This is a genomic window from Pseudomonas entomophila (assembly GCF_029478665.1).
Lineage (GTDB): Bacteria > Pseudomonadota > Gammaproteobacteria > Pseudomonadales > Pseudomonadaceae > Aquipseudomonas > Aquipseudomonas entomophila_F.
This window is the reverse complement of record NZ_JARPQB010000035.1, coordinates 1-55,488: the sequence shown is the minus strand read 5'-3', so window position 1 is coordinate 55,488 and position 55,488 is coordinate 1. Positions and strand designations below refer to the sequence as shown.

Sequence of the window (55,488 nt, the reverse complement as noted above, 5' to 3'; positions counted from 1 at the left end):
GCGCTGGCGATCCCGCTGGCACTGATGCGCGTCTCGCGGTCCTGCCTGCTGCGCGTGCCGGCCTGGCTCTACACCTATGTGATCCGCGGTACGCCGATGCTGGTGCAGCTGTTCCTGATCTACTACGGCCTGGCGCAGTTCGAGGCGGTGCGCCAGAGCCCGCTGTGGCCGTACCTGTCCAGCGCCACCTTCTGCACCTGCCTGGCGTTCGCCATCAACACCAGCGCCTACAGCGCCGAGCTGCTGGCCGGCAGCCTCAGGGCCACGCCCCGGGGCGAGCTGGAGGCCGCCCGCGCCATGGGCATGTCGCGCCTGACCCTGTACCGCCGCATCCTGCTGCCGTCGGCCCTGCGCCGGGCGCTGCCGCAGTACAGCAACGAGGTGCTGATGATGCTGCAGACCACCAGCCTGGCCTCGATTGTCACCCTGGTCGACATCACCGGCGCGGCCAAGACCTTCAACGCCCGCTATTACCTGCCCTTCGAGGCGTACATCACCGCCGGGCTGATCTACCTGGCCCTGACCTTCATGCTGGTGCGCCTGTTCAAGCTGGCCGAACGCCGCTGGCTGGCCTACCTGGCCCCGCGCAAGCACTAAGGAGCTTCCCATGCAGCACATTGACCACACTCTGCCCTGGAGCACCTGCGGCACCCAGCGCAGCCTGCGCGTGTTGCGCTTCGGCAACGGCCCGCGCAAGGCCTATATCCAGGCCTCGCTGCATGCCGACGAGCTGCCGGGCATGCGCGTGGCGGTCGAGCTCAAGCGCCGGCTGCTCGAGCTCGAAGCCCAAGGGCGGCTCAGCGGGGTGATCGAACTGGTGCCGCTGGCCAACCCGATCGGCATCGGCCAGATGTTCCAGGCCACCCACCAGGGCCGTTTCGAATTCGACAGCGGCAAGAACTTCAACCGCGAATTCCCGGCGTTGACCGAGGCGCTGGCGGCGCACCTGCAAGGCCGGCTGGGTGGCGATGGCGACGCCAACGTGGCGACCATCCGCCAGGCCATGCTCGACCTGCTCGCCGACCTGCCGCCGGCCAGGTCCGAGCTCGACGGCCTGCGCCGCCTGCTGCTGCAACACGCCTGCGACGCCGACCTGGTGCTGGACCTGCACTGCGATTTCGAGTCGGTGATGCTGCTCTACGCCATGCCCCAGCACTGGCCGCAGCTGCATTCACTGGCCGCACGCCTGGGCGCCGAAACGGCGCTGCTGGCCGAAGGCGCCGGTGGCGATGCCTTCGATGAAGCCTGCGCGGCGCCCTGGCTGCACCTGCGCGAGTACTTCCCCGAAGCCGACATCCCCCTGGCCTGCGTGGCCACCACCATCGAACTGCGCGGCATGGCCGACACCGGCCGCGAACAGTGCCAGGCCAGCGCCGAGCAGATTCTCGGCTACCTCGCCGACCAGGGCCTGATCGACGGCCCGTGGCCCGCCGCGCCCGATCACCACTGCCCGGCCACGCCGTTCGCCGGCGCCCAGTACGCCTACGCCGAACACCCAGGCGTGGTCAGCTTCCTGCAGCCGCTGGGGGCCAAGGTGCGGGCCGGCGATCCGCTGTTCGAAGTGATCGATCCGCTCAGCGACCGCCACAGCGTGGTCCACGCCAGCACCGACGGCATCCTCTATGCCCGCGAACGCCTGCGTTTCGCCCAGCCCGGCCTGTGGCTGGCCAAGGTCGCCGGCAGCACACCCATCCGCCAGGGTCGCTTGCTCAGCGACTGACACCACGGGAATCGACACATGAACAAACTCGACATCCAGCAACTGCACAAAAGCTACGGCAACCACCAGGTGCTGCGCGGCGTCTCCCTGCAGGCCAACGCCGGCGACGTGATCAGCATCATCGGCTCCAGCGGTTCGGGCAAGAGCACTTTCCTGCGCTGCATCAACCTGCTCGAACAGCCCAACGCCGGGCAGATCCTGGTCAACGGCGAGCAACTGAAACTGCGCAGTTGCCCGCGTGGCGGGTTGCGCGCCGCCGACCCGCGCCAACTGCAACGGCTGCGCGCGCGGTTGAGCATGGTGTTCCAGCATTTCAACCTGTGGTCGCACATGAGCGCGCTGGAGAACGTCATGGAAGCCCCGGTGCAGGTGCTGGGCATGGGCCGCAAGGAGGCGCGTGAAAAGGCCGAGCACTACCTGCACAAGGTCGGTGTCAGCCACCGGCGCGACGCCTACCCGGCGCACATGTCCGGCGGCGAGCAGCAACGGGTGGCCATTGCCCGGGCGCTGGCCATGGAGCCGGAGGTGATGCTGTTCGACGAGCCTACCTCGGCGCTCGACCCGGAGCTGGTGGGCGAGGTGCTGAAGGTCATGCAGGACCTGGCCCAGGAAGGCCGGACCATGGTCGTGGTCACCCATGAGATGGGCTTCGCCCGCGAGGTGTCCAACCAGCTGCTGTTCCTGCACAAGGGCCTGGCCGAAGAGTGTGGCGACCCACGCGAGGTGCTCGCCCGGCCACAGTCCGAGCGCCTGCGCCAGTTCCTCGCCGGCAGCCTCAAGTAAGCCTCTGCACTTCCCGGCTCCGCGCCGGGAAATGCCTTGGGATACACTACGGCCACGCTTACAGGAGCCTCGCCGCGGATGACCAGCCATTCGAAGAACACCACCGTCTATGCCTCACCGGTCCTGCGCAAGCTGTCGCAGGGCCTGGCCGAGCTGCCGCCCTCGCTGCGCAAGGTCGCCGACTACATCCTGCGCCATCCGCTCAAGGCCGCGACCTTGACCATCGAGGAGATGGCCCAGGCCACCGCCACCTCGCCGGCGGCGGTCAACCGCCTGGCCAAGGCCCTCGACCTCGGCGGCTACAGCGGCATGAAGAGCGAGCTGGTCACGACCCTGCAGCAGATGGTCTCGCCAGTGGACAAGCTGCGCAACGAACTGGCCCAGCGCCCGGGCGGCGACTTCGGCCTGCATGAGCAGATCCAGAGCGCCACCAGCAACCTGGCGACCACGGCCAGCAACAACCAGGCCGAGGCCTTCGAGGCCTTCATCAGCAGCCTGGTCGGTGCGCGCAAGGTGTATGTGCTGGGTTTCGGCAACAGCGTGTACCTGGCCGGGCTGGCAGCGTCGACCCTGGTGCCGTTCTGCCAGGACGCCTGCGCCATCAGCATGGAAGGCGGCAACGAGAATGCCGCCTACCGCCTGGCCGCGATCACCGAGCAGGATGTGCTGCTGGCGATCGCCCTGCCCCGCTATTCCCAGGACACCCTGCAACTGTCGCGGTTCGCCCATGAGCGCAATGCCACGGTGCTGGCAATCACCGATTCGCCCGCCTCGCCCCTGGCACCGATCGCCCGCCATGTGCTGTACGCCCCCGCCGATCACCCGGTGCTGACCAGTTCCAACATCGCCGTGCTGGCGCTGATCGAAGGGTTGGTGGCCGGGGTCATGGCACGTAACAAGGAAGCGGTGAAACTGGCGACCGAGCTGACCGAAAGCGTGATGTCCTACCTGCATGTGCCGGGCGGCAAAGCAACCAGGCGGTAGCCCGCTGCCCTGTAGGAGCCAGCCTTGCTGGCGAACAGCGTCGTGCACGGATCCAAGACAGGCGTCGGGCCCGGTTCGCCAGCGCAGCGTCGTGCACGGATCCGAGACAGGCGTCGGCCCGGTTCGCCAGCGAAGCTGGCTCCTACAGGGGGCCATGCTGTTCTCCATATCCGGCACCCGTAGGAGCCAGCCTTGCTGGCGAACAGCGTCGTGCACGGATCCGAGACAGGCGTCGGCCCGGTTCGCCAGCGAAGCTGGCTCCTACAGGGGGCCATGCTGTTGCCTATACTCTGCCACCCTCAAGGAGCTGCACATGCCTCTCGTACGCATCGACATCCGCCGCCACCCCGACCGCACGCACCTGGAAAAGCTCGGGCAGGTGGTGTTCGCGGCCATGAAACGCACCATCAATGTGCCAGAGCACGACAACTTCCAGGTGCTCACCGAACACGACGACGACCGCCTGGTGAATGACCGCGAATATCTGGGCATACAGCGCACCGACGGCCAGGTATTCATCCAGCTCACCATCAGCGAGGGGCGCACGGTCGAGCAGAAGAAAGCGCTCTTCCAGGCCATCGCCGAAGGGTTGAACGCAGAGGCAGGCGTACGCCCGGAAGATGTGTTCATCAACCTCGTCGAAGTGCGCAAGGAGAACTGGTCGTTCGGCAACGGCATTGCCCAGTACGCGATCTAGGTGATGGTTTTTCTACTGGCATGGGTTCCTTTACCCAGGCATCAAGGCTAGTCTCGGCACACACGCTCCCGTCGATAGAACAGCCATCGCCATGCCTGCTGGATTCCCGTCACTGCCGTCACTCAACGCCCTGCGCATGTTCGAGGTGGTGGCCCGGCACCTGAACTTTCGCCTGGCCGCCGAAGAGCTGGAGGTGACCCAGGCCGCGGTTGCCCAGCAGATCCGCGGCCTGGAGGCCAGCCTCGAGATTCGCCTGTTCGAACGCCTGCCACGGGGCCTGGGGCTGACCGACGCAGGCCTGGCCTACAGCGCCAGCGTGCGCGACGCCCTGGCGATGATCGACGAGGCCACCCGCCTGCTCAGGCCAGCGCCGACCCACCTGACGGTCAGCGTCACCCCCACCTTCGCCTCGAAATGGCTGATACCCCGGCTGGGGGCGTTCGCCGAGGACAACCCGCAGATCGACCTGCGCCTGCTCGCCACCGACCGGCTGTCGCACTTCCAGACCGATGGGGTGGACCTCGCCGTGCGCCAGGGCCAGCTACCCTTCGGCGCCGGGCTGAACGCCGAACTGCTGCTCGAGCAGCATATCGTCGCAGTGGCCAGCCCGCAGTTGATTGCGGACAAGGGCCTGCCAGACAGTTTCGAGGCCCTGCAAAGCTTCGTCTGGCTTCACGACGCCCACGGTTTCTGGCCCCAGTTCACCGCCACCCTGTACCCCGGACACGCCCCGGTCAGCGCCAGGCACATGCGCTTCAACCAGACCGCCCTGGCCATCGAGGCCGCCGTCAACGGCCAGGGCATCTGCCTGGCCAGCCATGCCTTCGTCGCGGCCGACCTCGCCGCCGGCAGGCTGGTGCAGGTCTTCCCCCAACAGTTGCGCCTGGACAAGGCGTTCTACCTGGTGTGGCCACGCAAGCCCCGACAGCCGGCGACCTTGCAGCGGGTCAAGGCCTGGTTGCTGGAACAGGTAGCCGATAGCTGAGCTACTGGCTCTGCAAAGCCCGGCTGCCTCCCTCGCCCCACGTCGTGCTGCTAGGGTTACAGCCTCAGTCAAGGCATTTACCTGGAGGCAGCATGTCAGTCGAAAAAGTAGCGATCATCACCGCCGGTGGCAGCGGCATGGGGGCGGCCGCGGCGCGGCGCCTGGCCGCCGACGGCTACAAGGTCGGGATCCTGTCGTCGTCGGGCAAGGGCGAGGCCCTGGCCGATGAACTGGGTGGCGTGGGCATCACCGGCAGCAACCAGTCGGTGGATGACCTGCAACGCCTGGTCGACACCGTCATGGCCAAGTGGGGGCGCATCGACGTGCTGGTCAACAGCGCCGGCCACGGCCCGCGCGCGCCGATCCTCGAGATCAGCGACGAGGACTGGCACAAGGGCATGGACACCTACCTGCTCAACGTCATCCGCCCGGCCCGCCTGGTGACACCGATCATGCAACGGCAGAAGGCCGGGGTGATCATCAACATCTCCACCGCCTGGGCCTTCGAACCCAGCGCCCTGTTCCCCACTTCCGCGGTGTTCCGCTCAGGCCTGGCGGCGTTCACCAAGATCTTCGCCGACGAGTTCGCCGGCGACAACGTGCGCATCAACAACGTCCTGCCCGGCTGGATCGACAGCCTGCCGGCCACCGAGCAACGCCGCGACAGCGTGCCGCTCAAGCGCTACGGCACCAGCGAGGAGATCGCCGCCACCATCGCCTTCCTGGCCAGCGACGGCGCCGCCTACATCACCGGGCAGAACATCAAGGTCGATGGCGGGCTGACGCGCAGCGTGTGAGTGCGCGGCGGGTCAGTTCTTTTCGCTGCCCTCGCCAGGATCCCGGGCAGGTGCCGAGAACCACTTGTCCCGTGGCACCCACTTCGCCTGCGCCGGGTCGCCCAGGTAGTGCGGCGACATGATCTGCACGCCATGTTCGTTGAATACATCCTGGATATTGGCGTGCAGCAGGCTCAGCAGCTCCGCCCGTGGCCTCGGCTCGCTGGGGATCGCCTGGGCCACCAGGCGGTATTCGGGATAGAAGTCCGAAAGCCCAGTCTGGAACACCTGCGGCCTGGGCGTGGCGACGATCCCCTCGGTGCGCGTCGCGGCCTCGATCAGCATGGCCTCGACCTGGCGCCAGGGTGTGTCGTAGCCAATGGTGACCACGGTGTCGACGATATAGCCCTGGCCCTGGACCACCCGCGAATAGTTGCGCGTCACGGAGCCGGTAATCATCGAGTTGGGCAAGGTCAGCACCTCGCCAAGCCCGGTGCGGATCGTGGTGTTGAACATGCCCACCTCGGTCACCGTGCCCTCGTTGTCGCCCACGCGCACATACTCCCCGGCCTTCAGCGTGCGTGAGTAGGTGAGGATCAACCCGGCCGCCGCCTGCCCCACCACACTGGAGGCACCCAGGGAGATCATCAGGCCGAGCAGCACCGACAGGCCTTTGAAGGCATCGGTCCCCGAGCCCGGCAGGTACGGGTAGGCCATCACCAGGGCGAACAGCCAGATCGCCAGCGAAGTCAGGCGCGTGGTGGGCTGCAGGGTTTCTTCCGTCAGCCAGTTGAGCGTCCCTGGGCGCGCCATGCGCTCCAGCAAGCGGCGACTGAACCCGCTGATGCCACGGGCGATGAAAAAGATCAGCACGGCCACGGCGATACCTGGGATGGCGTGGAGGATGCCATCGAGCAGGTAACGCAGCAGGTCGAGCAGGTGCACGTTGAGGCTTTCGCCCCAGGGCCGGGTGTAAGGGAACTGCGACAGCACGAAGCTCAGCCACTGGTAGCTCAGCAGCAGCACCACGCCCCAGTACAGCAGGCGCAACAGACGGTCGATCAGAAAGTACACGTACTGCATGTCGAACAACGGCAGTTGCCCGACGCGCAGTTGGTAGGCGCGCTCGCGCATCAGTTGCGGCAGCCGGCCACGCAGCTTGCGCCGCGCCAGGTTGGCGGCCTTTATCAGCGCCAGGTAGATCACACTGGCCAACGCCGAGTAGCCCAGCGCCTTGAACAGGAAATGCAGGTTGCGCGCCTCGCCCGACTCTTCGACGACCTGGCGCAGGACGGCGGCGGCCTGCTCGGCCGCCGCGCGGGTGTCGCCGCCCTCCAGCCCCAGGTCCTGGGGGGCGACGATGAACGCACGCCGCCCGCCCAGCAGCACCAGGTGGCTGTGCATGATCGGGTCGACGCTGACCTTGAGTTCGTCGGTGCCACGCAACACGTCGTCGATCACCATGGCGGCCCGCTGTGCCCGTGCGGCGGGGGTCTCGCCAAGCAACGTGGCATGGAAGGTGAAGATACTGCGGTTGGCGATGCGCAGCTCGGCGGGTTCGCCAGGTGTGCCGTCGGTGTTAGTGCCCACGGGTTCGTTGCCCAAGGCCCAGGCCGGCAGCAGGGTGCAACACACAAGCAGCAGGAAGAACAGGCGCTTCATCACGGGCCCCCCGGCCTCCATGTGGAATGCTGTAGTGATAGCACAGCTGTACCGGCTGGATCAGGACTTGTGGTTGCGGGTCAGATCGAGCGCCGCCCGCGCGGCGCATCGCGGATGAATCCGCTCCTACAGGCAGGTAGCAAGCGCGTCGTACCAACAGGCCACGTTGCAACAAACGTGTAGGAGCGGATTCATCCGCGATGCGCTGCACGGGCGGCGCTCGATCTCACAACCCCTGCATCTCTTCCGGCAAACCCCCCATCAAAAACCAACAGGCCACCCCCTTTACCTGTCTATAACTTCATAGTTCAAGGTCGCCCCCAACACAGTGAGGTGAACGCCGATGTATCGCATTTCCGAACTGGCGGCCTTGGTGGGCCTCAGCCGTTCGACATTGCTCTATTACGAAAAGCTCGGGCTGATCAGGTCCAGCCGCGAGGCCAATGGCTACCGCCGCTACAGCGATGCGGACCTGCAGCAGCTGCGGTTGCTGCAGCAGTTGCAGGCGGGCGGCCTGACCCTCAAGGAATGCCAGGCGTGCCTTGGGGCACGTATCGACAGGCCCACCCTGCTCGCCCGCCTGCGCACGCTGGATGAAGAAATCGCCGTCCGCCAGCAATCGCGGGAACTGCTGGCCGCGATGCTGGGCCGGGCCTCCATGCGCCCCTGGCACCAAGCCTTGGAACATCAAGCGCCGGGCGCCCACCTGGCCTGGCTGCGCAAGCAGGGCTTCAACGAAAAACAGGCCCTGCGCCTGAAATGGTTATCGAAGGACATGAACGAACACGAACGCTACATGGCCGACTTCGAGCACCTGTTCGAAGGCCTTCAGCGCCTCGGGCCCGGCTCGCCCGAAGACACCCTGGCAGCGTTGCAGGCCCTGCCCTTCGCGCCAGCCAAGGTGCTGGAGATCGGCTGCGGCCGAGGCGCCAGCACCACACTGCTGGCAACACACGGCCATGCCGCCATCACCGCACTGGACAACGATGAACACAACCTCGGCCGCCTGGGCGACGCGCTCGCGGCCAAGGGGCTGCAAGCGCGCGTTCGCCAGGTGTGCGCGAGCATGACCGCGCTGCCGTTCGCAGCCGGGCAGTTCGACACGATCTGGGCCGAGGGTTGCGCCTACATCATGGGCTTCGCCCAGGCCCTGAAGTACTGGCGAGCGTTCCTGGCGCCACAGGGCGTGCTGGTGGTCAGCGATCTGGTCCAGGTCGCCGATGTGCTATCCGACGAGGCCGGCGCGTTCTGGCAGGCCAACTACCCCGACCTGCAAAACGTGGCATCACGCCTGACCGCCATCGGCAAACTGGGCTACCGGGTACTGCAGCACTTCCCCATGAGCCAGCAGGCCTGGGACAACTACCTCGGCCCGCTGCGGGAACGCCTGGCCACGCTGGACAATACTGCCTTCGCCTCCCAGGCGTTGGCCGACATCACCCGCGAACTGGAGATCCATGCGCGCCACCTCGGCGAGTACGGCTATCACCTGTTCATCCTGCAAAAACAAAGCGATTGAATATGAACATCACACTGCGCAACGAACGACCTGAAGACATCCCCAACATCAACCGCCTGACCGAGGCGGCCTTTGCCAACGCCGAGCACTCCAGCCATACCGAGCACTTCATCGTCGACGCCCTGCGCCGGGCGGGGCAACTCAGCGTGTCGCTGGTGGCCGTCGAGGGCGACAGCCTGGTTGGCCATGTCGCACTCTCCCCGGTGACCCTGTCATCAGGCCTGAGCGGCTGGTTCGGCCTGGGGCCGATCTCGGTGCTGCCGGCCCGCCAGGGCCAAGGCATCGGGTCGCTGCTGATGAAGGCCGCATTGGCCGAGTTGCAGCGCATGGGCGGTGCCGGTTGCGTGGTGTTGGGTGACCCGGCGTACTACGCCAGGTTCGGCTTCAAGCCCCAACCGGGGCTGACGCTGCCGGGCGTCCCTGCCGAGTACTTCCAGGCCCTGGCCTTCGACGACGCGATGGCGCAGGGCACAGTGCGGTATCACGACGCCTTTTCCGCCACCGAGTAACCCTGCACAACGCAAAAGGGCCGCAAAGCGGCCCTTTCTCATATCCCTCGATCAGCTCAAGGGCAGACGCAGGTGGACGGCCCGAACACCGGCCCCGCACACGGGTCCTTGGATGGGCCGAACACCGGGCAGGACGCCTGGGCGGTCAGCGCGACGCCCCAGGTCAACAGCACAGCCAGCAACGCTTTCTTCATTGGCAACCTCCTTGTCATCAGAAAAAGGGCATCAACGCTCGCACACGCAAACCGTTGGCCCAAGCACCGCGCCCGAGCACGGGTCTTCCCACGGGCCCAGCACCGCGCAGTCCGCCTGTGCATTCAGCGAGAACATCCACAGCAGCGCCGACGCTGCCAGCAGTTTTCTTTTCACCTTGACCTCCTTGGTCGAGACATCGACAACGATCCGTGTAACGCACGGTGACGTGGGCGTCAGCATGTGACCTTGGGGTCGGCCTGACAAGCGTGGCGCAGTGTCGCGCTCATTTGGATGGTTTTGATCGCGTGATGGCGAGCAGGTGCTTGGCAGCGGCGTTGCAGTGCTCTGCAGATCGAGCGCCGCATCGCGGATAAATCCGCTCCTACACCCGCCAGGCAACCGTGTCCCATCCAGGCATAACGGGCCCTGGTAGGAGCGGATTTATCCGCGATGCGCCGCACGAGCGGCGCTCGATCTCAAACGCGCTGCGACACGACCGTCGAACGCCTTGGAGCAACCGGATACCTCAACCAGCCAACCCCGCCGCACGAGCCCGCGCCGCGTGCAGCTTCTTGTAGCTCTCGACCAGGCGCAGGTGCCGGTCCAGCCCTTCCAGCTTCATGCTGGTCGGCGTCAGCCCATGGAAGCGCACGCTGCCGTCCACCGACCCCAGCACCGCGTCCATCCGCTCGTTGCCGAACATCCGGCGGAAGTTAAACTCGTAGTCGGCCATCTCCAGTTCATCGTCCAGCACCACCTCCAGCACCACGTTGAGCGCCTGGTAGAACAGCCCGCGCTCGACGGTGTTGTCGTTGAACTGCAGGAACATCTCGACCAGTTCCTTGGCGTCCTCGAAGCGCTGCAGCACCAGGTGGACCAGCAGCTTCAGCTCAAGGATGGTGAGCTGGCCCCAGACCGTGTTGTCGTCGAACTCGACGCCGATCAGCGTGGTGATGGTGGTGTAGTCGTCCACCTCGGCATTGTCCAGGCGCTTGAGCAGCAGCTTCAGCGAACGGTTGTCGAGTTGGTGCAGGTTGAGGATGTCGGAACGGAAACCCAACGCCCGGTTGGTGTTGTCCCAGATCAGGTCCTCGACCGGGTAGATCTCCGAGTAGCCTGGCACCAGGATGCGGCAGGCGGTGGCGCCGAGGTCGTCGTACACGGCCATGTACACCTCCTTGCCCAGGTCCTCGAGGATGCCGAACAGGGTCTGCGCCTCCTGCACGTTGGAGTCTTCGCCATGGCCGCTGAAGTCCCACTCGACGAACTCGAAGTCGGCCTTGGCGCTGAAGAAGCGCCACGACACCACGCCGCTGGAGTCGATGAAGTGCTCGACGAAGTTGTTCGGCTCGGTCAGCGCGTGGCTTTCGAAGGTGGGTTGCGGCAGGTCGTTCAGGCCCTCGAAGCTGCGCCCCTGCAACAGTTCGGTGAGGCTGCGCTCCAATGCCACCTCGAAGCTTGGGTGGGCGCCGAACGAGGCGAACACGCCACCGGTGCGCGGGTTCATCAAGGTCACGCACATCACCGGGAACTCGCCGCCCAGCGACGCATCCTTGACCAGCACCGGGAAGCCCTGCTCCTCCAGCCCCTGGATACCGGCGACGATACCGGGGTACTTGGCCAGCACCTCTTGAGGCACATCCGGCAGGCACAGCTCGCCTTCGAGGATTTCGCGCTTGACCGCCCGCTCGAAGATTTCCGACAGGCACTGCACCTGCGCCTCGGCCAGGGTGTTGCCGGCGCTCATGCCGTTGCTCAGGTACAGGTTCTCGATCAGGTTGGACGGGAAGTACACCGTCTCACCGTCCGATTGGCGCACGAATGGCAGCGAGCAGATGCCGCGCTCCTTGTTGCCCGAGTTGGTGTCGTACAGGTGCGAGCCGCGCAGCTCGCCGTCCGGGTTGAAGACTTCCAGGCAGTACTCGTCAAGGATCTCGGCCGGCAGCGCATCCTTGGGCCCGGGCTTGAACCACTGCTCGTTCGGATAGTGCACGAACGGCGCGTTGGCGATGTCCTCGCCCCAGAACTGGTCGTTGTAGAAGAAGTTGCAGTTCAACCGCTCGATGAACTCGCCCAGCGCCGAGGCCAGCGCGGCTTCCTTGGTGGCGCCCTTGCCGTTGGTGAAGCACATCGGCGACTGCGCGTCGCGCACATGCAGCGACCAGACGTTGGGCACGATGTTGCGCCACGAGGCGATCTCGATCTTCATCCCCAGGCCCGCCAGGATCGCCGACATATTGGCGATGGTCTGCTCCAGCGGCAGGTCCTTGCCCGGAATGTAGGTGGTGCTGTCCGATACCGGCATCAGCAGCGCCTGGGCGTCGGCGTCGAGGTTGTCGACCTCCTCGATGATGAACTCGGGGCCGGTCTGCACCACCTTCTTGACGGTGCAGCGGTCGATCGAGCGCAGGATGCCCTGGCGGTCCTTCTCGGAGATATCCTCGGGCAGCTCGACCTGGATCTTGAAGATCTGGTTGTAGCGGTTCTCGGGGTCGACGATGTTGTTCTGCGACAGGCGGATGTTTTCCGTGGGGATGTCGCGGGTCTGGCAGTACAGCTTGACGAAGTACGCCGCGCACAGGGCCGACGACGCCAGGAAGTAGTCGAACGGCCCTGGGGCCGAGCCGTCGCCCTTGTAGCGGATCGGCTGGTCGGCGATCACCGTGAAGTCGTCGAACTTGGCTTCGAGACGGAGGTTGTCGAGAAAATTGACCTTGATTTCCATGCGCGGGGGTACCAGAAAGCGGGCGGGAACAAATGAATGGCGGGCATTATCCGGGATTTTTGCCGGGAAGTGTTGACCGCGCGCTGCCAGTGATTCACCGGTAGGAGCCAGCCTTGCTGGCGATGCCCGGCAAGGCCGGGCCAATACGCCCCACGACCACCTTCCCTGGTCTATGGTTTCCTTCGATCACGACGATGCCTGCCCGGCATACCGCCGGTCGGGCGCCAAGGCGCACGGAGTGCCGCTATGAACAAGACCGCCCTGCCCCTGCTGTTGTCTACTGCCCTGCTGGCCGCCTGCGGCCCCGACCAGATCGTCGCCGACCTGCCGTCACCCAACGGGCGCTACCACGTCGAGGTGCGCAAGTGCCCGCAGAGCGGCGCGCTCGCCTGGAGCGAGAAGCTCCAGGTCTCGGTGCTCGAGCCCGGCCAGTCGGCCGAATGCCAGTCGGCGGTCAATCCGCTGGTGCAGTTCGACACGGCGGCGCCGGAGAACCAGCTGCAACTCGAATGGCTGTCCGACCACGAACTGCGCGCCTGGCACCCGGACTTCACGGCCGACGCCGGCCCTGCGGCGGCAACCTACAAGCACGACGTGCCGATCAGGCTGGTGTTCATGCCCAAGGCGCTGTTCTAGTGTCCTGTCTCGGAAATACGTTCTCTTTTGGCGAGTGGCTTGGGTGTTCGGCCGAGGCGCCGCGACGAGTCATAGCAGGGCTATGGCGAGGAGTGGCAACGCTGGCCGGGCGCCCAAGACGCCGCCAAAAGTGAACAGCTTATTTCCGAGACAGGACACTAGGCCGCGCGGAAGCTCCAGACGATCTCCACCACCCGCGAGGCCAGGATCAGGTACAGCAGGCACAGCACCACCTGCAACACCGTGTGATAGGGCAGCTTGGCCAGACGATGCAAGGTGTCGCTGACATTGAGCAGCAACAGCACCGCCGACACCAGGATCAGCCCCCAGCCACTCAGGCTCGACACCCACAGCCCCAGCAGGATCTGGTGGTCGCCATGGATGGCCTCGGTGCCTGCCGCGAACAGCAAGGCACACACCAGCAGGTTCTTGAAGTTGTCGAACACCTTGGTGCTCAGGTCCGCTTCCAGCAGGTCGAGGTACTTTCGCCACAGTCTGCGCATTCGTCGCTCCCCCAAATGGGTGCCCGTCATCAGCGCAAGTCTAGAAGCGATTGGTGTTTCCTGGATGCACTCGCAAAAGCACGCCCCAGTCACTACCATTGCCCGGCGCACGGATGACAAGGATTGCGAAACGCGATGAACGAACGCGAGCGGCTGCATCGAGACGGTTATGCCCTGCTACGCGGAGCGATTCCGGCTGCCTGGCTGGAAGGTTTGCGCGCCGTGTTCGATGCCGGGGTGAAACCCTCGGGGCAATGGCCAGTGCCACGTGGCCAGGACTGGCGTCATTCGCAGCTGGACTGCGATCCGCTGATCCAGGCGGTGTGCCGGCTACCGTGCGTGCTGGCGACGGCTGGCGAGCTGATCGGAGAGCGTTTCTTCCTCGCCCAGGTGGAGGGGCGCGAACCCCTTGCCGGTGGCGGTCATCAGCAACTGCACCGCGACCTGAGCGCGCAACGCCCCGGCGACATGGTGGGTGCCCTGGTCTACCTGGATGATTATGGCCCCGCCAACGGCGCGACCCGCATCGTCCCGGGCAGCCATCGCCCGCTACCGGGCGAGCCACCCTTCGACTTCGGCGACGAGTCCCGCGCCGTGCACGTGTCCGGCCTGGCCGGCGACATCCTGGTGTTCGATGTCGACCTGGTGCACGCGGCCAGCCTCAACACCAGTGGCGCCCGCCGTCGCTCGCTGCTGGTCAACTACAGCGCGCAGGGCCTGTACACGTCCCACCTGCAAACGCTGAAGCTGCGCGATATCCGCATGAGCACCCAGGACAGGTTCGATCCCTCGGATCTCCCCTTCAATACCCCCTGATGCGTCAGGCCTGACGCTTGGCATTCTTCTTGACGATGGCCTTCATGCGCGTGGCCGCCCGCTGCACGGTCGCCATTTTTTCCGGGCGCTTCATGCCCCGCCACTTGCGGATCTCGTCCCGGGTGCGGCCGCAGCTCACGCACAACTCGCTGTTGAGCTGACACAGCGAGACGCAGGGGTTGTCGATGTCTTTGGCCATGAGGCGGCTCCAAAAGCGGGGGCGCATCATACCTCGGCCAGCAATCTTTGGCCCGGTGCCCCGCTAAAGATCGATTGCAGGTGAATCGCTCAGGCTGGAAACGGACTTCCTCAACGTGTGAACCAATTCGGTACTGTAAGTGACGGGGTAACCATGGCGTGTCAGGCGATCACAGACATGGCGCACGAAACCGCTCAATCCTCGCGGATACGGAGCCCCCGGGACGCACCCGTTACGGTAGAAAAGCCCACCCTCGATGCTGCACAGCGGCATGTCGTGCTCTTGGTACTTCGCCTCTTTGTAGCGGCGCCGGCGCGGGTAGTCCACGAACGCCCCACGCGGGGCAGTTTCATCCACCCCGTACGCCCATACTTCGACCCAGAGAAGAGGGTCCTCCAGCCGGAAATCACCGGTGGACCGCCCGCCGCCAAACCCAGGGAACTGATGGATTGCCGGGTGGGCGCGATACCTGTAGTCGCACAGGTGCAGCAGATTGGCCACGACCGTTTCAGGCAGCGAGTCATAGCGCGAACCGCTCAGCGACTTGTACTTGCCCCAGCCCATCTGCGTGGAGAGGTCCTGGAGCCAGTCCTGCGCCACGGCATACTTGTACGACCCCGAAGAAGACCCATGCCAGTCGCTTGAAGAGGTGTAGGCGCAATCGCGCAGGAACGCGAGCAGCTCTTCGAAACGCATCCCCTGCCAGTTGGACACCTGCTCGAACCCCTGCCGTTTGCACATCTCGTCGCTGAGATCACGTTCACGGATATTGCGGACCAGGCTGCCATGGGCACGCTCGAGCTGGCTCAGGCTGAGGATCGCCTCGTCCCGGCAAAGGGCGGCCACCCGCTCCAGCAGTTCTTCATCACTGAGTCGTGAGTGATTGATCAGCGCCTTCCAGCCGAACTCGGCCATCACTTCATCTTTCAGGCCGGCGTTGATCGTGCTTTCGGTCGCGCCAGGGAAACGCGACACGAACTCACTCCAGCTGGCGCAGCCTTTGTCGCGGATAAAGGTGACGGCATCGTCGAACGTCCGGATGTCGTGCTCGCGCTTGAACGCGAAGCCGATGTGCTCGAGCACCCGATGATGTACCGCGTCCCCCACCGCCATGCGGCGTGTAATGAAGTTGTTGATACCCGCAGGCAAGGCGGCCCTGATGTGGCCGATATTCATTGCTCCTGCGCTGATCGCCGCTTCGAACGCGACGATGAGCTCATCTTCGGTATAGTCCGCCGGGCGCGCATTGGTGACGAACGCCAACGCCTGGCAGACGGCCAGGTACTTGTTCTTCGCGGTTTCATCGCCATTACGCCTCGACACCGAACTGAGATGCCGCATTGCACGCGGAAAGCGACGTTGGGCCTGCGCAAGGTTATCGACCCCTGCGTCCTGCAACACACGGATGTAGTAGGACTCATCCTGGTGCGTGATGTCTTGCGCCGGATAGCTGTTGTCGCAGCTGGCATTGTCGCAATAGGTGAAGCCCCGGTAGCGCACATGGTCATACGACCTTGCCGCGTTCTGCCCGCCACACAATTGGCAGCGAATCACGACTTTCTGACCGCGGTCCACCTGTTCCCTGCCTGTCATCAGCTTGAGCGAACCGGGGAACTCCATCTGCATATCGTCGAGGAAAGCGCTGAAGGACGCCAGCAAGGTAACCTGCGGCGGGTTGCAGTGCCGGCATTTGCCTTCTTGCCAGTCCAACAGCTCGTTGAAACGCAGGGGAACTTCCTCGCCACACGCGATGTGCACGTAAGCCGCCTTGGCGATACGTCGCGCCGGGGCCTGCGTGGGAGGGACCAGCCCCCTTGAAGCGCAGAGCTGGGCAAGCTGGGTTTGCTCGAGCGCCTTTGCGGGAGCCTTGCGTCGGGTGTCGTCAGACTGGAAGAACGTGCCGCCCTTGGCCGAGAATGCCCTCGCCCGGACCGTGTACCAGCTCTGGCGCATGACTTCCTCGCCCTTGTGCCAGCTCAATGGGTCCTGGGCCGAGATGACCAGACGGTCCAGCGGCACTTCGTCCTGACGCTCATGACGCACGTCATCGAGACCATGCGCCCTGGCGACCGAGCGCAGATGCAGCAGGCTCAGCGCGCCTCGCGGATGGCAGGGAATGAACGCGCAACCGCGCTTGTCGCTGAGCAGTGTCTTGGAGTTCTTCAGGCTCACCATGCCGCACTTGTGCTTGAGCTCGTGCAGCGAAGCACCGTTGCGGTGCGAGCCGCTGATTCTTACGTATTCTTCGTCCGTGATGATCTTGAGGATGTCGGCATCGGTGTAGTCGGACAAGCGGGACATGAGGCGTACGGTATCCATTCCTGAACGAGGCCCTGAGTCTGCCAGAAGGTTTGGCTCAGGTTAACCATCGAGCTCTGGAACAGGCGTTCGCCCACACCTCAGACCGCGGATTCCACCGTGTCGACCGGACGCTTCCCGCGCCCCCTGCTCCAGCGCGTCATCACCCAGCGCACGCCCCCGTTCCAGCAGTACCCCACCACCACGCCCCCCACCAGGCAGAGCACCAGCGCGAACACCGGCTGGTCGAGCAGGCGTTGCGCAACGGACTTGAACTGGTAATGGGTCAGGTAGATGAACAGGGTCGACGAGGCGATCAGCGTCCCGACCCGCGCCAACAGCGCGGGCACCGGCACGGCACGCACCCAGATCAGCGCGAGCACCGCCGGCAGGGCAATATCGATGGGCATCCTGACCATCGCAGCCTCCCACCCATAGCCGGCCAGGGTGAACAGATCGAGTTCACCGATCACCAGCACCGCCAGGGCACTGGCCACCCATTTGCGCGCCGTCGAGTCGGCGTAGTGCACCGCCATGCCCAGCACGGTGATGGCCAGGTAATGCTGCGGCACCCGGTTGTACAACAGGCTGGCGTCGTAGACGAACAGCGTGATCAACACATCGGCCACCAGCAACGCACAGGCTGCCAGCGCCAGGCTACGGAACGGGTTGGCCAGGATCGCCCTGCGCACCCGCCCGATCGACAGCACCAGGCCGATGAGCAGGATCATCTGCACCAGCACTTCGATGTACCAGTAGTTGAAGACCCCAACCTGCTCAGGCGCGAACCAGTTGGACACCAGCAGCAGCGACTGCCAGTGCAGACGGTCGAACACGCATTGGATCAGCACGGTGTACAGCACGGTCGGCAACGCAATGGCGGCGACCGAGCGGAGCAAGGCGCGGGCATCGCCCCGTTCCTCGATGGCCTGCAGCTGGAACCGCGCCAGGCTGAGGCCGGAAATCAGGAACAGCGTCGCCGTGTCGCCGGTCACCACCCAGCCGCCGAACAGCCCGAAGTGCCCGGCGACGATCAGGATGATCGCCAGCATGCGCAACAATACCGGTACCTCGATGGCCTGCATTGCTCGACGCCGGGTTCCGCTCGCGACGGACAGCGCCGCCAGCACCCGTACCGGCGTCGTCTCCCAGCGCTCAGGCAACTGGCCGATCAACTTCTGCAGGGTCATCGAGGCCTGGACGAAGGTCAGCGAATCACCACCCAGCTCGACGAAGGTCAGGTTGCTGTCGATGCTCGGTACCTGGAGGATCCGTGCCCAGGCCTTGCACAGTTGTTGCGCGACCGGCGTCAGCGGCTGCCCGGCTGACGAGGCACCCGTCGTGTCGACGAGCTTGGCCAGCGCGCGCTTGTCGACCTTGCCATTGGGCGTGAGCGGCACCGAGTCCAGGAACAGCCACTGCGCCGGCACCATGTAATCCGGCAACAGGGCGCCCAGCGCATCGCGCAGTTCAGCGCTCGCCACCGCCTGGCGCGCCACGCAACAGGCCACCAGCTTTGTCGCGCCATGTTCATTCAAGGCCAACACCACGCACTGGCGGATCCGCGGATCTCGCGCGACGGTGCTTTCGATCTCGGCCAGCTCGATACGGTGACCACGAATCTTCACCTGGCTGTCGGCGCGGCCGAGAAAGTCGACACTGCCATCGGGCAGGTAGGTACCCTGGTCGCCGGTGCGATAGCAGATATCCCTGGCGTCACCGGTAAACGGATTGACCACGAACTTTTCGCCGGTCAGCGCCGTGTCCCCCCAATAACCCAGCGACAGGTAGGGGCTGCGGATCAGGATCTCCCCCGTTTCACCCTCGCCCGCCAACTGCCCGGCTTCGTTCAGCACCAGCAACTGCGCGTCGTCGATACCTTTGCCCAATGGGATGCGACCTGTGGCCAGCGATGCCTCGATGGGGTGAAACGCCATGGCCTGTGGCGTTTCAGTGGTGCCGTAGAAGTTGACGCTGGCGGCCTGGGGGGCGACGGCGCGAATTTGCTGATGCAACGCCGGGCTCAACGCGTCACCGCCCCAGAACAAGTAGCGCAGGCGCTCCAGCGTCAAGCCCGCAAGCGTGGCGCCGGTTTCGATCAACCGGCCCAGCGGCGGTGTGAGGTGCATGACCGTGACGCCTTCGCCGTGTACCCAGGTTGCCAGGGCCTGGGGGTCGGTCAGGGTCGCCTGGGCCGGGCAGGCGATCCGCGCACCGATCGACAACGGCGTGAACACATCCCGGTACACCGGGTCGTGCCCCAGCCCTGACACCATGGAGAAACATTCGTCGCGGGTGAAGCGGTGGTGCTCGACATGCCATCGGACGAAGTGCACCAATGGCGCGTGGTGGGTGACGATGCCCTTCGGTTCGCCCGTACTGCCCGAGGTGAACGTGATGTAGGCCGGACGTGCCGGGTCAACCTCGGGCAAGTCCACCGCGGCATTGCCAAACTGCCGCAAAGCCACGTCCGGGGCCTCCGGCACCTTGATGACGTGCGCACCTTTCAGGTTGACCGCAACCTCCGCGCTGCCGCACACCAGTACGCAGGCAGGCCGGAGCAGGTCGATGATCTGCTCGATGCGCCCAGGCGGATAGGCCGCGTCGGCCACGCTGAACGTCAACCCGGCGCGGGAGGCGCCAAGCAGCCCATAGACCAGGCCCGCGCAACGGCTGGAGACGATCACCACCCGAGCGCCAGCAGCCACCCCAAGCGCCAGGAGGTGCGCGGCGATGCCATGGCTGATGCGTTCGAGCTGCCGGTAGCTGCAGGCGAAGTCCGGGGTCGTGATCGCCGTGGCCTCGGGCCAACACTGCGCCTGCTGCACGAACGCCTGGAAGATCGGGGCGCTGGCCTGGTACGCCAGGCGCCGGGTCGGGTCTGGGAATGGGTGCGGCATGATGGGCGTTGACCCCGCAGCGACGGTGCGTGACTGACATCCCTGCCCGGCAGCCCGGTGCGATGATGGCCGAGGGCTATAAGCCTGAACGCTAGTGCACGCCAGCACGGCCCGCCAGCAGCCGTCCGACGGTTGGCGCCACGCTCGTCGCGACAACGCGCAACGCATTGAGTTCGCGGACTATTTATCTAAGGGTGGGCCAGAACTTTTTGCGCGATTCCGGTCTATGTGGGTACGCACGGCACGACCGTGCGGTGCCGCCAGGCGGCCACGATCCACTGCCATTCAGAGGTTGTCTTCTCCATGAAACTACATGCCCCACGGATGCTGCTCCTTGGCTTGTTCGCGCTCGCGGCGGCGGGTTCGGTGTCGGCCGCGCAAATGAAGACTCCAGCCTCTGTTTTCACATCCGAAGTCGCGGCTGCTCCAGCACCCGGCCACGCCACTGGCAACCCTTGGCAGAGCACGGCCAGCGTGGCCGGCACGTCGGGCAGCACGTTGCTGGCCCGCGATGACCGGGACTGGCGCAACGAGCGAGACTATTACCGCCGTGAAGACTGGCGCAGGGAGCAGTGGCGCCGCGAGCAATGGCGCCGCGAGCAGCACCGCCGGGAAATCGAACGCCAGCGTTACTGGGAGCGCCATCACGATCGCGCCTTGCATCATCGCTACGAGGACGACCATCGCTACTACCGTCGGTGAACGCCGCAGGGTGATGGCCGTTGACAGCCTTCGCAAAACCCGCAGAATCGCCGTCCTTTTTCTTGCGCGACAGGACGTCCTCCATGCAACGGATCGTGATTCTGGGCAATTCTGGCAGCGGCAAATCCACCTTGGCCCGTGACCTGGGCGCCCGGCTCGGCCTGCCGGTGGTGCATCTGGACACGCTGTTCTGGGAGCCCGGCTGGGTCGAGCCCGACGCCGACCGGTTCCGTGACCGGGTGCGCGAAGCCATCGCCTCTCAGGCCTGGGTCTGCGAGGGCAACTATGCCCGCCGCACATTCGATTTGCGCCTGCCCCGGACGGACCTTGTCATCTGGCTCGATACTCCCCGCCTGACGTGCCTGCGCCGGGTGCTCCTGCGCAGCCTGATAAACCGTCCCCGGCCCGACCTGCCCTCAGGTTGCAGCGAGAAACTCGACAAGGCATTCCTGGGTTTTCTCAAGTTCGTCTGGCAGTTCGACCATGGCTACCGCCAAGGTATCGAGGCTGTACGCCTGAACACGGCCCCGAAGGTGCCCACCTTGCACTTGCGGGGTAACCGGCAGATCAAGGCCTTCCTCGCCAAGTTGCCCACCGCGACGCCACATTTGTAGGAGCGGCTTCAGCCGCGATGCAGACACTGCGGTGCATGGCATCCGCGTTGCGGATGATCGCGGCTGAAGCCGCTCCTACAGGCGTCAAGCCTGAGCCTATGCACACATCGAGCAGCGTTGCCGGGCGTTCTTCGCCCTGCCCTTCGCCAGCCTCGACCGTGACCGACTCAAGCGTGAGCTGGACCAGATCGGTACATACCGAGCAGCAGCAAACCGTTAGCCAAACCGACGATAGCGCAAGAAAACCCGGTATCGACTATCACCTAGTCTTGCCTGACGCGCTCAATGATCAGAATGGGGAACCTGTCTCGCCTGAATCGACTGAGCCACCAGCGGTAGATACCACGTAAACCTGCCATCCCGATCAACTGGGGTAAATAAGGGAAAGAGGCAAACACACCGTGCGCCCCTGATGAAACGCGATGCTTTTTGACAGGCAGTTCAAGCAGGGTGGTACACAGCATGTCCCAATCGGTCGGCCCTTTCTGGGGAGGATTTCGATAAATGGCCTTATAGGTGCCTGCCACGGGATAACAGTCAGCCCCCACGAACGCTCCGGTGATTTTCTGCCGATGGAACAGCGCCTCGATCACCTCGCCCAGTGTCGAATCACAGGCACACCCATTGACAGCCGGCGCGCACATCCATCGAGATCGCCACTGCCCATTGCTGCTCCACCCAATACTGTCAGGCCCTGGAGCAGCGGCATACCAGCCGTAGGGCGGCGGTGTGGAAAGCATGGGGATCGAATAGATACCCAATGATTTGCCCCGACGGTTATTTGCCAGGTGCAATTCAAACCCGGGCCATTGCGACAGCAGGGCCAGTTCCTTGTTGGTTGAGGCATCAGGGTTCGAGCCAGAGAGCGATGTAACCGGAACATTCGCCATGGCAGGGCCAGGGGCGACCTTGGCCTGGAGAATCAAGCCTCGACCCTTCTTGCTGACAATCTGGCCATTCAGGCTAAACGCTTCGATCACAAAAATCGCTGCATCACCCAGCTCCACAGGGCGAGTGATCAGGTGATCATTGATATCCTTCGCCTTGGAAATGGCCATGTCGGCATAGGGCCTTTTATCGATCCAGTCGAGCCTGATCTTCAATGAAAGGGTATGTGGGGTTGAAGCCAATATCGTGTGGAGCGCCGACACGAATGAGGCATCAAACAGGCGCTCCAACTGAGCAAGCTCTCCATTTCCCGAAAAACCCTGGTATCGGTCAGCGATTGCATTATCGATATCAGTGCTTGTACCCATGCGACCTCCGGTGCGGGTTGGCTATCTGTAGTCCCATGATCAGCCAGATACTGGCTCGCCCAGGGCGGCCGTTACCTTTGGGTAGTGGGTGGTCAACACTGCCCAGCGCAGCCCTTGCGCCCCGGATACCTCACCACCGGCACGCGTGGTGTGACGGAGGTCTCCCGCAGAGGTCTCGACCGCCGCCACCCGCTGCTCCCACTGCGCCTGTTCGAAATTCACACCAACAATGATCACGCTGCCTGTCGCCGCTTTTTCGGCCTGGGCCTTGAGCCTGCTCATGTACCAGAAGTCATTGCTGGCACCGGCGAACATCTTGCCTTTGTTGGTGTTGCAGAATGGAACCTTGAGCTCGATGAAGTGGTAACGGGTTTCATCCTGGTCGCGTATCCAGAGATCGCATTGCTTGGTCTTGCAATCCATGGCCGACCAGCGCTGGTCGAGGGCGACTCTGTACTCGACGCCCACATCGCTGTAGTGCTGTTCACTCGGGCCGCGCAATTCGTGCTTGCGGATGAGCCACAGGTAGAACTCGAACTTCAACCATCCCTCGAATCCATTGGCCAAGGCACCAATAGAAGACGGCAGGTAGTCGCGCTCGTTTTCCCAGGATTTCATGAATGCTTCGAATTCTGTCGCTACGTCGGCAATGCCAGGCATCACGTACGCTCCTTGTCGTGGCATGCAAAACCGATAGCATAGCGCCATTGTTCATGCACAAGGCAGCCCCCTCATGGCTCAACCTTGTATTGCCTGACCAGCCAAGGCGGGTAATCGACAAGCCGGGCATCAGACCTACTGAGGGCCGATGGACGGATGACTTCATCCAAGGCACACGATATCCACCGAGATCTCCACCGCCTCCACCGAGCCGCGATTCTCCAGCCAGTGCAGGGTGTCGTGGTCCTCCGGCCAACCCACCCCCGGCCCGTAGTCGGTGGCTACGCCATTACGGTGGTCGGTGATGGTGCCCTGCAGGATGTACACGGTGCCGGGGCGATCGACATGGTCGTGCAATGGCCCGAATACAGCGCCCGGCGCGAGGGTGACCTTGCGCATGCGCAACTGGCGCCCGGCCATGCCTTCGATCTCGGGCCCCAGGTCGACCGTTGCCAACAGTTCCACCGTGACGCCTTGGGTTGGGGGTGCCGCTTGTTCGTTCATTGCCGTGTCGACCTTGCTCGTCGATGAAAAACGCCTGGACCGTTTTACAAAGTGAAGCGCCGCACGGGCGTGCCGGCGAACGCGCAATCGTTTGTGCGCATGGCAGGCGACGAAAGGTAAGGGTTGGGATTCATACCATCTGTCTGGGAAATAACGCCAAGCCCCGCTCTAGTACAAGGCTGGCGGCCCGGTATGGCACGGACTTGAAGCCTTGGCCCCGCTTGCGGCGCCGAAGGCATGGCGGAATGCTGCTACGCTTCTGACAACATGAAAAAGGTTTCATTTGACAGCGGTAGCGCAAGGCACGGTCGCCCCGGCGCACTTCGCATGGAGGCTTCATCAGCCCCGACAGGAAGGAGCTTCACATGGCACTGGCCGAAGATCTGGCACTGCTGGTCCGCCAGGAAGAGGTGCTTCAGTTCAAGCACTTCGACGAAGACGTGGCCTGGCAATTGGGTTCCCTCCTGCAACGGCGAGCCGAGGCTGAAGGCTGGCTGGTGGTGATCGACATCCGCCGCTTCGAGCGCCCGTTGTTCCTCGCTGCCAGGCCTGGGGTGACACCGCACAATCATGACTGGATACGGCGCAAGTGCAATACGGTGCAGCGCTTCCTGTGCAGTTCCTACCGGATCGGCCATCAACTGGCGATCGACCAGAAGGACATCGCCCAACGCTACAACCTGTCGCCCGTGGATTACGCCAGCGCAGGCGGTGGTTTCCCAATCACGGTCAAGGGCGCGGGGGTGATCGGCAGCGTGGCGGTTTCCGGTTTGCCGGAGCGCCAGGACCACCAGGCCATCATCGATGCGCTGTGCACGCTGCTCGGGCATGACCGCGCGGCCTTGTCGCTGGCACCGGCCGGCAAGTTCGCCAACACCAAGGGCAAGGTGGTCGCCGTCAGCGGCTGAGCCCACAACCTCCCTACCGTGTAGGAGCGGCTTCAGCCGCGATGCGGCTGCGCGGTATCTGGCACCCGCTGCGCGGGTGATCGCGGCTGAAGCCGCTCCTGCAGAGGTCGTCTCTGATCCACGATCCTTCATCCTTCCTCCGCCACCTTTCGGCTACCCTGTGTCGCCGTCGCGGCGGCGTTCGTCCGACTGGCAAGCGATCCGCATTCCTCCCACGCCAGGCCCCCATGCACGCATTACTGCAAGAGATCCTCGACCACGTCCGCCCCCTGCTCGCCCAAGGCCAGGTGGCGCAATACATCCCCGCCCTCGCCCAGGTACCGCCCAACCAGCTGGGCATCGCCGTGCAGAGCCTGGACGGCCAGTTGCACTGCGCCGGAGACGCGCACACGCCGTTCTCGATCCAGAGCATCTCCAAGGTGTTCAGCCTGGTGCAGGCGATCAACCACAGTGGCGAGGACATCTGGTCGCGGCTGGGCTACGAACCATCCGGGCAGGCCTTCAACTCGCTGGTGCAGCTGGAGGTGGAAAAGGGTCGGCCACGCAACCCGTTCATCAACGCCGGCGCCCTGGTGATCTGCGACATCAACCAGTCGCGCTACGCCACCCCGACCCTGTCGATGCGCGACTTCGTCCGCCGCCTGTCCGCCAACCCGCGCATCGTCAGCGACGCGGTGGTGGCCGAGTCCGAGTACCAGCACCGTGCGCGCAATGCCGCCATGGCCTACCTGATGCAGGCCTTCGGCAACTTCCACAACGATGTCGACGCGGTGCTGCGCAGCTACTTCCACCATTGCGCATTGTCGATGAGCTGCGTCGACGTGGCCCGTGGCTTCGCCTTCCTGGCCAACGGCGGCCTCTGCCCGCACAGCGGCGAGCAAGTCTTGAGCCGACGCCAGGCGCAGCAGGTGAACGCGATCATGGCCACCAGCGGGTTGTACGACGAAGCCGGCAACTTCGCCTACCGCGTGGGCCTGCCGGGCAAGAGCGGCGTGGGCGGGGGCATCGTCGCGGTGGTACCGGGGCGCTACAGCATCTGCGTGTGGTCGCCGGCACTGAATGCCTCGGGCAACTCGCTGGCCGGGCTGCGGGCGCTGGAGCTGCTGAGCGAGCGAATGACCGGCTCGGTGTTCTCGGCAGTCTCCTGAACGCAGCCCTCAAGGTAGGAGCCGGCTTGCCGGCGAACACCGGCAAGGCCGGTGCAGGCACCGCGGTGCTCCCTTCGCCGGCAAGGCCGGCTCCTACAGGCACGCCAATGCGTTATCCCGCCACGCTGATGGGCTCAACCCGGTCCAGCGCTTGAACGCCCGGCGAAAGCCGCGCACGTCGCTGTAGCCCAGCACCTCGGCGATACGCTCGATGGGCATCCGCGGGTTGCCCAACAAGCTGGTGGCCCGGGCCTGCCGTACTTGCTCCTGCAACGCATCGAAGGTGATGCCATGCTCGACCAGGTGCCGGCGCAAGGTGCGGCTGCTCATGTTCAAGTCGCTGGCAACCTTGTCGATGCGACACCCCTCCTGCAGGTCGCGGGCAATGGCGCGTTCCACGGCCTGCAGCAGGCTCGCCTTCTCCTGCACCGGGGCACATTCGAGCTCCAGCAGCTTGAGCGCCTGGCGCAAGGCGACGGGCTGGTGCCCCGGCAGCGGCTGGTCCAGCCAATGGCTGGCGATCACCATGCGGTTGTGCAGGCAACCGAAGGCGACATTGGGCCCCAGCAAGCGCGTGTACGTCTCCAGGTAACGGGGTGCGCCATGGGTGAACTCGAAGCGCAGCGGCTGGAATTCGGCACCGATCAAGGCACGGCCATAGACCATCAGGCTGGCGAGAAACTCTTCCACCGCGAACACCTGGATGTCGGCGGCGGGCAGCCGGCACTCGACCTCGATGACCGACTCCGTGGCGCCCTCCTCCAGGCTGTACACCGCCATGCCACCGCTGGTGTGCTGGTAGCGCACACCGATCTCGAAAGCATCGCGCAGGGTCTTGCACAGCGACAACACATGGCCGAGCAGGCCGAGGGTACCGAGCACGTTGCAATGGCCGACCCACAGGCCCAACCCCTGCCCCGGCAAGGCTTCGAGCGCACGCTGGATCAGCGCCACCGCCTGGCGGCAAGCGATGCGTTGCGCGGGGTCCTGCAGCTCTTGCGGCGTGAAGCCAAGCCCGCGGCACAGGCGCTCGCTGCTGGCCCCCCGGTCACTGGCGACCTGGGTCAGGGTCTGCAGCATGAAGGGTGAAGCCAGGGCGAGATCGAGTTGCGGGTCGAGGGTGGTGCTGGGCATGGCAGGCTGCTCCCGGGCCACGGCGCCTGGATTGTTGTTCTGGGGGCCGCGCGCGTGACGCCGCCATCATATCGCGCAGTCGATGGCCCTCGGAGTGAGAGTAACAAAATATTGCAGCATGTCCGCCAAAGCCCCCTCGCCTGTCCGGCATTGCCCTGCGCCCTCGGCTCGCGAGCGCTTATTTGTATAGGGCGGCACACCGCCATTCGCCCATAACAACAAGAACGAGCCCAACCATGAACCCGACCCGCCTCACCTGCGCCTGCACCCTGGCGTCGCTGCTCTCACTCCCGGCCCACGCCACCGAAAACGGCGTCGACAACATCGGCCCCGGCACCGACGGCTTCTTCGTCCTGCCGCTGGGCGTCGACCAGTTGCCGGACCACATGTTCGCCTTCAACCTCTACTACAACCACTACCAGGCGCGGAAGCTGGACATCAGTTCCCTCGGCGGCAAGGTGCCCCAGGTGAAGATCACCTCCGACGCGATCATCCCGCGGCTCGATTACCTCAGCCCGCTACGCGTGTTCGGCGGGCGCCTCGGCGGCTATGTGGCGCAACCCTACATGCGCCAGCAGGTGGCGATGTTCGGCCAGCACAGCCGCCGCGAGAGCCAGGGCGACGTCACCCTCGCGCCGATCATCCTCTGGGACCTGGGCCCGGACCTCACCCTCGCCACGGCCCTGGAGATCACCCTGCCCACCGGTGACTACGACGCCGCGCGCATGGCCAACACCAGCAACAACTTCTACACCTACAAGCCCTTGGTGTCGGCGACCTGGCTGCCCAGCGAGCGCACGGAACTCTCGGTCAAGGCCACCTACAGCTTCAACAAGGAGAACCCCGACACCGACTACCGCTCCGGCCAGTTGTTCCACTTCGACTACTCGGCCAGCTACCGGGTGACCGACAACCTGCGCCTGGGGGTGAACGGCTATTACCTGAAGCAGACCACCGACGACAAGCAGTTCGGCCGCACCGTCAGCTTCATGGGCGAGGACGTGGACGATGGCGTGCGCGGCCAGGTGTTCGCCATCGGCCCGGCGGTGCATTACACCTTTCTCGAGTACGCCAGCATCGAGGCGCGCTGGGCCAAGGAGTTCGCGGTCCAGAACCGCCCGGAAGGCGAAATGCTGTGGGTCAAGCTGAACCTGCCCTTCAGCTTGTAAACGTAAAGTTCGCCGGCAAGCCGGCTCCTGCAGGGTGCGCAGGAGCCGGCTTGCCGGCGAACCGCTAGCTGTAGACCGGCCAGCGCTCGACAATGCGCCCGCCGCGTACCGCCAGCAGGTCACCGAACTGCAGCAGTATCGCCTCGGACTGGGTCGGCCGCAGGAACACCTGGTCGTCGACCTTCAGCCCCACCGCCGATGAACCATTGACCATCTCCTGGTTGGAACTGCGCCCGAACACGCCGTTGAAGCGCAACCCGCCCGGCGACACCGGCTCGGCCAGCCAGTTGCCGCCGTAGATGAAGAAGGTTTCGCGCAGGTTCGGGTCCCACCCGCTCAATAATGCAGACTTGCCATCCAGCGCCGGGATTTCCACCGCGCCCGTACGCTTGAGCACCGGCGTGGCGATGTAGGCGGCGGGCTGGTGATCGACCAGCGACGGCAGGTCGAAGTGGCTCGGCTTGAGCAGCGCCGAGCCCACCGACACTTCGCTGCTGGTGCGCTCGCGCTCATGTATCCGGTAGCTCGGGCTACCTGCTGTGTTCAGGGTCAGGTCCGCCTGCCACAGCGCAGGGTAGCGCGTGCGGGCGTAATCGACGAAACCGTCGTACAGCGCCATGACCTTGGTGAACAGCTCGTCCGGCGAGCCGAGGATCCCGGGCAGGTCCATGCCGACAAAGGGGTCGTATCCCATGAAGCCGGCAAAGGTCAGGTGAAGGGGGTTGGCGGCGATCAGCGCGAGCATCTGCTCAAGGCTCGCATGATCTTTCACACCGCCACGGTGCAGGCCGACATCCAGTTCGATGTTGATCCGCAACCGGGTCCCCAACCCCTGGGCCAACGCCAGGTATTGGCCCAGGCGTTCGGGGGTGTCCAGCAACCATTGCAACTGCCTGGCCGGATCGAACGGCCCACGGTGCTGCTCGTAGAAAAGCTGTGCCGAATGCACCGGCAGGGGCTTGCCGACCAGGATATCGGCATCGGGAAAGCGCGCCGCATCATGATTGAGAAAGGGTTGGTGGAACGCCATCAGCCGCCGCGTATCGGCGCGCCGGCCGATGTACTCGAGCAGTTGCGGTGCCGGCAGGGACTTCTCCACCAGGCGCAGGTGCTTGCCGGCGCGACGTACCGACTGGGTCACCACATCGATGTTGTGGTCCAGCCGGTCGAGGTCGATCAGCATCACCGGGCGCATGGGCCCATGCTCGCGCAGTTCGCGCTCGAGCCGGGCGAAGTAATCGTTGTGCGGGGCCCCCTGGGCGCGTGGCCGCAGCCAGGCACCGACACCGGCCAGCAACACGCCGGCCCCGGCCACGCCCACGAGAAAATTGCGTCTGTTCATGACACCTCCTTGTGTTCAGGCCACGCCCAGGATCGAGGCCAGGTGGGCGTTGAGGAACTTGCCCTGCGGGTCCAGCGCCTGGCGCACCTCGGTGAAGGCCTTCCAGCGCGGATACAACGGTTGCAGGGTGCGCGCATTGAGCGTGTGCAGCTTGCCCCAGTGCGGCCGGCCGGCGTACTTCCAGAAGATCGGCTCGATGGCGGCGAAGAAATTGTGGTGGTCCATGCTGTAGTGCTGGTGCACGGAAATCGAGCAGCTGTCGCGCCCTTCGAACATGCTCAGCGGGATGTCGTCGGCCTTCACGTAGCGGTATTCGATGGGGAACCAGGTGCGCAGGTCGCGCGCGCGGATCAGCGCGAGGATTTCCCGCAGGCAGGCCGGGCCGTGCTCGGCGGGCACGGAGTACTCCATCTCGTTGAAGCGCACATTGCGCACATTGGCGAAGATCTCATGGGAATCACCGACCCGCTCGTCGAAGCTGGCGATGTGGCGCAGGCTGTTGAGCAGCGCCCGGCGCGCGGCGGGGAAGTCGCTGCCGTACTTGTCGAGCTTCTCGATCAGGGTGACGAATTCATTGCCGCCCTCCTCGGCCGGGTCCTGCGCGGGCGTGGCTGGATCGCTGGTTTCATTGAGGGCAACGGCCAACGCGTAATCGGAATGGGTGATCACCAGCATTTCCCAGTGCTGGTTGTCGCGGGTGAGCGTGTGCACATCCTCCAGCAACGCCTCGGTGCGGGCGACCCATTGACGCTCACGCAGGCGGAAGGCCTCACGGTTCTGCAGGCGCACCTTGGTCGCCACGCCAAGGGCGCCCAGCGACACCCGCGCGGCATCGAACACTTCCGGGTGCCGCTGGCTGTCGCAGTCGAGCACCTCGCCGGTCGCCGTGACCAGTTGCAGGCCGGTGACCCGCGAAGAGTACGAGCCGAACCCGACGCCGGTGCCATGGGTCGAGGTGGCGAGCGCGCCGGCCAGGGTCTGGTAGTCGATATCGGCCATGTTCGGCAGCGCCTGGCCAACCGCCTTGAGCGCCGCGCCCATCGACGACATGGGCGTGCCGGCGGCGAACTCGGCCTGCAGGGTGGCGGGGTCATGCCCCAGCAAGCCATTGAAATAGCTGAGCGAAACCAGCGTGCCGTCGGTGGGCACCAGGCCGCTGAAGGAGTGCCCCGAGCCGACCGGGCGCACCTTGCCGGGGGCATCGCGCAGCACCTGCGCCAGCTCGTCCAGGCTCTGCGGCGCCAAGCGCGCCAAGGGCAGGCAGCTCTGCCCGCCCGACCAGTTGCGCCACGGAATCAGGCGCGGCGCGCGCAGCATCTGTGCCAGCAGCGGATTACCGGAAAGCGCCATGAAGGCGCAGGCCGCGGTGGCCTGTTGCAGCCAACGGCGTCGGGAAAGTTGAATGGCCATGGGAACCCCTTGTGCTCAGTGGGCAGGCTTGCCGGACATGAAACCGATCAGGGCCAGGAACTGCGCCTCGGAACACTGCATGCACAGGCCCATGGGCGGCATGCCCTTGTAGCCGTTGATGCTGTGGTCCAGCAGGCTGTCCACGCCCTGTGCGAGCCGGGGCGACCAGGCCGCCGCATCACCCGCCAACGGCGCACCGGAGGCCGGGTTGGCGTGGCAGGTTTTGCAGGTGTTGGCGTAGAGCGTGGCCAGGGCCGGGTCGGCGGGCGTCATTGCGCCAGCAGGCGTGACGGGTTGCGGCTCGTCCCGGCAACCGCCAAGCAGCAAGGCGAAGGTGGTCAGCGCGGCGACTGACAGCAGTGACGTGGATGGCGGCATGGTGCTCCCCTGTTCCACCGTGCGGGGACACGGCGATTTCTTGTTGTCGGTAGGGGTAACGGTAAGGCGGGGGGGATGCGGCGCTCAGGGCAATGGCGGCCAACAAGGGGGCCGCCATCGGACAAGGCGCCGACGCTGTCGGCGAATGAGCACGGCTGGCAAGGCTATGGATCCCGCAGTGCATGCCGGACGGCCAAGGATGCTCTCCAGCCCTTGCACCCCATTGCACGCAAACGGATATCTTGGCGACGGTAAAAATATTTTTCTGAATATTTCACCTTTACACTTGCTTTACATTTGCGAATCACTACCATTTGCGACCTCACAACAACAAATGAGTCGCATTCAATGGCAAGAAAGTCCGTCGCCCCGGTGTCCCTGTCGATGCTGGGCCTGCTGGTCACCCCTGCCCTGCACGCTGAAAGCAAGGACCCGCTCGCCCTGCCGGCGACCTCGGTGACCAGCGCCTACGAGCAGCAGAGCTACAAGGCCAGCGAGAGCAAGAGCGCGCTGAAGATCGACGCGCCGCTGCGCGACATCCCGCAGACCGTCAACGTGGTACCCGAGAGCGTGATCAAGGACCAGGGCGCACAGTCCATGGAGGATGTGCTCAAGAACGTGCCCGGCGTCGGCCTGTCCAACGGCGACGGCCAGCGCGACCAGGTGACCATCCGCGGCTTCAGCGCCATTGGCGACATGTACATCGACGGCGTGCGCGACGACGCCCTGTACTTCCGCGACCTGTCCAACATCGAGCGGGTCGAGGTGATCAAGGGTCCCGCCGCCGTACTGTACGGTCGTGGCTCATCGGGCGGCCTGATCAACAGCATCAGCAAGAAACCCGGCTTCGCGCCCAAGCAGGAAGTGGGCATGACCCTCGACACCGAGGGCAAGCGCCGCACCCAGTTCGACAGCGGCTGGGCCGACCCGCAGGGCAACCAGGCCTACCGCATCACCGGCGCCTACGAAGACAGCGACACCTTCCGCGACGACGGCTACATCGACCGCAAGGCCATCGCGCCATCAGCCTACTTCAAGCTCTCCGACGACCTGGAACTGAACCTGGGCGCCACCTACCTGTACGACAAGCGCCTGATCGACTTCGGCATCCCGGCCCTGGGCAACCGCCCGGTGGATGTCGACCGCGACAAGCGCTTCGGCTCGGGCAACGCCTCGCAGGACTACGCGCGCAGCGAGGTGTTCTCGTTCACCGCCAGCCTCGACTACCGGATCAACGACGACTTCACCCTGACCAACACCAGCCGCTACTACCGCTACGACCTGGACCGCAACAACACCCTGGCCGACAGCAGCCCGACCCGCTTCGTCACCGCCCCCGACGGCGAGCTGCTGGTCAAGCTCAACCGCGGCAACGTGGCCCGCGACGAGTCCGGCGTGTTCAACCAGACCGAGCTCAAGCAGCAGGCGCAGCTGGCCGGCATGCAGCACAACCTGCTGTACGGCGTGGAGGTCGGTTTCCAGGACAAGTACCAGCGCGTCTACAGCCAGAACAACGTGGCCCGCGTACCGGTGTTCCGCGACGCCCTGGTGGCGGTGCCGGACCATGCTTCCACCTTGTCGTCCGATGGCAGCAACTACCAGCAGACCACCGGCTTCTATGTGCAGGACCTGATCGAGCTGACCTCGCAGTGGAAGGCGCTGCTGGGCGTGCGCTACGACATCTTCGGCCAGGAATACAACGACGCCCGGGTGCAGAACGTCGACCTCGACCGCACCGACAAGACCTGGAGCCCGCGCGCCGGCCTGGTGTTCCAGCCGGACCAGGTCCAGTCCTACTACGTGTCGGTCAGCCGCAGTTACCAGCCTTCGGGTGAAGTGTTCGCGGTCTCGCCGACCAACGCCGGGCTGGAACCGGAGGAAACCACCAACTACGAGGTGGGGGCCAAGTGGGACCTGCTCGACAGCCGCCTGTCGCTGACCGCCGCGGTATTCCGCCTCGAGCGCACCAACATGAAGACCGCCGACCCGAGCAACCCCAACCTGACCATCCTGGCGGGCGAGCAGCGCACCGACGGTTTCGAGGCCACCCTCAGCGGCCAGTTGAGCGACAAGTGGCAAGTCTATGCCGGCTACGCCTACCTCGACGCCGAGATCACCAAGTCCAACAGCAAGACCAACGGTGTCGCCAACGAAGGCCAGGTGCCCACCCTGACCCCGCGCAACAGCGCCAACGTCTGGCTGGTGCGCACCCTCACCCCGCACTGGCGCGTCGCCGCCGGCGCCAACTACGTCGACGACCGCTACACCGCGCTGGACAACAACGTGGTGATGCCCGCCTACACCACCTTCGACGCCGCGCTGCTGTACAACGAGCAGCACTGGGACATGGCCCTGCGCCTGAAGAACGCCTTCGACCGCGACTACTACGCCTCGGCCCATGGCTCGGTGGACCTGGTCACCCCCGGCGCGCCACGTACCCTCGAGGCGAGCGTGAACTACAGGTTCTGACCGTCCCTCGCCACGCGGGATAGCCAGGCTCGATAGTCACTATCGAGCCTGGCAATTTCTCTTCGTCGGGCGCGCCCCATACCCTTGTTCCATCGATTCGGCACCGCGAATCCCCGGAACCTGGAACCGCCCGATGAACACGTTCTCCCGTCGTCTGACCACTGCGCTCTTCGTGCTTGGCATGGCCATGCTCGGCGGTTGCGCCAACCACCCGGAACTGCGCCCTTACACCGCCGAGGAAGCCCGGCAACTGCAACTGGAAGCCCTGCAACGCCAGGGCCTGTCCCAGGCCGACTACGAACAACGCCGACTGGCCATCCTGCGTGCCGGCCAGGCGGAGCGCGTCAGCCAGACGGCCGGAACACATCCGTCGATTCGCGGCTGATGGTCAGCGGGTCGGTTGCTCACGCAGCAATCGCCTGGGCAACACAGCCGGCGCTGAGGCCGAGCAGCAACTGCACCGTGGCCACGAACGGCAACGGCATGCGCATTTTCAGGCCCAGCTTGCCGGCCAGCGTGACGGTGCAGACGACGCCTATCAGCGCGCCCAGTGGCAGGCCGCTCAGGTGGCCACCCCAGGCGCCCAGGGCGGCAATGGGGAGGGACATCAGGCATTGCAATAGTGGATTCATGGCCCATTCGCTGTAGGTGCGGCTTCAGCCGCGATCACCCGCGAAGCGGGTGGCCAGGCACCGCGTTGCCTGCATCGCGGCTGAAGCCGCTCCTACAGGCGAACAGGGCCTCACCGATTCATCGACCCGCAGTGCTGGTCGAACCAGTGCCCGACCTGTTCCAGCCTGGCCCGCAGGGTGCCCTCGTCCGGCCCGCTGACGGTGGCACTGAACACCTCGCCCTCCCCTGAACAGATCATCCGCCGAGCCGCAACACGGCAGGCCAGCACACCTTCCAGCGGACACTCACCCGGCACATCCGGGAGCAGGCCCGCACGCGGCGGAATGCTCAAATGACCGACCCGCAACCGTGGCGCGGGCACAGCTTGCGGGCGATAAGCCGCATCACGCAGCGCACGCAGGTACGTCATGCGCAGGTCCAGGCCCCAGGCCTGCTCCAGCTCAAGGTGGGTGAACGCATCGCCCTGGTGCATCGCGATCTGGCACAGGGCGATTTCACCGTCCTCGTTCACCCGCACCTCCAGCTGGAACAGCAGGGTCGGTTCGGAGGGCAGCACTTCCTCGACCAGCGCCCGCGCATAACGCAGCAACTCATCGCGCACCGGGTTGCCGGCATCGAGCATGTACAGGCTGCACGGCTTGCCGGCGCGACAGTCCCGCGAGGTGGCGATCACCCGGGCGGGTGACAGCAGGATCGGGCGCCCCTCGATGTACAGGCCATCGACCAGATAGTGATCGCCACGCACATGGCTCTCGATCATCAGGTTGTGAAAGGTGCTGGCGGTTCGCTGCGACAGCCAATGGCGCAGCCCGGCCATGTCCTCGATCACCTCGACGCCGCTCCAGCCGCGACCATGGCGTGGCTTGATCACCACCGGAAAACCGAACTGCTCGCTGAAGCGCAGCGCTTCGGTGGCATTGGCCAGCGGCGCCATGTCGGCGATGGCCAGCCCGCAGTTCCTGGCGCGCTGCTTCATGAAGAACTTGTCGCGATAGAACATGGCGCGCCCCTCGGCGCCCATGCTGACACCGAGGCGGTCGTTGATCCGCGCCACGCGCAGCACATCAGCCTCGTCCAGGGCCACGCACAACGGGGCTTCGAGTTCCCACACCAGTGCGCAGACGTCCACCTCGACCAGGGGGTTGTCCTGGTAATGCTCGAACAACCGGTACTCGACCTTGCCACCCAGGTGCGCAGCGATTTCCTCGGCCTGGGTGTCGCTGCTCACCAGCATGCCCCCCGGGCCGATGGCGCTGGCCCAGTTCGCGGCGCTGTGCTGGAAGATGACATTGGGTGGGCAGAAAACGATGAGTTGCATGCGCTGTTCCTTGCACGCTCGAGTGTCGGACAGGCCCCTGCCATGCCCGGGCGGGCATGACAGGCGGCAACAGCAGGGTCAGCCCAGGCTCGCCGCGCAATCGCGCATGACCTCGGCCTTGCGTTGCAGGTACTGGGCGAAGATCGCCTGCGCGGCGGCCTGGTCGACCTCGATACCCATGGCCTTGACGAAGCCTTCGACAGCCTCGACCGCATGGGCGAAGTGGTTGCTCTCGGTGCCGCCGGTGTGCACGGTGACCCAGGCGACGGTCTTGCGCACACTTTCCGCCGGCACCCCCATGTCACGCTCGAACCACTGCTTGAACAGCGGGTGGATGAACTCCACCTCACCGTGGGTGTACACCTCATGCACCAGGGTGGTCAGCAAGCCCTGCAGCAGGTCGCGGTCGCGCAGGCGGCGGGCATCGGTCCAATCCTTGAAAGCCTGCGCCGATGGCAGGCAGTTCTCCTTGAGCAGCCACTGGTCGTCGCCGCAGATGGGCGTGGCCATGTTGTAGAACAGGTCGCTGTGCAGGGTGTTGCCCAGGGCCCCCAGGTCTTCGTCGGTGATGCGCTGCAGGCTGCCGCAAACCTGGTAGATCTGCTGCGCCGCCGCGCTGCCCTGCTCCGAGCGGGCCAGCAGGGTCAGGCGGTTGGCCAGGCCCGAAACACTGGCCGCCGAGTTGTTGGTCTTCGACCAGCTGGCGAAGAACCGACGCAGTTGCGCTGCGCCATGGCGGCGAGCGGTCAGGGTGCGGAACGCCTCCTCGATCTCCACCAGCGCCGCTTCCTGGTTGCCGAACTCGGCCAGCAATGCCTGCTTCAGCACGCCCGGCGCCATCTGCTGCAGCACCGGTTCAATCACACTCAGCAACTGGCTGTGGGTCGTCGGCACGTTACTTACGGTCATCTCGCTGTTTTCCTTGTTGGATGATGAATCGAGCGCTAAAGAAAGAAGGCTCATTGCAATTGCCGGTGGGAGCGGCCGGGGGTGGGGGCGGATCGCCAGCTGCCCCGGGCAATCAACAACGGCATCAGTTGGAACATCACGATCAATGCGATGCAGCCCGGCCAGCCCCACTGCTCCCACAGCACGCCCGGAACAAAGGCGCCAAAGCTGCCGCCCAGGTAATAGCAGGCCAGGTACAACCCCACCGCGGCAGCCTTGTGCTGCCTGGCATTGGCGGTGATGAAGGCATTGGCGGCGGCCTGGGCCAGGAACACCCCGGTCGAGCTGAGTGCCAGGCCGATCACGATCAGCCACAGCGAGGGTGACAGGGCCAGGGCCGAGCCGGTGATACCCAGGCAGCCCGCGACCCGTATCAGGTCGCCTTGGGGCCGCGCCTTGGTCAGCCGCCCGGCCACCGGCACCACCACCAGCGCCAGCAGGAACACCGCATAGATCGAGCCGAGTGCTGCGGTGCCCAGGTTGAACGGCGCCTGGCCCAGGTGCAGGCCGACGTAGGTGAAGGTCGCGACCTGGGCGAACAGCACGCAGAAACCCACCGCATAGGCGCCCAGCAGGGGCTTGCCGAACAGCTCGCCACGCGGGGCTCGCTGTTGATACGCCGCAGCGGGAGCAGCGCGCGGCAACAGCACGGCGATTGCCACGCCGATGGCCAGGCTCAGGCCGCCCAGCACGGTCAGGGCCATGCGCCAATCGTAGAATTCGGTGACCAGCCCGGTCAGGAAACGCCCACAGAAGCCACCGAGCACCGTGCCTGCCACGTAGATACTCGTCACCTCGGTCACCGCGCTGCCCTCCCAGTGCACCCCGATGTAGGCAACGCTGGTGGCGAACACCACGGGAATGAACAGCCCCTGCACCCCACGCCAGAGCAGGAACTCGCCAAAACTGCCCGCCCAGGCCGCCAGCACGGCGGGCAACGCGAGCAGCAGCGCGGCCCCGGCAATCACCCGGTGTTGCGCGCGGCGCGCGGTCAGCCAACCGACGAAGGGCGCAGTGACGGCCACGGCGAGAATGGTGGCGGTGATGCTCCAACTGGCCTGATGCAGCGTGATCGGGAAGGTACCCGACAACTCACCCAGCAGCCCTTGGGTCGCATAGAGGTTGAGAAACGCGGCGCATCCTGCAAGAAACAGCGCGATTCGAGGGAATTTCGCAGGAAAACCCATGACAGCACTCGTGAAAATTTGCAGGTTTTATAAGATAGGGCGCTGCTTGGATCCAATACCGAATTCCGACCGATTGATACTCAAGGACGAAGATGATCGACCTCCGCCGCCTGCGCTATTTCCTGGCTGTCGCCGACGAGTTGCACTTTGGCCGCGCCGCTTCACGCCTGCACATCGCCCAGCCCCCGCTGACCCGGCAGATCTCGGCGCTGGAGGCGGAGCTGGGTTTCCGCCTGTTCGACCGCAGTACCCGCAATGTCACCCTCACCTCCGAAGGCCTGCATTTCCTGCCGTATGCGCGAGCAGTGCTGGAGCAGGTCGACCTGACGGCCGCCATTACCGGCAAGCTGGCGGCGGGCTCGGCAGGCCATCTGGCCGTCGGCTACGCCAGCTCGATCGCGCTGTCGGATGTGTTCAGCCACACCATCCAGGCGTTCTGCTCGGCCTATCCGGATGTGCAACTGACGGTCGAGGAAGGCGCGTCGAGCACCCAGTGGTCGCAGATCGTCGAGGGCCGACTGGACATCGGCATGAGCCGCATGCAACCGCCAGCCGACGACACACAGGTGCAGGCCATCTGCCTGGGCAACGAGCCGCTGGTGGCGGCGATCGCCAGCGACAGCCCCCTCGCCCGCCAGTCGCAGGTGACCCTGGCCGAGCTGGGCGCCTATCCGCTGATTGCGTTTCCCACCGATTATGGTTCGGGGCTGAACGAGATCATCCAGACCCTGTACCGGCGCAACGGGCTGACGCCGCGGCCAGCGCCGACCGGCAAGCAGATCACCTCGATCATCGCCCTGGTCGCCGCTGGCCGGGGTGTGGCGGTGGTGCCGCAGTGCACGCGCACATTGGTACGCAGTGGCGTGACCTACCTGCCGCTGGACGAGCCCGGCGCCACGGTGCCGTTATTGGTGCTGACCCGCAGGCATGAGCGCAGCCCGCTGGTGCGGGCATTCGTGGAGGTCATCGAGCGGACGTTGCGACCGCTGTAGGAGCGGATTCATCCGCGATGCGCCGCACAGGCGGCGCTCGATCTCGACAACACAACAAGGCTACCAAACCGCGAACACCTCAACGCTGCATGCACCGCTGGTAACGCTCATCCACCCGCCCGGCAAACCACGCGGTGGTCAACTTGCGGGTGATCTTCGGGCTCTTCAGCTCGATACCCGGCAGCACTGCCCGCGGCAGCGCCTTGCCGGCCTTCGCCTCGGCCAGGGCGAACACCTGGCGATACAGCACGGTGTCCTCGAAGTCGAGGTTGTTTTCCCGTTCCAGCTGCGCGCGGATCTGCGGATTGCGCAGCCCCAGCTTCACCCCCAACTTGCGGGCCGCCTGCTCGGTAGTGCCCGGCATGATCGCCCCCGGTGCTACCAGGTCGCCATCCAGCGCCAGCGCTACCCCGGTCGCCCGGCTCAATGCCGCCTGGAACGCGGCGTTGCGGCTGGCGTACCAACCGGCGTTGAAATCGCCGAAGCGGTACAGCGCCCGGTCGTAATGGGTCGGATACCCCAGCAGGTGGGTGATACCGAAGTACATCCCGCCCCGACGGCTGAACACCTCCTGACGAACAGTGCCTTTGTCGGCATAGGGGTAGCCCTTGGCATGCTGTTCGGCGAAATCGATGCTGACCTGCATCGGCCCGCCGGTGTGCACCGGGTTCAACCCATCCAGCAAGGTGCGCCCCAGCGGCAGGCGGTCGATGACTTCGTCATACAGGGCACTGAGCTGCTTTTCACTGCGCACGGCCAACAGGCGTTGCTGGTAGGTCTGGCCATTGCTTGAAGGCGTGCGCAGCGCACCGTCAACCAATAGGCGTGGAATGTGCAAGCGCGCCGCCCGCCGATCGATCTCATCACGGGCAATCCGCCCCAGGTTTGGCACTTGCGGGTCGGCGTTGAAGGTCGACTCCTGTTCGGTCACTGCCAACACCGCGCACAGGTTGCCCTTGCTCGGGGCGATGCCCTGGGCCTGCAGCGCCACCTGGATGTCCTCGGCCCAACCCCGGCGATCCTTGACCTGAGGTGGCAGCAAGCGCTCGAGCTGGGCGCGCACCTTGGCCGGATCGCTTTGCGGCTGTTCCTCACGGCGACCGGCGCATCCTTGCAGCAACCCCAGGCACAGCAGCCCGGCCGCCAGCAGGCGCCCGTTCAGGGTTGCTCACCGACCAGGTAGGTCTTGCTGATGTGGCGGAACAACGGATGGCTGGCGCTGCCCAGCAGTTCGAACAGCACCATCTCGCGGGTGACGACCTGCGCCCCCGCATCGTGCATGCGCGCCAGCCCCGCCGCCTTGCTGGCAGGCGTCCGGCTGTCGCAGGCATCCTCGACGACGAACACCTGCTTGCCCAGTGCACGCAGGCCCAGCACCGTTTGCAGCACGCAGACATGGGTTTCCATGCCGCAGACGATCACCTGTTCACGGGCCAGCAGGCTGGCCGGCAGGCACTCGGCGGCGACGCAGGAAAAATGCAGCTTTTCGACAACCTCGGCGCCGGGCGACGCGGCCTTGAGCTCGGCCAGGGTAGGGCCCAGCCCCTTGGGGTATTGCTCGGAAATCACCGTGGGCAGTTCCAGCTCCGCGCTGGCCGCCAGCAGCCAGCGCGCCCGGGCACGCGTGCCCTCGGGGTCGCTCATGGCGCCGATCAGTTTTTCCTGGATGTCGACCACCAGCAATGTGGCCTTTTGACGATCGATCAACATGTTCGGTCCCTGCCTGGAAAGATGCCCAAGCCTCCCCCAGACAGGGGGTTACGTCAATCAACCATGTCCGGGCGCGTAGCGATGAAGCGCCGCGCCTCATCCACCACGTGGACACCGTCAAGCAAATGAAACCTGCGACTGTCGCGGGTGGAGGGACTGCAAGGCATCGATCATCTGTTTCAGGACGGCATCTTCCTGTTCGTGTATGAAAAAATGCCCGCCAGGAAAGTGCTTGAGGGAAAAATCGCCCACCGCCTCTCGGCGCCAGGCCAACAACTGCTCTTCACTGGCGCGGTCCTGCTCGCCACCGAGCACATGCAGCGGGCAGTTCAATGGCGCACGCTGGCGGTAGGCATAGCGCCCGCACAGCAGGAAATCGGCGCGCAGCACCGGCAAGGTCAGGCCCATCAGTTCCTCGTTGGCCAGCACCTCCTCGGGCGTACCGCCCAGCTTGCGCAACTCGGCGATCAGCTCGGCGTCGCTCTTGGGCTCGCGCCAGTTGTTGCCGTCGTAGTCCTCGCGCCGGGTTGGCGCGGCCGTGCCGCAGGCGAACAGCGCCACCGGTGGCGGACAACCCAACACCTGAAGTTCATGGGCCAGTTCGAACGCCACCAGCGCGCCCAGGCTGTGCCCGAGCAACGCATAGGGGGCGTTGGCGATTGCGCGCTGCTCGTGGGCCAACTGCCGCGCCAGCGCCTGCAAGTCTGTGTGCAGCGGTTCACCCAGACGCGCCCCGCGCCCCGGCAGCTCCACCGGCCGCACCTGCAACCAGGCCGGCAGCTTGCGCCGCCAGCGGCTGTAGACCATGGCGCTGGCGCCCGAGTAAGGCAGGCACAGCAGGTTCAGCATCGACGGGTTCACTGCGCCGCGGCTTCGGCCATCTGCTGGCGCAGGCTCAACGGACGCATGTCGGTCCACACCTCGTCGATGTAGGCCAGGCAGTCCTTCTTCAGGCCGCTCTTGCCGACCGCGCGCCAGCCATTGGGGATCGCCTTGTAGTCAGGCCAGATGGAATATTGCTCTTCGTGGTTGACCACCACCTGGAATTGAATGTCGTCGCGGTCGAAAACGGAAGTCATTGCCTGTCTCCTTGAATGATGAGGGCCGAACGCGCCAGGCGCAGGGCGGCTTTCCTGAATACGAAGAGCAAAGGAAGAAAATTACCTGTAACCGCCTCGAGGCGGCTGTGCAAGCGCTGCGGATGGTGGCATAAATCCAGTTCCCCCGACCACTCGACCAGGAGACACCCCATGCTCGGCGTGACCGACTACGGCGCTTTCGTGATTGCGTTCCTCATCCTCCTGGCGATCCCCGGCCCCGGCAACTTCGCCCTGATCACCGCCACTGGCAAGGGCGGCGTCAAGGGCGGGCTGGCCGCCACCTTCGGCGTCATCCTGGGCGATCAGGTACTCATGTGGCTGGCCGTCGCCGGTGTCGCCACCCTGCTGGCCGCGTACCCCGCGGCCTTCCACGTCGTGCAGTGGGCCGGCGCGGCCTACTTGGCCTGGCTAGGTTTGCGCATGCTGCTGAGCAAGCCCGGCGCCGGGCCGCGACAGAGCAGCATGAGCAGCGGGCGCTACCTGCGCCAGACCATGATGATCACCCTGCTCAACCCCAAGGCGATCATGTTCTACATGGCCTTCTTCCCGCTGTTCATCGACCCGGTGCGCCACCAAGGCGTGGTGACCTTCGCCTTCATGGCGCTGACCGTCGCCGGGTTGACCCTGCTCTATGGCCTGGTCGCGGTGCTGCTGACCCACCACCTGGCCGAGCGCATGCGTGCCAACCCGCGCATCAGCCACCTGCTCGAACGCCTGGCCGGCGCCTGTCTGGTGGGGTTCGGCATCAAGCTGGCGGCGATGCGCTGAGGCCTTCAGGCATCGCCTAGCAGGTCGTGGGCATCGAGCAGGCGGAAGGCCACCTGCGGGTTGCGCTCCAGCCCGCGACGGATCGCCGCCGGGATCGACTGGCGGGTCTTGCGGCACAGGCCGACCTGCGCCTCCAGCTCGATGACGAAACCGCGCATGGTGCGCACCTCGTTGAAGCCCGGGGCGATATGCACGCGGATGCCGAGGTTCTCGTACAACCTCGCTTGCAGGCGCTTGAGGTCGTCCAGGTCTTTCAGGTTCTCCAGGCGCTCGAGCAGGCGCTTTTCCTCCTCCCGCGTGAGCAGCAGGATGCGCAGGTCCCGGGCAGGGGCATCGGCCAGACGCTCGCGGCCGCAGTCACAGGCGCCTGGTGGGCAGGGATGGCGTTGGGGAGGCTGGGTGGTCATGGGGCAAGCATAGTCCCATCCTCGCCCCCCAAACCAGCCGGCCCAAACACGCCACTCAGAGCCGGCGACGCCCGCCCAGCCCGGGAATGGTGGTCTTCGGAATGTGCACCTGGATGTCTTCCCGCCGCGTATGCGCCGCCAACCCCGCCAACGTCGGCTGGCTGAACAGCATGCGGGCATCGGTGTGCAGCCCGGCCTGGCGCATGCGCGCCACCAGGTTCACCGCCAGCAGCGAGTGCCCGCCCAGCTCGAAGAAGTTGTCGTCACGTCCCACTTGCTCGATTTTCAACACCTCGGTCCAGATCTGCGCCAGGGCCTGCTCCAGATCGTCGCGCGGCGCCTGGTAGGTGCGGCTGATCACCGCCTCCGGCCCCGGCGCCGGCAGTGCCTGGCGATCGATCTTGCCGTTGGGGCTCAGCGGCAACTGCCCGAGGATGACGTAGGCCGACGGCACCATGTAGGCGGGCAAGTGCGCCAACAGGTAGCTGCGCAGGGTCTCCAGCGCTGGCGCCGCATGGCCTTCCCGACAGGCGGCATAGGCCACCAGGCGTTCATCGCGGACCAGCGCCACCGCCTGCCCGAGTGCCGAGTGGGCGGCCAGCAGCGCCTCGATCTCGCCCAGCTCGATCCGCAAGCCATTGAGCTTGACCTGGAAATCGTTGCGCCCGAGGAACTCCAGGTCACCGTTGGCCCGATAGCGCACCAGGTCGCCCGTGCGGTACAGCCGGTCGCCTTCGACGAACGGGCTGGCAATGAAGCGCGCCGCTTGCAACTCCGGCAAGCCCAGGTATCCCCTCGCGACACCGATGCCACCGATATGAAGCTCGCCGATGCACCCCAACGGTACCGGCCGATCATGGGCGTCGAGCACATACAAGCGGGTATTGCCGATGGGCCGACCGATCGGCGGTGCCTGCTCCGGCAGTGGCTGCTGAGGTTCCAGCGTCCAGGCGGTGCTGTCGACGGTGGCCTCGGTCGGCCCATAGACATTGTGCAGGCGCACCCGCGGCAAGCGTTCGCGCAAGCGGCGGGCCAGCGCCAGGGTCAGCTCGCCACCGCCGCAGAAAACGTCGGTGAGGCTGGTGCAGCCCTCGACGTGTGGCGCTTCGAGGAACGCGTGAAGCAACGCGGGGACGAATTTCACCGTGGTCACCCGGCGCGCCTGGATCACTTGCACAAGGTAGGCCGGGTCACGGTGCCCGTCCGGGCGCGCCAGCACCAGGCGCAGGCCGGCGCACAGCGGCCAGAACAACTCCCAGACCGAACCGTCGAAGCTGAAGGGCGCCCGCTGCAGCAAGGCACCGTCGGTTTGTGGCGGGCAAAGCGTCGACCCCCAGTGCATCAGGTTGCACAGGCCTCGGTGCTCGACCATCACCCCTTTGGGCGTGCCGGTGGAGCCGGAGGTGTACATGACGTAGGCCAGGTGCTCGCCGCTCAGTTGCGCAACAACCGGGGCCTGCTGCGAATGAGCCTGCCAGTCATTCTGGTCGAGGTCGACCAAGGTGGGCGAAGGCTCGAACAAGCCCCGGGTCGCACCGTGCACCAGCACGGCCAATGGCGCGCTGTCCGCCAGCATGTAGCGCAGGCGTTCGTCGGGATAGCCCGGGTCCAGCGGCACGTAGGCACCGCCGGCCTTGAGCACGCCCAGCAGGGCGACGATCAGCTGCACACTGCGCTCGACACACACCGCCACCCGGCTGTCAGGCCTCACGCCAAGGCCGACCAGGTGATGGGCAAGGCGGTTGGCCTGGGCATCGAGTTCGCGGTAGGTCAACTGCGCCTCTTCGCTTTGCAACGCCACGGCGTGCGGGGTTCGCCGCACCTGGGCGGCGAACAGGGCCGGCCAATGCACATGTGCCGGATCAAGGGGTGTGTCGGTGGCGTTGAGCGTCGACAACAGATGCTGGCGCTCGTCATCCGGCAACGTCGACAACGACGTCAGCGCCCGCCCGGGGTCGCCTTGCAGCGCCTCGGCCAGCTGCCGCAAGGCACAGGCCACATGCCCGAGCACACGCCGCGCACCCAGCTCACGGGGCGCTCGCACATGCAGGTGAATGTCGTCGCCTGCTTCGTCCACGGTGAGCACCAGGGCATGGCTGTGGACTTCGCTGGCGTCCACCAGTGTCACCCCTGGCAGCTTGCGCGCATCCGGCGCCGGGCCGTGGCGGTAGTTGAGCAGGCTGTCGAACAACGTCACGCCAGCCGGCAGGCCGCTGCAACGCTGGGCCAACACCCGCGGCGCATCCTCATGGCCGAGCAAGGCGGCCAACTGCGCGTGGGTGGCCTGCAACGCGCCGCCAACACCCGGCCCCTTCAGCGCAACCCGCAACGGCAGGCTGTTGACGAACATGCCCAAGGCCCGGTCAGCGCCCTCGCCCGCCAGCATGCGGCCCAGCAGCACACTGCCGAACACCACCTCGTCACGGCCTCCCAATGCGCCCAGCACCAGCGCCCAAGCCAGGTGGAACAGGCTGCCCAAACCGACATCGTGGGCGCGCCCCAAGCCCCTTAACGCCTTGGCCAGCGGCTCGGGCACGGCCAGTGCGGCGCTTTCCAGTGCCTGCGCGTCCAGCGTCTCGCCCATCCCCGCCAGCTGTGCCGGTACCTCCATACCCGCCAACAGCGTTTTCAGGAACTGTTCGTGACCCGCCTGGCGTGCCGGGTCGCGGCTCACGGCCACATAGTTGCGATAGGCGACGGGCGCCGCCAGGGCATGGCCCTGGCCCGTCATCAAGGCTTCCAGCTCCGCCAGCAACACCTGCACCGACACCGCGTCGTTGACCAGGTGATGGAAGTGCAGCATGCCCAGCCAGCGCCCATTGGCGCGATCCTCGACGCAGGCCAGGGCCATCATTGGCGCCTGACGCAGGTCCAGTGTGGCTTGCCGTCCGCGCAACAACGCGACGGCATCGCCCTGGCCCGGCTCAAGCACCGTCAGCGGCAACCGCGCCTGGCGCCACACCACTTGCTGGGGTTGCTCGAGCCCATCCCAGGCCAGGCTGGTGCGCAGGATGTCGTGACGCGCAATGACCTGTTCCAGCGCCTGGCTGAACGCCAGCAGTTCAGCGTGGCCGGTGAAGGCGAACAACGCTTGCTGCTGGTAGGGGTCGCGGGCCTCGGTGAGGTGGTGGTAGAGCAGGCCTTCCTGCAGGGGCGCCAACGGGTAGATTTCCTGCACATTGGCGGCGCCCCCGGGGATCACCGAAACAATGCGTTCGATATCAGCCTGGCCGAGCTCGGCCAGGGCCAGCATGTCGGGGGTGATCCGCGCACAGTCAGCCGGCACGCGATTGCCCGGCACCGCCATCACCGGCCTGACACTGACCGACGCGGCCAGGCTGGCCAGGGTCGGCTGCCCGAACAGCACCTGCACATCGGCGTGCATCCCCGCCTGGCGCATGCGCTCGATCAACTGGACGGCCATCAGCGAATGGCCGCCCAGCTCGAAGAAGTGGTCCTGCCGCCCGACCCGTTCGACGTGCAACAGCTCAGCCCACAGGGCCGCCAGGCGTTGCTCGATATCGCCTTGCGGCGGCTCGTGGGCGCGGCGCAGCGCGGCGTGCACGTCCGGTGCCGGCAAGGCGCGACGGTCAAGCTTGCCATTCGCGGTCAAAGGCCACGCCGACACCGCCATGTAGGCCGTCGGCAGCAACGCGGCCGGCAGGCGACCACGCAAGTGCTCATGCAACTGCAAAGGCGCCACGGCTCGCTCGGCGATGTACCAGGCGACCAACTGCCCGTCACGCAGCAGCACCACGCCTTCACGGACCGCCTCGTGGGTCGCCAGCGCCGCCTCGATCTCGCCCAGTTCCACCCGCACGCCACGGATCTTCACCTGGTCATCGTTGCGCCCCAGGTACTCGAGGGTGCCATCGGCCAACCAGCGCACCAGGTCGCCCGTGCGGTACAGCCGGGCGCCGGGGCGCTGGTCGAAGGGGTCGTCGATGAAGCGTTCGGCGGTCATTTCGGGGCGGTTCAGGTAGCCCCGGGCAACACCCAGGCCACCGATATACAGCTCGCCGGCAGCCCCGACAGGCAACGGACGGCGTCGCTCATCGAGCACATGCAACTGCGTGTTGGCGATCGGCTTGCCGATATGCAGCGCCCCGCCCGCCAGGACCTCTCCGGAAGTCGCCACCACGGTGGCCTCGGTGGGGCCATAGTTGTTGATCACCTGGCAGCCGCGCTCGCGAGCCAGCCGACGCAGGCGGTCGCCACCGACCAGCAAGGTGCGCAGTGTCGGATGGGCCTGGCCCTGGGCGAAAGCATGTTCGGCCACCGGCGTGGGCAGGAAGCTCACCTGCAGCGGTTGCTCGCGCCACCAGCGCAGCAAGGCGTCGATATCCTCGCCGCCTTCGCGCACGGGCGCCAGGTGCAGCGTCGCACCTGCGCACAGGGCCGGCCAGACCTCCCAGGCCATGGCATCGAAACCGAAACCCGCCAGGCTGGAAGTGTGGCTGCCGGCGTGCAGGTCGAAGGTGGCGCAATGCCAGTCGACCAGGTTGGCCAGCATGCGGTGCTCGACCATCACCCCCTTCGGTTGGCCGGTGGAGCCCGAGGTGTAGATCACGTACACCAGGTTGTCCGCGGCCAGCCCCGGCACATGGAGGTCGGCCGTTGATTCGGGTTCAGTATCCGGAAGATCGAGCTCGATGATCGGCAACGCCTGCCCGGCGAAGCGCTCACGCAGGCTGGACTGGGTCAGCAGCACCTGGGGGGCGCTGTCCTGCAGCAGGTAGGCCAGGCGCTCGCGGGGATGAGCCGGGTCGATGGGCACATAAGCCGCGCCGGCCTTGAGCACCGCCAGCAAGCCCACCATGGTGTCCAGGCCACGACGCGCCGCCACCGCCACCCGCTGGTCCGGCTTGACCCCTAGCTCGATCAAGCGCCGTGCCAGCGCATTGGCGCGCTGGTTCAACTGCCCGTAGCTCAGGCCATGGCCCTCCTGCATGACCGCCGTGGCGTGCGGACGCAAGGCGGCCTGCGCCTCGATGCGCCGATGAATCAATGGCTCGCCCTGGCCAACGGCAGCCGTGGCATTCCATTGCCTCAACTGCTCGCGCTCGCGATCCGTCAGCAGTTCGAACGCATCGACCCGAAGCTGTGGCGTCTCCAGCCCTTGCTCCAGCACCTGCAGCACCCGCCCGGTCAGCGCCTCGACCTCGTCGGGCGCCAGCCAGCCCAGGTTGTGCACCAGGTGCAGCCAGGCCTTGCCATTGTGGCGGTTGCTGCGCAGGTAGATGGACAGCGGTGTTGGCTCGTGGCCGTTGCTGACCTTGACGGTGTGGCTGGGCAAGGCGCCGTAGAATAGGTCGTTACCCTCCTCCTCGTATGACACCGTCACCTCGAACAACTGCGCACGCGCCTCGCGCGACAGGCCCAGGCCGCGATTGAGCTCGGTCATCGGCAAGCGCTGGTGGCGCAGATCGCGCTTGAGGGTGCCGGCGATGGCCCGCACCAGGTCGGCAAACGCCAGCGTGCGGCCGAAGTCCATGCGCAACGCGCTGACCTGGGCGAACAATCCCAGCGTCGCCTTGTGCAAGGCCGTGCCCCGATTGCGCACGGGCAGGCCGACCACCCACTCGTCACGCTGGCCGCCGCGGCAGAAGCACACGTGCAACGCCGCCAGCAGCACATGCAGGGGCGATGCCTGCAACCGTGCGGCCAACTGTTGCATGCGCGCCAGCAGGGCGGGATCGAAGCTGCGCTGCAGCGCCTGGCTGGGCGTTGCCGCGCGCACCGGGCCGCGCTCGCGCGGGCGCAACAGCACATCCGGCAACTGCCGATACCGGTCGAGCCAATAGTCGCCGTCTCGCTGACGTCGCGGCGAAGCCTGATACGCCTGGTCTTGCTCGATGAATGCCACGTAGGACGGCGCCGAAGACGGCAAGGCCGCGCCTTGCTCGAGCAAGCCGTAGTACTGCCCCAGCCGGTGGAAGAACTGCTCGAACCCCCAGCCGTCGAGGACCAGGTGATGGGCCTGGGCCGCGAGCAGGTGGCACCGCCCGCCCAGGTGAATCAGTGCGACGCGCAACAGAGGGCCATCGCCAAGGCTGAACGGCTGCTGCAACTGTGTTTGCATCAGGGCCAGCGCCGCGCCAGCCGGGTCAGGCTGGCCGGCCAGGTCGTGTTCGGCCAGCACGACGTGCAGGCCCGTCACGAAGCGCTGGCGCGGCAAGCCGTCATCGCTCGGCGTGGACACCAGCACGGTGCGGAGTGCGTCATGCACGGCCACCAGGTGGGTCAAGGCCCGTTGCATGCGCGCGCGGTCGACCGCGCCATCCAGCTCGACATAGCCACCGATGTTATAGAGCGGCGAGTCACCATGGCCGAGCTGGTCCAGCCAGATGTCGCGCTGCGCGCAGGTCAAGGGGAAAGTGTCGGCGGCGAACATGGGCTTGGATCGTCCTTGAAACAGAGTGGTTGCGCGGATTCAAACACCCCCCTATCCCCCTGTATGGCCCCCGAAACCCGGACATCGCCGGCGGGAAAACGCTCAGCCTGAGCACGCTGAATTTCCTGTAGGACATTGACTACATCCCCATAACGCACCTGACCTACTCGTCACGCCTGCTGCGGCGAACGGAGGCAAACCGGCTGCTTTCTGACGCCAATCACCTGACAAGCTGACACGCCGGACAGAAACAGCCTCGTTCAAGGCCCAGCATTTCAGTCGGGATAACTGGCATTTTCTGTCCCCGGTTTCCACTACAGACGCGTACTCGGCGCCTGCGATTCAATAGCCTCCACCCCCGAAAACACAGAGAGGACTCGGTCGCAAGACCCGCCCGCCGCGACACCCGATCAAGGAAGACAACGACATGAAGCTGACCGACAGCCTCGAACACCGTCACGACCCGCACCTGTACCTGCAACTGGGTGAGCTGGTTGCCAGCACGGGCGACGAGCGCTTCGCCGAACAGATGCTCCTGCTGGTCGGCAACCAGGTGCCGATCCATCGGCTCGACCTCAGCGAATGGACCCTCGAGAACGACCCGGCCAGCATCAGCCGGATCAAGGTGCTGGGCAGCGCCGGCCTGCACCATGGCCTGCCGATCCAGGAACACCTGCGCCACCCGCTGCTGCAGAGCATCCTGTGCATGCAGGACCCGCTGCTGATCCAGATCAACGCCCCGACCAGCGCCCAGCATCCGCGGCGCAATGCCCACCAGTGCAATCTGGTGTCATGCAATGGCGACCGGCGCTGGGTCATCTGCTTCCAGCGCCTGCCGAACCAGCGCGGTTTTTCCCTGACCGAACTGTCGTTGCTCAAGAGCCTGTCGGACACCTTGCTGCCACTGGTCGAGCACCACGCGCACCTGCTCCAGCAAGCCTGCCTGCGCCGGGCCGGCATGGAGGCGCTGGATGACGCCGGTTCTTTGCGCCATGTGTTCGGCGAGCGCCTGAGCCAGGAGGCCGTGCGCCTGTCCAGCCGCGAACAGGAAGTCTGCATCGGCCTGTTGACCGGTGGCACCGTGCCGCAAATGGCCCAGCGCCTGAATGTGAAGAACAGCTCCGTGGAAACCTACCTCAAGCGAGCCACCGCCAAACTGGGGGTCAGCGGCCGCCACGGCCTGGCCCGCTGGATGGCCGGTGCCTGAACCCAGGAACCCCGCATGACCCGATTGCTCCTGCCGCTGCTGGCCACCGTGTTGGCCGGCTGCACCCTCGCCCCGGACTACCAGCGCCCGGACTCCCCCAGCGCCGACCACTACCCCGGCGGGGTGGCCTACAGCGGTGGGCCATCGGCGTCGGCGCTACCGCTGGAGTGGCAAGCGGTGTTCCATGACCCGGTCCTGCGCCAGTTGCTCGATACCGCCATGGCCAACAACCGCGACCTGCGGGTGGCCGCGCTCAACGTCGAAGGCTACCGCGCCCAGTACCGCATCCAGCGCGCCGAGCTGCTGCCCAAGGTCGCCGCCAACGCCCAGGGCCAGCGCCAGTACTTGCCACGCAGCAGGACGGGAAGCAAGGGCATGATCAGCAGCCAGCAATCGGCGACCGTGGGCATCAGCGCCTACGAGCTGGACCTGTTCGGCCGCCTGCGCAGCCTCAGCGACCAGGCACTGCTGACCTACCTGGCCAGTGACGAGGCCCGGCGCAGCGCCGAGCTCAGCCTGGTCACCAGCGTGGCCGGCGCCTACCTGACCTGGCGCGCCGACCAGGAGCTGCTGGCGCTGTCCACCCAGACGCTGCAAGCCGACGAGCAGAGCCTGCGCCTCACCCAACGCCAACGCCGCACCGGCACCCTCTCGGCCCTCGACGCGATCCAGGCCACCACCCGCGTCGACAGCTCCCGCGCCGCCGTGGCCCGCTACACCCGCCTGGCCGCCCAGGACCTGAACCAGCTCAACCGCCTGGTCGGCGTCGAGGTCAGCGCCAGCCTGCCGGCGCTGCTCCTGGCGGACGATCAGATCGCCCGGGTACCGGCAGGCCTGCCGGCGGACCTGTTGCAGCGCCGCCCGGACATCCGTGAGGCCGAGTACCAGTTGCGCGCCGCCAACGCCAATATCGGCGCGGCGCGCGCGGCGTTCTTCCCCAGCATCACCCTGACCGCCAACGCCGGCGCCAGCAGCCGCCAACTGGCCGACCTGTTCGATGCCGGCTCCGGCACCTGGCTGTTCCAGCCGCAGATCAACCTGCCGTTGTTCAATGCCGGCAGCCTGCGCGCCAGCCTCGACTACGCCAAGGTGCAGAAGAACATCCAGGTGGCGCGCTACGAAAAGTCGATCCAGGGCGCCTTCCAGGAAGTCGCCGATGGCCTGGCCGCGCGCGCCACCTTTCAACGTCAACTGCAGGCCCAGCGCGACCTGGTGGCGGCCAGCCAGCGCTACCACGACCTGGCCGAGCATCGCTACCGCACCGGCATCGACAGCAGCCTGACCTACCTCGACGCCCAGCGTTCGCTGTTCAACGCCCAGGAAGGCCTGATCAACGATCGCCTGGCGCAACTGCTGGCGGAGGTGAACCTGTTCGCCGCCCTGGGCGGCGGCTGGGAGGAAACGCCTGGGCTGGCCTACCAGCGCTCGCCGGCCCGGCCGAAGTAGACCGAGGGCGACACCCCCAGGGTGCGGCGAAACATGGCGCTGAACGCGCTGGGGCTGTCGTAGCCCAGGTCCAGCGCCACCGCCAGCACCGAGCGCCCGGCCGCCAGGGCATCGAGGCTGGCCAGCAGGCGCATGCGCCGCAGCCACTGCACCAGGCTGAGCCCCGTTTCGCGCTGGAACGCGCGGGTCAGGGTGCGTGGGTTGAGCCCGCAGTGGGCGGCGGCGCGGGCCAGGCTCCAGTCCTCGTCCGGAGCCTGGCGCAGGGCCTCGCTCAAGGCCTGCAACACCGCCGAGCGTGGGCTTGGCACATGCAGGGCGAACACCGGCAATACGCGGATCTCGTCGAGGATCAACTGCATGATCCGTGCGTCACGGCCCTGGGGCGGTGGCGCGGGGGCGATGTCCATGGCGCGGATGATCAGCTCGCGCAACAGCGGCGAGATCTCGATCACCTGGCACTGGCCAGGTAGATCCGGGCGCGCGCCGGGGTCGATGAACAAGGTGCGCATGCGCACCACACCGGACATCCGCAGCTCGTGCTCGGTGGCCGCCGGCACCCACACCCCGCGCCCGGGCGGCACCACCCAACTGCCCTCGCGGGCATTGACCGTGACCACGCCGCTGATGGCATGGATCAGTTGCGCACGGTCATGGCAGTGCGGGGCGATGTGCTCGCCATGACGGTAGTTCTCGGCAAGGGGCAGGATGAGCGGGCGGGTCACCGGCGAGGTTCCACTGCAATCGAACGGGCAATACTGGCGCAGCGCGGTGGCTTGGGCAATGCCCGCCTACACAACGATACATAAACCCTGCTGCCTCGACACACTGCCGATACCCGCCCCCCACACACTCCCGGCCACTGGAGCGCGAAGGCAGCCTGCCCTCGCCACACACCGGGGACTCCCTCATGAAAGCCCTGCCCTCTGGCTGGAAGCTGTTCGCCGCCCTCGCGGCCCTGACCCTGCTGATGACCGCCACGGTGCTGATCGCCCACCCGCTGGGGGCCGAAGGCCTGCGCAGTGCCATCCGCGCCACGGCCCGCAGCTCGTTCGCGTTGTTCCTGCTGACCTTCCTGGCCTCGTCGCTGGCCGTGCTGCTGCCCGGCGCCGCGAGCCGGCGCCTGCTGCGCGAGCGGCGCTACCTGGGCCTGGCCTTTGCCTTCTCGCACACGGTGCATGGGGTGCTGATCTACCTGTATGCCCAGGGGTATCCCGAGTTGTTCTGGGCTGGACGCACGGCATTGGCCAACCTTCCCGGGTCGCTGGGCTACCTGTTCATCCTGTTGCTGGCCCTGACCTCGTTCAAGGCCCCCATGCGCCTGCTCGGCCCACGCCTGTGGAAGAGCCTGCACGCCACCGGGACCTGGTTTCTTGCCGGGGTGTTCTGCCTGTCGTTCTACAAACGCATCCCGATGGGAGGCGGGTACCCGCTGGCCTTCGCCCTGATGTTCGCCGCCATCGCCCTAAAGCTGGTCGCCAAGCAGGTGATTCGCCTGCGCCGCACCGCACCGTCGCTGTCCCACTGATCCCAGGAGCCGCTCATGCCGACCGCTACCCTCACTCGCCCGTTCACCGTCCTCGACCGCTTTGGCAGCTGGGGCGCCGATTTGCCGCTGCGGCTGTTCCTGGCCTGGGAGTTCTTCGAATCGGGGCTGGAGAAATTCAACGGTACGAACTGGTTCGCCGACCTGCAGGCCAGCTTCCCCTTCCCCTTCGACCTGCTGCCGGCCGGGTTGAACTGGCAGTTGTCGATGTGGGCCGAGCTGATCTGCCCGTTGCTGTTGCTGCTGGGGCTGGGCACGCGCCTGGCCGCCGCGGTGCTGATGGTGGTGACGGTGGTGGCGATTGCCGCCGTGCACTGGCCGGCCGAATGGTCGGGCCTGGCGGAGCTGGCGCAGGGCTACGCGATCACCGACCAGGGGCATGGCAACTACAAGCTGCCGTTGATCTACCTGGTGGCGCTGCTGCCGTTGCTGTTGAGGGGGGCTGGGCGGTTGAGCCTGGACCAGTGGTTGTGGCGGGCTTCGGGTGCCAGGCGGTAGCGCTTGCAGCGCGCTTGAGATCGAGCGCCGCCGCGCGGCGCATCGCGGATGAATCCGCTCCTACATTCGTTGCAACGTGACCCAGCCCGAAAGGCCACAGTTGTTTGCCTTGTACGCGGTTTTTCGGCCGCCGCCCCCCTGCCTGTAGGAGCGGATTCATCCGCGATGCGCCGCGCGGCGGCGCTCCATCTCATAGACGCTGCAAGGGTTGCGGCGGGCATCTGGTGGCCCTGAATGGGATGCCCCCTAACGCAACTGCCCGACCACCAACCCCAGCGCGATCGCGATCATCACCACCCCCGACAACCGCCCCACCACCCGCGCCGCCGCCGGCCGGGTGCGCAGCACCGCCTTGGCGCCATACCCGACCATCAGGTAGATCACCAGCGAACTGCACAGGTGCACCAGCCCCAGCAGCAGGATCTGCGCCGGCACCGGCCAGCTCGACTGCGGGTCGGTGAACTGCGGCAGCAGCGCCAGGAACAGCAGGAACACCTTGGGGTTCATCCCGCTCACGCAAAAACCCTTGAACGCCCAGCGTGACCCGGAGTCCCCCGCCCCATCCTCACCCGCCTGTGGCACCGACGGGCTGAGCAGCAGGTTGCCGCCCAGCCACAACAAGTAGGTGCAGCCGGCCAGCGTCAGCAGGGTCAACGCCAGCGGGTGCCCGGCGATCAGGCTGCCCATCCCGGCCGCCACCACCAGGGTCGCGAGGAAGTGCCCCGACAACATCCCCGCCACCGCCGGCAACACCCAACGCCCGCGCATGCCGGCGGAGATGGCATAGGCCCAGTCCGCGCCGGGGCTGATCACGAACAGGAACGACACGGCCCAGAACGCCGCCAATACACTCATGGCCACTTGGAATCTTCCTTTCAAACAAGTTTCGTTGAAAGAAAGATTACGGATATCGCCCGGGGATTTTCTTTCGTATATTCCCGACACCACCCTGAAACCTGGAAGATTCTTCCCCCATGGACCGAACCGATCGAAAGATCCTTGCCGAGCTGCAAAAAGACGGACGCCTGTCGGTGACCGAACTGGCCGAACGCGTGGGCTTGAGCCTGTCGCCCTGCCATCGTCGGCTCAAGGCGCTGGAAGAATCCGGCGCGATTCTCGGTTACCACGCACGCCTGGCCCCCGCCGCCCTGGGCCTGAATTTCGCCGCGCTGGTGTTCGTGACCCTGCGCGAGGTGACCCGCCAGCCGGTGGCGGACTTCGAGGCGGCGGTGAGCGAGATCCCGCAGATCGTCGAAGCACAGCGGCTGTTCGGCGACCCGGACTACCTGCTGCATGTGGTGGCCAAGGACCTGCCGGCGTTCCAGAAGCTCTATGACGAGCAATTGACCAGCATTCCCAATGTGAAGCGGCTGAGCTCGACGCTGGTGATGAAAGAGGTGATCCAGGACCGGTTGTTGCCAATGTAGGCCGTAGCGCCTGGTTCGCCGGCAAGCCGGCTCCTACGGGTGCAACGCAAGCCTCGGCAGGAGCCGGCTTGCCGGCGAACGGGCCACCATCTTGTGCTTCAGCAATGCCTGACTGCCCCCGAAACCACCTGTCACCTCCCTTGCCGCCATCCCCCCGCTCAACCATCCGCCAGCCTTAGGTTTTTTAAGGCCCGTGAGCACAAATTTACTAATTTCCCCTTCCCCGCCCTCCCCCCATCATCGTGCCAACAAGAACGCGTCGCCCTTTGCCGGCACGCCCTCGGGCACCCGCGGTTGCCCCTCCTTGCC

The 55,488-nt window shown here is 65.8% G+C and carries 52 protein-coding genes and 1 pseudogene (1 of these 53 only partly in view); 26 read left to right on the top strand and 27 right to left on the bottom strand.

Features of this window, described 5'->3' with window-relative positions; translation table 11 throughout:
* From P5705_RS17885 to P5705_RS17855, 7 genes are all read left to right on the top strand, one after another.
* Positions 1–597, top strand: partial view of an ABC transporter permease gene (locus P5705_RS17885; protein WP_277462200.1) — the 3' portion only. Its footprint begins 102 nt before the window's first position; 597 of the gene's 699 nt are visible here — the last part of the coding sequence; its start codon lies beyond the left edge, outside the window; the stop codon is at positions 595–597.
* 10 nt (positions 598–607) lie between these two features.
* Entirely contained in the window at positions 608–1,720 is a 1,113-nt protein-coding gene (locus tag P5705_RS17880) for a succinylglutamate desuccinylase/aspartoacylase family protein (RefSeq protein WP_277462199.1), read from the top strand.
* A gap of 18 nt (positions 1,721–1,738) precedes the next feature.
* Positions 1,739–2,503, top strand: a complete 765-nt coding sequence (locus P5705_RS17875) for an ABC transporter ATP-binding protein (RefSeq protein ID WP_277462198.1) — start codon at positions 1,739–1,741, stop codon at positions 2,501–2,503.
* Positions 2,504–2,581: 78 nt separating this feature from the next.
* Positions 2,582–3,487, top strand: a complete 906-nt coding sequence (locus P5705_RS17870) for a MurR/RpiR family transcriptional regulator (protein WP_277462197.1) — start codon at positions 2,582–2,584, stop codon at positions 3,485–3,487.
* Between the two features lie 313 nt (positions 3,488–3,800).
* Positions 3,801–4,184, top strand: a complete 384-nt coding sequence (locus tag P5705_RS17865) for a tautomerase family protein (RefSeq protein WP_277462196.1) — start codon at positions 3,801–3,803, stop codon at positions 4,182–4,184.
* Positions 4,185–4,275: 91 nt separating this feature from the next.
* Positions 4,276–5,169 (top strand): LysR substrate-binding domain-containing protein, encoded by an 894-nt coding sequence (locus P5705_RS17860; RefSeq protein ID WP_277462195.1) that lies wholly within the window; start codon positions 4,276–4,278, stop codon positions 5,167–5,169.
* 92 nt (positions 5,170–5,261) lie between these two features.
* On the top strand, positions 5,262–5,966 hold the full coding sequence (locus P5705_RS17855) for an SDR family oxidoreductase (RefSeq protein ID WP_277462194.1): 705 nt from the start codon (positions 5,262–5,264) through the stop codon (positions 5,964–5,966).
* 12 nt (positions 5,967–5,978) lie between these two features.
* Here the strand turns inward: P5705_RS17855 and P5705_RS17850 are convergent, their stop codons facing one another.
* Entirely contained in the window at positions 5,979–7,607 is a 1,629-nt protein-coding gene (locus P5705_RS17850; RefSeq protein ID WP_277462193.1) for a mechanosensitive ion channel family protein, read from the bottom strand.
* Positions 7,608–7,950: 343 nt separating this feature from the next.
* Between P5705_RS17850 and P5705_RS17845 the strand changes: the two genes are divergently transcribed.
* Positions 7,951–9,126, top strand: coding sequence for a MerR family transcriptional regulator (locus tag P5705_RS17845; protein WP_277462192.1), 1,176 nt, complete (start codon positions 7,951–7,953; stop codon positions 9,124–9,126).
* A gap of 2 nt (positions 9,127–9,128) precedes the next feature.
* Entirely contained in the window at positions 9,129–9,635 is a 507-nt protein-coding gene (locus P5705_RS17840) for a GNAT family N-acetyltransferase (RefSeq protein WP_277462191.1), read from the top strand.
* A 56-nt stretch (positions 9,636–9,691) separates the two neighbouring features.
* Here the strand turns inward: P5705_RS17840 and P5705_RS17835 are convergent, their stop codons facing one another.
* From P5705_RS17835 to P5705_RS17825, 3 genes are all read right to left on the bottom strand, one after another.
* Positions 9,692–9,829, bottom strand: coding sequence for a PA0050 family protein (locus P5705_RS17835; RefSeq protein ID WP_011534434.1), 138 nt, complete (start codon positions 9,827–9,829; stop codon positions 9,692–9,694).
* Between the two features lie 31 nt (positions 9,830–9,860).
* Complete coding sequence (locus P5705_RS17830) at positions 9,861–10,004, bottom strand: PA0050 family protein (protein WP_086009444.1); 144 nt, start codon at positions 10,002–10,004, stop codon at positions 9,861–9,863.
* 352 nt (positions 10,005–10,356) lie between these two features.
* Positions 10,357–12,555, bottom strand: a complete 2,199-nt coding sequence (locus tag P5705_RS17825; RefSeq protein ID WP_277462190.1) for an OsmC domain/YcaO domain-containing protein — start codon at positions 12,553–12,555, stop codon at positions 10,357–10,359.
* A 246-nt stretch (positions 12,556–12,801) separates the two neighbouring features.
* On the opposite strand from P5705_RS17825, the gene P5705_RS17820 reads away from it, so the two are divergent.
* On the top strand, positions 12,802–13,191 hold the full coding sequence (locus P5705_RS17820; protein ID WP_277462189.1) for a hypothetical protein: 390 nt from the start codon (positions 12,802–12,804) through the stop codon (positions 13,189–13,191).
* 158 nt (positions 13,192–13,349) lie between these two features.
* Here P5705_RS17820 and P5705_RS17815 read toward each other — a convergent pair whose 3' ends face one another.
* A complete protein-coding gene (locus P5705_RS17815; protein WP_277462188.1) occupies positions 13,350–13,694 on the bottom strand; it encodes a hypothetical protein in 345 nt (114 codons plus the stop codon).
* A 135-nt stretch (positions 13,695–13,829) separates the two neighbouring features.
* Here P5705_RS17815 and P5705_RS17810 point away from each other — a divergent pair, with 135 nt between their 5' ends.
* Positions 13,830–14,510, top strand: coding sequence for a phytanoyl-CoA dioxygenase family protein (locus tag P5705_RS17810; protein WP_277462187.1), 681 nt, complete (start codon positions 13,830–13,832; stop codon positions 14,508–14,510).
* Between the two features lie 4 nt (positions 14,511–14,514).
* Here the strand turns inward: P5705_RS17810 and P5705_RS17805 are convergent, their stop codons facing one another.
* From P5705_RS17805 to P5705_RS17795, 3 genes are all read right to left on the bottom strand, one after another.
* Positions 14,515–14,709, bottom strand: a complete 195-nt coding sequence (locus P5705_RS17805; RefSeq protein ID WP_277462186.1) for a DUF1289 domain-containing protein — start codon at positions 14,707–14,709, stop codon at positions 14,515–14,517.
* A gap of 63 nt (positions 14,710–14,772) precedes the next feature.
* Positions 14,773–17,010: a hypothetical protein gene (locus P5705_RS17800; RefSeq protein ID WP_277462185.1), complete on the bottom strand. Its 2,238-nt coding sequence runs from the start codon at positions 17,008–17,010 to the stop codon at positions 14,773–14,775.
* 98 nt (positions 17,011–17,108) lie between these two features.
* Positions 17,109–19,907 (bottom strand): amino acid adenylation domain-containing protein, encoded by a 2,799-nt coding sequence (locus P5705_RS17795; protein ID WP_277462184.1) that lies wholly within the window; start codon positions 19,905–19,907, stop codon positions 17,109–17,111.
* Positions 19,908–20,210: 303 nt separating this feature from the next.
* On the opposite strand from P5705_RS17795, the gene P5705_RS17790 reads away from it, so the two are divergent.
* The 3 genes and pseudogenes from P5705_RS17790 to P5705_RS17780 all read left to right on the top strand — a co-directional run.
* Positions 20,211–20,609: a hypothetical protein gene (locus P5705_RS17790; protein WP_277462183.1), complete on the top strand. Its 399-nt coding sequence runs from the start codon at positions 20,211–20,213 to the stop codon at positions 20,607–20,609.
* A gap of 83 nt (positions 20,610–20,692) precedes the next feature.
* Entirely contained in the window at positions 20,693–21,223 is a 531-nt protein-coding gene (locus tag P5705_RS17785) for an AAA family ATPase (RefSeq protein ID WP_277462182.1), read from the top strand.
* Positions 21,224–21,323: 100 nt separating this feature from the next.
* Positions 21,324–21,443 (top strand): annotated as a pseudogene (locus P5705_RS17780) (hypothetical protein); the annotation flags it as partial.
* A gap of 43 nt (positions 21,444–21,486) precedes the next feature.
* On the opposite strand, the gene P5705_RS17775 reads toward P5705_RS17780, so the two are convergent.
* The 3 genes from P5705_RS17775 to P5705_RS17765 form a co-directional block, all read right to left on the bottom strand.
* Positions 21,487–22,479 carry a hypothetical protein gene (locus tag P5705_RS17775; RefSeq protein ID WP_277462181.1) on the bottom strand — a complete coding sequence of 331 codons (993 nt, stop codon included), beginning with the start codon at positions 22,477–22,479 and terminating at the stop codon, positions 21,487–21,489.
* A 39-nt stretch (positions 22,480–22,518) separates the two neighbouring features.
* The gene (locus P5705_RS17770) at positions 22,519–23,139 is read right to left on the bottom strand and encodes a hypothetical protein (protein ID WP_277462180.1); all 621 of its coding nucleotides are present in this window, start codon (positions 23,137–23,139) and stop codon (positions 22,519–22,521) included.
* A 162-nt stretch (positions 23,140–23,301) separates the two neighbouring features.
* Positions 23,302–23,643 carry a cupin domain-containing protein gene (locus tag P5705_RS17765; RefSeq protein WP_277462178.1) on the bottom strand — a complete coding sequence of 114 codons (342 nt, stop codon included), beginning with the start codon at positions 23,641–23,643 and terminating at the stop codon, positions 23,302–23,304.
* A 365-nt stretch (positions 23,644–24,008) separates the two neighbouring features.
* Between P5705_RS17765 and P5705_RS17760 the strand changes: the two genes are divergently transcribed.
* Positions 24,009–24,551 carry a heme-degrading domain-containing protein gene (locus tag P5705_RS17760; RefSeq protein ID WP_213657336.1) on the top strand — a complete coding sequence of 181 codons (543 nt, stop codon included), beginning with the start codon at positions 24,009–24,011 and terminating at the stop codon, positions 24,549–24,551.
* Between the two features lie 227 nt (positions 24,552–24,778).
* Positions 24,779–25,699 carry a glutaminase B gene (gene glsB / locus P5705_RS17755; RefSeq protein ID WP_277462176.1) on the top strand — a complete coding sequence of 307 codons (921 nt, stop codon included), beginning with the start codon at positions 24,779–24,781 and terminating at the stop codon, positions 25,697–25,699.
* A 93-nt stretch (positions 25,700–25,792) separates the two neighbouring features.
* Here the strand turns inward: glsB and P5705_RS17750 are convergent, their stop codons facing one another.
* Positions 25,793–26,833: an AraC family transcriptional regulator gene (locus P5705_RS17750; RefSeq protein ID WP_277462175.1), complete on the bottom strand. Its 1,041-nt coding sequence runs from the start codon at positions 26,831–26,833 to the stop codon at positions 25,793–25,795.
* A 236-nt stretch (positions 26,834–27,069) separates the two neighbouring features.
* Here P5705_RS17750 and P5705_RS17745 point away from each other — a divergent pair, with 236 nt between their 5' ends.
* On the top strand, positions 27,070–28,002 hold the full coding sequence (locus tag P5705_RS17745) for a SphA family protein (protein ID WP_277462174.1): 933 nt from the start codon (positions 27,070–27,072) through the stop codon (positions 28,000–28,002).
* 64 nt (positions 28,003–28,066) lie between these two features.
* Here P5705_RS17745 and P5705_RS17740 read toward each other — a convergent pair whose 3' ends face one another.
* The 3 genes from P5705_RS17740 to P5705_RS17730 all read right to left on the bottom strand — a co-directional run bounded on the left by P5705_RS17740 (position 28,067) and on the right by P5705_RS17730 (position 31,132).
* Positions 28,067–29,344, bottom strand: coding sequence for a DSD1 family PLP-dependent enzyme (locus P5705_RS17740; RefSeq protein WP_431196957.1), 1,278 nt, complete (start codon positions 29,342–29,344; stop codon positions 28,067–28,069).
* Positions 29,345–29,359: 15 nt separating this feature from the next.
* Positions 29,360–30,694 carry a D-arabinono-1,4-lactone oxidase gene (locus tag P5705_RS17735; RefSeq protein WP_277462207.1) on the bottom strand — a complete coding sequence of 445 codons (1,335 nt, stop codon included), beginning with the start codon at positions 30,692–30,694 and terminating at the stop codon, positions 29,360–29,362.
* Positions 30,695–30,769: 75 nt separating this feature from the next.
* Positions 30,770–31,132 carry a c-type cytochrome gene (locus tag P5705_RS17730; protein ID WP_277462173.1) on the bottom strand — a complete coding sequence of 121 codons (363 nt, stop codon included), beginning with the start codon at positions 31,130–31,132 and terminating at the stop codon, positions 30,770–30,772.
* A 348-nt stretch (positions 31,133–31,480) separates the two neighbouring features.
* Between P5705_RS17730 and P5705_RS17725 the strand changes: the two genes are divergently transcribed.
* Both P5705_RS17725 and P5705_RS17720 read left to right on the top strand, forming a co-directional pair.
* Positions 31,481–33,601 (top strand): TonB-dependent receptor, encoded by a 2,121-nt coding sequence (locus P5705_RS17725; RefSeq protein ID WP_277462172.1) that lies wholly within the window; start codon positions 31,481–31,483, stop codon positions 33,599–33,601.
* 133 nt (positions 33,602–33,734) lie between these two features.
* Complete coding sequence (locus tag P5705_RS17720; protein WP_277462171.1) at positions 33,735–33,986, top strand: hypothetical protein; 252 nt, start codon at positions 33,735–33,737, stop codon at positions 33,984–33,986.
* Positions 33,987–34,005: 19 nt separating this feature from the next.
* Here the strand turns inward: P5705_RS17720 and P5705_RS17715 are convergent, their stop codons facing one another.
* From P5705_RS17715 to P5705_RS17700, 4 genes are all read right to left on the bottom strand, one after another.
* Complete coding sequence (locus P5705_RS17715) at positions 34,006–34,233, bottom strand: hypothetical protein (RefSeq protein ID WP_277462170.1); 228 nt, start codon at positions 34,231–34,233, stop codon at positions 34,006–34,008.
* A gap of 110 nt (positions 34,234–34,343) precedes the next feature.
* Positions 34,344–35,552 (bottom strand): ATP-grasp domain-containing protein, encoded by a 1,209-nt coding sequence (locus tag P5705_RS17710; protein ID WP_277462169.1) that lies wholly within the window; start codon positions 35,550–35,552, stop codon positions 34,344–34,346.
* Between the two features lie 78 nt (positions 35,553–35,630).
* The gene (locus tag P5705_RS17705) at positions 35,631–36,461 is read right to left on the bottom strand and encodes a hypothetical protein (RefSeq protein WP_277462168.1); all 831 of its coding nucleotides are present in this window, start codon (positions 36,459–36,461) and stop codon (positions 35,631–35,633) included.
* Between the two features lie 50 nt (positions 36,462–36,511).
* Entirely contained in the window at positions 36,512–37,687 is a 1,176-nt protein-coding gene (locus tag P5705_RS17700; protein WP_277462167.1) for an MFS transporter, read from the bottom strand.
* 92 nt (positions 37,688–37,779) lie between these two features.
* Here P5705_RS17700 and P5705_RS17695 point away from each other — a divergent pair, with 92 nt between their 5' ends.
* Positions 37,780–38,679 carry a LysR family transcriptional regulator gene (locus P5705_RS17695; protein WP_277462166.1) on the top strand — a complete coding sequence of 300 codons (900 nt, stop codon included), beginning with the start codon at positions 37,780–37,782 and terminating at the stop codon, positions 38,677–38,679.
* Positions 38,680–38,758: 79 nt separating this feature from the next.
* Here P5705_RS17695 and P5705_RS17690 read toward each other — a convergent pair whose 3' ends face one another.
* The 4 genes from P5705_RS17690 to P5705_RS17675 form a co-directional block, all read right to left on the bottom strand.
* Entirely contained in the window at positions 38,759–39,841 is a 1,083-nt protein-coding gene (locus P5705_RS17690) for a DUF1615 domain-containing protein (RefSeq protein WP_431196959.1), read from the bottom strand.
* On the bottom strand, positions 39,838–40,389 hold the full coding sequence (locus P5705_RS17685) for a hydrolase (protein WP_277462165.1): 552 nt from the start codon (positions 40,387–40,389) through the stop codon (positions 39,838–39,840). Before P5705_RS17685 ends, P5705_RS17690 begins: the two co-directional genes overlap by 4 nt.
* 117 nt (positions 40,390–40,506) lie before the next feature.
* Complete coding sequence (locus tag P5705_RS17680) at positions 40,507–41,238, bottom strand: thioesterase II family protein (protein ID WP_277462163.1); 732 nt, start codon at positions 41,236–41,238, stop codon at positions 40,507–40,509.
* 8 nt (positions 41,239–41,246) lie between these two features.
* Positions 41,247–41,468, bottom strand: coding sequence for an MbtH family protein (locus P5705_RS17675; RefSeq protein ID WP_011534470.1), 222 nt, complete (start codon positions 41,466–41,468; stop codon positions 41,247–41,249).
* A 171-nt stretch (positions 41,469–41,639) separates the two neighbouring features.
* On the opposite strand from P5705_RS17675, the gene P5705_RS17670 reads away from it, so the two are divergent.
* A complete protein-coding gene (locus P5705_RS17670) occupies positions 41,640–42,257 on the top strand; it encodes a LysE family transporter (protein ID WP_277462162.1) in 618 nt (205 codons plus the stop codon).
* A 5-nt stretch (positions 42,258–42,262) separates the two neighbouring features.
* Here P5705_RS17670 and P5705_RS17665 read toward each other — a convergent pair whose 3' ends face one another.
* Positions 42,263–42,664, bottom strand: a complete 402-nt coding sequence (locus P5705_RS17665; protein ID WP_277462161.1) for a hypothetical protein — start codon at positions 42,662–42,664, stop codon at positions 42,263–42,265.
* A gap of 55 nt (positions 42,665–42,719) precedes the next feature.
* Positions 42,720–49,058 (bottom strand): non-ribosomal peptide synthetase, encoded by a 6,339-nt coding sequence (locus P5705_RS17660; RefSeq protein WP_277462160.1) that lies wholly within the window; start codon positions 49,056–49,058, stop codon positions 42,720–42,722.
* Positions 49,059–49,485: 427 nt separating this feature from the next.
* On the opposite strand from P5705_RS17660, the gene P5705_RS17655 reads away from it, so the two are divergent.
* Both P5705_RS17655 and P5705_RS17650 read left to right on the top strand, forming a co-directional pair.
* Positions 49,486–50,265, top strand: coding sequence for a helix-turn-helix transcriptional regulator (locus P5705_RS17655; RefSeq protein ID WP_277462158.1), 780 nt, complete (start codon positions 49,486–49,488; stop codon positions 50,263–50,265).
* Positions 50,266–50,280: 15 nt separating this feature from the next.
* A complete protein-coding gene (locus tag P5705_RS17650; RefSeq protein ID WP_277462157.1) occupies positions 50,281–51,711 on the top strand; it encodes an efflux transporter outer membrane subunit in 1,431 nt (476 codons plus the stop codon).
* On the opposite strand, the gene P5705_RS17645 is transcribed toward P5705_RS17650, so the two are convergent.
* Positions 51,681–52,433, bottom strand: a complete 753-nt coding sequence (locus tag P5705_RS17645) for an AraC family transcriptional regulator (RefSeq protein ID WP_277462156.1) — start codon at positions 52,431–52,433, stop codon at positions 51,681–51,683. The two genes, P5705_RS17650 and P5705_RS17645, sit on opposite strands and share 31 nt — an antisense overlap.
* Positions 52,434–52,618: 185 nt before the next feature.
* On the opposite strand from P5705_RS17645, the gene P5705_RS17640 reads away from it, so the two are divergent.
* A complete protein-coding gene (locus tag P5705_RS17640; RefSeq protein WP_277462155.1) occupies positions 52,619–53,236 on the top strand; it encodes a ferric reductase-like transmembrane domain-containing protein in 618 nt (205 codons plus the stop codon).
* Positions 53,237–53,251: 15 nt separating this feature from the next.
* Positions 53,252–53,752, top strand: a complete 501-nt coding sequence (locus tag P5705_RS17635; protein WP_277462154.1) for an HvfX family Cu-binding RiPP maturation protein — start codon at positions 53,252–53,254, stop codon at positions 53,750–53,752.
* Positions 53,753–53,998: 246 nt separating this feature from the next.
* Here the strand turns inward: P5705_RS17635 and P5705_RS17630 are convergent, their stop codons facing one another.
* A complete protein-coding gene (locus P5705_RS17630) occupies positions 53,999–54,613 on the bottom strand; it encodes a LysE family translocator (protein ID WP_277462153.1) in 615 nt (204 codons plus the stop codon).
* A gap of 113 nt (positions 54,614–54,726) precedes the next feature.
* Between P5705_RS17630 and P5705_RS17625 the strand changes: the two genes are divergently transcribed.
* Positions 54,727–55,179 (top strand): Lrp/AsnC family transcriptional regulator, encoded by a 453-nt coding sequence (locus P5705_RS17625; RefSeq protein ID WP_011534480.1) that lies wholly within the window; start codon positions 54,727–54,729, stop codon positions 55,177–55,179.
* Positions 55,180–55,488: the final 309 nt, after the last annotated feature.

What these genes read in the sequence shown, in the direction of transcription:
- P5705_RS17880 (WP_277462199.1), top strand. Translation starts at nt 608, where the DNA reads ATGCAGCACATTGACCACACTCTGCCCTGGAGCACCTGCGGCACCCAG.
- P5705_RS17875 (WP_277462198.1), top strand. Translation starts at nt 1,739, where the DNA reads ATGAACAAACTCGACATCCAGCAACTGCACAAAAGCTACGGCAACCAC.
- P5705_RS17870 (WP_277462197.1), top strand. Translation starts at nt 2,582, where the DNA reads ATGACCAGCCATTCGAAGAACACCACCGTCTATGCCTCACCGGTCCTG.
- P5705_RS17865 (WP_277462196.1), top strand. Translation starts at nt 3,801, where the DNA reads ATGCCTCTCGTACGCATCGACATCCGCCGCCACCCCGACCGCACGCAC.
- P5705_RS17860 (WP_277462195.1), top strand. Translation starts at nt 4,276, where the DNA reads ATGCCTGCTGGATTCCCGTCACTGCCGTCACTCAACGCCCTGCGCATG.
- P5705_RS17855 (WP_277462194.1), top strand. Translation starts at nt 5,262, where the DNA reads ATGTCAGTCGAAAAAGTAGCGATCATCACCGCCGGTGGCAGCGGCATG.
- P5705_RS17850 (WP_277462193.1), bottom strand. Translation starts at nt 7,607, where the DNA reads ATGAAGCGCCTGTTCTTCCTGCTGCTTGTGTGTTGCACCCTGCTGCCG.
- P5705_RS17845 (WP_277462192.1), top strand. Translation starts at nt 7,951, where the DNA reads ATGTATCGCATTTCCGAACTGGCGGCCTTGGTGGGCCTCAGCCGTTCG.
- P5705_RS17840 (WP_277462191.1), top strand. Translation starts at nt 9,129, where the DNA reads ATGAACATCACACTGCGCAACGAACGACCTGAAGACATCCCCAACATC.
- P5705_RS17835 (WP_011534434.1), bottom strand. Translation starts at nt 9,829, where the DNA reads ATGAAGAAAGCGTTGCTGGCTGTGCTGTTGACCTGGGGCGTCGCGCTG.
- P5705_RS17825 (WP_277462190.1), bottom strand. Translation starts at nt 12,555, where the DNA reads ATGGAAATCAAGGTCAATTTTCTCGACAACCTCCGTCTCGAAGCCAAG.
- P5705_RS17820 (WP_277462189.1), top strand. Translation starts at nt 12,802, where the DNA reads ATGAACAAGACCGCCCTGCCCCTGCTGTTGTCTACTGCCCTGCTGGCC.
- P5705_RS17815 (WP_277462188.1), bottom strand. Translation starts at nt 13,694, where the DNA reads ATGCGCAGACTGTGGCGAAAGTACCTCGACCTGCTGGAAGCGGACCTG.
- P5705_RS17810 (WP_277462187.1), top strand. Translation starts at nt 13,830, where the DNA reads ATGAACGAACGCGAGCGGCTGCATCGAGACGGTTATGCCCTGCTACGC.
- P5705_RS17805 (WP_277462186.1), bottom strand. Translation starts at nt 14,709, where the DNA reads ATGGCCAAAGACATCGACAACCCCTGCGTCTCGCTGTGTCAGCTCAAC.
- P5705_RS17800 (WP_277462185.1), bottom strand. Translation starts at nt 17,010, where the DNA reads ATGTCCCGCTTGTCCGACTACACCGATGCCGACATCCTCAAGATCATC.
- P5705_RS17795 (WP_277462184.1), bottom strand. Translation starts at nt 19,907, where the DNA reads ATGCCGCACCCATTCCCAGACCCGACCCGGCGCCTGGCGTACCAGGCC.
- P5705_RS17790 (WP_277462183.1), top strand. Translation starts at nt 20,211, where the DNA reads ATGAAACTACATGCCCCACGGATGCTGCTCCTTGGCTTGTTCGCGCTC.
- P5705_RS17785 (WP_277462182.1), top strand. Translation starts at nt 20,693, where the DNA reads ATGCAACGGATCGTGATTCTGGGCAATTCTGGCAGCGGCAAATCCACC.
- P5705_RS17775 (WP_277462181.1), bottom strand. Translation starts at nt 22,479, where the DNA reads ATGGGTACAAGCACTGATATCGATAATGCAATCGCTGACCGATACCAG.
- P5705_RS17770 (WP_277462180.1), bottom strand. Translation starts at nt 23,139, where the DNA reads ATGCCTGGCATTGCCGACGTAGCGACAGAATTCGAAGCATTCATGAAA.
- P5705_RS17765 (WP_277462178.1), bottom strand. Translation starts at nt 23,643, where the DNA reads ATGAACGAACAAGCGGCACCCCCAACCCAAGGCGTCACGGTGGAACTG.
- P5705_RS17760 (WP_213657336.1), top strand. Translation starts at nt 24,009, where the DNA reads ATGGCACTGGCCGAAGATCTGGCACTGCTGGTCCGCCAGGAAGAGGTG.
- glsB (WP_277462176.1), top strand. Translation starts at nt 24,779, where the DNA reads ATGCACGCATTACTGCAAGAGATCCTCGACCACGTCCGCCCCCTGCTC.
- P5705_RS17750 (WP_277462175.1), bottom strand. Translation starts at nt 26,833, where the DNA reads ATGCCCAGCACCACCCTCGACCCGCAACTCGATCTCGCCCTGGCTTCA.
- P5705_RS17745 (WP_277462174.1), top strand. Translation starts at nt 27,070, where the DNA reads ATGAACCCGACCCGCCTCACCTGCGCCTGCACCCTGGCGTCGCTGCTC.
- P5705_RS17740 (WP_431196957.1), bottom strand. Translation starts at nt 29,344, where the DNA reads ATGAACAGACGCAATTTTCTCGTGGGCGTGGCCGGGGCCGGCGTGTTG.
- P5705_RS17735 (WP_277462207.1), bottom strand. Translation starts at nt 30,694, where the DNA reads ATGGCGCTTTCCGGTAATCCGCTGCTGGCACAGATGCTGCGCGCGCCG.
- P5705_RS17730 (WP_277462173.1), bottom strand. Translation starts at nt 31,132, where the DNA reads ATGCCGCCATCCACGTCACTGCTGTCAGTCGCCGCGCTGACCACCTTC.
- P5705_RS17725 (WP_277462172.1), top strand. Translation starts at nt 31,481, where the DNA reads ATGGCAAGAAAGTCCGTCGCCCCGGTGTCCCTGTCGATGCTGGGCCTG.
- P5705_RS17720 (WP_277462171.1), top strand. Translation starts at nt 33,735, where the DNA reads ATGAACACGTTCTCCCGTCGTCTGACCACTGCGCTCTTCGTGCTTGGC.
- P5705_RS17715 (WP_277462170.1), bottom strand. Translation starts at nt 34,233, where the DNA reads ATGAATCCACTATTGCAATGCCTGATGTCCCTCCCCATTGCCGCCCTG.
- P5705_RS17710 (WP_277462169.1), bottom strand. Translation starts at nt 35,552, where the DNA reads ATGCAACTCATCGTTTTCTGCCCACCCAATGTCATCTTCCAGCACAGC.
- P5705_RS17705 (WP_277462168.1), bottom strand. Translation starts at nt 36,461, where the DNA reads ATGACCGTAAGTAACGTGCCGACGACCCACAGCCAGTTGCTGAGTGTG.
- P5705_RS17700 (WP_277462167.1), bottom strand. Translation starts at nt 37,687, where the DNA reads ATGGGTTTTCCTGCGAAATTCCCTCGAATCGCGCTGTTTCTTGCAGGA.
- P5705_RS17695 (WP_277462166.1), top strand. Translation starts at nt 37,780, where the DNA reads ATGATCGACCTCCGCCGCCTGCGCTATTTCCTGGCTGTCGCCGACGAG.
- P5705_RS17685 (WP_277462165.1), bottom strand. Translation starts at nt 40,389, where the DNA reads ATGTTGATCGATCGTCAAAAGGCCACATTGCTGGTGGTCGACATCCAG.
- P5705_RS17680 (WP_277462163.1), bottom strand. Translation starts at nt 41,238, where the DNA reads ATGCTGAACCTGCTGTGCCTGCCTTACTCGGGCGCCAGCGCCATGGTC.
- P5705_RS17675 (WP_011534470.1), bottom strand. Translation starts at nt 41,468, where the DNA reads ATGACTTCCGTTTTCGACCGCGACGACATTCAATTCCAGGTGGTGGTC.
- P5705_RS17670 (WP_277462162.1), top strand. Translation starts at nt 41,640, where the DNA reads ATGCTCGGCGTGACCGACTACGGCGCTTTCGTGATTGCGTTCCTCATC.
- P5705_RS17665 (WP_277462161.1), bottom strand. Translation starts at nt 42,664, where the DNA reads ATGACCACCCAGCCTCCCCAACGCCATCCCTGCCCACCAGGCGCCTGT.
- P5705_RS17660 (WP_277462160.1), bottom strand. Translation starts at nt 49,058, where the DNA reads ATGTTCGCCGCCGACACTTTCCCCTTGACCTGCGCGCAGCGCGACATC.
- P5705_RS17655 (WP_277462158.1), top strand. Translation starts at nt 49,486, where the DNA reads ATGAAGCTGACCGACAGCCTCGAACACCGTCACGACCCGCACCTGTAC.
- P5705_RS17650 (WP_277462157.1), top strand. Translation starts at nt 50,281, where the DNA reads ATGACCCGATTGCTCCTGCCGCTGCTGGCCACCGTGTTGGCCGGCTGC.
- P5705_RS17640 (WP_277462155.1), top strand. Translation starts at nt 52,619, where the DNA reads ATGAAAGCCCTGCCCTCTGGCTGGAAGCTGTTCGCCGCCCTCGCGGCC.
- P5705_RS17635 (WP_277462154.1), top strand. Translation starts at nt 53,252, where the DNA reads ATGCCGACCGCTACCCTCACTCGCCCGTTCACCGTCCTCGACCGCTTT.
- P5705_RS17625 (WP_011534480.1), top strand. Translation starts at nt 54,727, where the DNA reads ATGGACCGAACCGATCGAAAGATCCTTGCCGAGCTGCAAAAAGACGGA.